Here is a 56,868-nt window from a genome sequence, read left to right on the forward strand (position 1 = left end):
TGAATTCACCAAAGAACTTGGTGATCGCTGCAGTCAACGAGGTCTTGCCATGGTCAACGTGACCAATGGTGCCGATGTTTACGTGTGGTTTATTACGTTCAAACTTGCTTTTTGCCATCGCCGTTGTTCTCTTTGTTCTAGAACCGCTCGAGCGTCCGCGCAAAAGCCTGAAAGACATTCGCGCCGACATTTATGCCAAAACGGAACGGCGAACCGCCCGTCGATGATACCTTACTGCCTATCCGCTCTTGAAAACTGGAGCGGGTAACGGGAATCGAACCCGTGTATTCAGCTTGGAAGGCTGCTGCTCTACCATTGAGCTATACCCGCATACTCTAAACTCTGATCCGACAGTGGTGGAGGAAGTTGGATTTGAACCAACGTAGGCTTAGCCAACGGATTTACAGTCCGTCCCCTTTAACCGCTCGGGCATTCCTCCTAATATCACTATCAGCAGAGTCGAGTAACTAGGCATTTTCTGCAGAATGTCTGGTTGTCTACAAGAGCGTTCCATCGTTCTGCGAGGGGGCTTATGCCGATATGCGCTCGTCCTGTCAACAGGGTAAAAGTGAAAAGAATGCAGAACATTCCACAGCTTGCACATATCAGTGCCTGTCGGAGCGCGGAGAACCGCACGAAACCGGGATTTGATGCCTGTCTATAAAGATAATTTCTCGCCTTAAATAAAATCGGACACGCTATCTTCCACACAATGGACACGCTATAAGCGCCTCATGAACGATCAAAACTCTCCCCGTACCCCAAAAGATTCTCACTATGCTCGTCTGCGTCGCGAACATCGCGACCAGAAAGCCGCGCATGAAGGCAAGGTGCCACACAAGGCGCAACGTGCTCTTATACCTGCAGGACGTGTAGCGGAAGGAACAGTTCGTCTTTATGGCCTGCATACTGTACGCGCTGCTGTAGAGAATCCCGCGCGCAAGATTTTGCGCATGCGTGCCACCCGCAATGGCTTCGCTCGCCTTGAAATTGGCGAAGCGGAATCGCTGCCCTTCCCCGTGGAAATCGTCGAACCCAAAGAAATCGACAAGGAAACAGGTTCGGATGCTGTGCATCAGGGCGTTATGATTGAAGCGGAACCACTTCGTCATAAGAAACTCTCCGAGCTTATAGACAGCCCACTTTTGCTGGTGCTTGATCAGGTCACAGATCCGCATAATGTCGGCGCGATTACACGTTCTGCTGTCGCCTTTGGTGCAGGCGCAATCATCACAACAAGCCGCCACAGTCCGCAGGAAAGCGGCGTTTTGGCGAAAGCCGCATCCGGTGCACTTGAATTGATTCCCCATATCGAAGTGCGCAATCTGGCAGACGCAATCGAAGAATTGCATTCGCTCGGTTTCATGACCATTGGCCTTGATTCGGAAGGCTCACAGGAAATGGAATCAACATTGGCCGGCGATCGCGTGGCGCTTGTTTTGGGTGCCGAAGGCAAAGGGTTGCGTCAGAAAACACGGGAAACAGTCACCGCGTTGGCACGTCTCGACATGCCCGGCGAAATCAAGTCGCTTAACGTATCCAATGCAGCCGCTATTTCGCTTTATGCGGCCGAGCGCTATCTGCGCTCGCGCCGTACTTCTTAATTAATAAATCACGTTAGAATCTGGAGCGCTGCATACGCTCCAGATTCTCATTTACGCAGTTGCGATATACGTGCGAATCTCTTCGGCTTCACGTTCCACGTCTTCGATACGCCGCTTCACAACGTCACCAATAGAAATGATTCCCGCAAGCTTGCCATTTTCTTCCACCGGCATATGGCGAAAGCGGTTATGCGTCATAATTTCCATCACCTGATTAATCGTGTGATGTTCGCGGCAAACCTGTACTTTCGTCGTCATAAACTCCGACACAGGCCGCTTACCTACGGCATCCTGCCCACTCTCTTGAAGCTGCATTGTTGCTACCGCACGAACCACATCGCGCTCAGACAGAATCCCTTTGATATGGCCCACTTCGTCACAGGCAACGATCGCGCCGATCTTATATTGGGCAAGAATGGCAATGGCGTGCGAAAGCGTATCATCGGGCCTGATGACAACGACATCCCTGCCCTTGTTTTCGAGTATAGATCTAACAGTCATGCCAAAGTCCCTCCCAAGGTTCAGCAATCAAATCACGTAGCCCCGCCACATGATTCTAACGCAACGCCTCCAGTTACGTTCCGACAATGGTGCGCCTTGATTGATTGCTTTGCAAGCAGACTAATATCAAAGCCCATTGGGCTTTGATATTAGTCTGAGTGGCGTTTGAACTGCTTCAAGGCGTGATGCGTAAGCATTTTAGCGCCTTGGTATAAATAGGGAGAGAAATTATCTGCGCCGTAAGATCGCATCGTAGCTGCGGGGTTTATCGAGCAGTGAAATGCCAAAGAATCCGGCGACAAAGCCACCAATATGCGCTTCCCAAGCAATACCCGACAAGTCAGCACCACCCGTCGAATAAAGACCAGTCGCCAGATTGATAAGAAACCATACGCCGACGAAAACCAAAACCGGCTTCAAAGTGAGTGTGAGGCCAATGGGTAGCACTGGCCCGGCAAACTCTGATTTCCGACCATGACCAACCCGACGGAAACCGTAACGCGCCGCAGCGCCCATCATCCCGGAAATAGCGCCCGAAGCACCGACAAGCGGCGTAACGCTCTCAGGATAAATCGCGTAATGCGTCAATCCGGCAATAACCGATGTGAGAACCCAGAAAATAATCATGCGTCCGGTGCCGATTCGGCCTGCAAGTGGCGATCCGAATGCTGCAAACCAGATCATATTAACTGCTATGTGTGCGATCCCACCATGCATGAACGAATAACTAATAAGCGTAAACAGCGCTGCCGGACTGGAAAAACCATCAGCAAGCGAGAACCGCGCCGGTATCAATGCAAAATCGAGCATGAACTTGAAATTCTGCTGCTCACTGATCAGGTAGTTCTGATAAATATAGACACCAGCGCAGATTGCCATCAGCGCAAGAACGACGCCCGGTATGTTGAAAATCGGCTCTCCTCTCTCAGGAGTATTCGAGTTTCCGCGCATTTCTTGCTGAGGCACGCTCATGAACCGCCACTTTCATCTTAAAACAATGATCCTAGATAAGTGACAATTCGTTAAAAATAAAGGCCGCCGGAGTGTCCCGAACGGCCTTGTCGCAAATGTATCAACATTGCGAGACAGAATCTGGAGATCAGAAAAAGACCAACCAAGACAATGGCTTCTCTGATAACTCATCAAACTGCTATATAAGAACTTTTGCAACTATTACTTCTTGTTAACCTTAACAAGCAGCTGTCGTGGATGAACAAAGGGTTAAGCTGGCGCTCGACCCGTTAATACTATTTTAATGCGCTGAGCGACGACAACCGTCGCAAATCCAGACAAACGGCCAAAGAGCAACAAGCAGCGCAAGATGAAAAACCGCAGCACGATCGCAATCTTTAGCGAATGGCAGCGACTGGCTTTTAGCCAGAGCGACGGCTTGCATGCACCTGCGCGCGAATCAATCGTGCCGCGCAAGCTTGGACGCCATCTATCGGATCTGCTTTTTCTTGAAGAAGATGATGCTGGCGAATTGATCTTCCGTCTTGCGGGTACTCGCTTATGCGCTTTGTTCGGACGAGAACTCAAAGCAACACGTTTTACAGCACTTTGGCCTGAGCGGAATCGACCAGCTCTCAATGAGCTCGCACGAGACATCAGTGCGCTGCTGGTTCCGGCTTTAAGTCAGAATGACGGCATCAGCCTTTCTGGGCGCAGCCTGTCTTTTGAAATGCTGCTCGCTCCGCTCGAATCAAGCCATGGTGGAAAGCTCAATCTACTCGGCAGCATTTCGGTTTTGGATGATGTCGTCTGGGCGGGTGCCGATCCACTTGTCTTGGGAAATCTCAACAGAATCGAACCTCTGGCACCCGATTACATCGTAAAGCCTGAAATTCGCAAGCCATCCGTTATGACGATGAATGGTGCAAATAGCGCGCGACGCTGGGCAACAACCCCACAATCGCGCGATGTACCGCAATTGCGCGTCATTCCCGGCGGCAAGCTCTAAATCAAAAGGTAAACGCGTACTAAGGTTACGGATTAGCAAACCCGTTTTCAGGTCGTTTTAGGCATCAAAAGGCCATAAATCATGCTAATATGAGCCAAATTGAGCTATCCATGAATAAACCCTTGCCAAAACCGGCACAGTTTTATTCAAATTAGATTAGCATTTTCACGTTTGAATTTCCCCACTCTCAAAGTCTTACACGCATTCTGCTTCCAACAGGGAGCCAAAAAGAATGACGAAGCAAACAATCATCACAGCAATGCTTATCCTTCTGGGAACGGCTTTTGCACAAGCCGCAAGCCCGGCATCGAAATCACACTGGATGCCGACCGGCGAACGCACCTCTCAGCCGATCGGCCATTACGAATTTTGTGAGCGCCATGAAGCCGAGTGCAAAGTCACCAGCTCCAACAGCGCGCCACTCACGCTCAATCAAAAAGTCTGGCATGAAATTATCGCTGTTAATGCCAGCGTGAACGCGAAGATCGCGCCGCGCACCGACATGGAAGTCTGGGGCCACGAAGAATATTGGGAATATCCAACAACGGCGGGCGATTGCGACGACTATATGCTGCTCAAGCGTCGTGAATTAATGGCTCTCGGCATTCCGGCCAACACGCTGCTGATGACCGTCTTGCGTCAGCCGAACGGCGAAGGCCATGCAGTACTAACGCTGCGCACCGACCGTGGTGATTTCATTCTCGACAATCTTGATCAGCGCGTGCTCATCTGGAACGAAACTGACTATACATTCCTCAAGCGCCAGTCGACAACCAATACCGGCGCTTGGGTATCAATCAAGGGTGGCCGCGATCTGCTGGTCAGTGGCATCCGCAACTGAATTTATGAAAACCCTGTAAGAAAGGTACGGGTCGTCATCCCCCGTTCCTTTTCATGCGGGTTCCAGACCACGCATGAAGGACTGGCCTTTTTGGACATAATGCTCTGCAGAAGCTTTGAGCTTTTCAATTACGGATGAATCAAGCTCGCGAATAACACGCGCCGGGGATCCGACGATCAGTGAATTGTCCGGAAATTCCCTGCCTTCCGTGATAAGCGCGCCTGCACCAATCAGGCAATTATTGCCGATCTTCGCACCGTTCAAAATAATCGCGCCCATGCCAATCAGCGTATTATCGCCAATGGTACAGCCGTGTAGGATAGCACGATGCCCAATTGTGCAGCCTTTTCCAATGCTCAACGGAAAACCAATATCGGTATGCATGATGCAATGTTCCTGCACGTTGGTTTTGGCCCCAACCGTAATCGGCTCATTATCGCCGCGTAAAACAGCCCCAAACCAGAAGCTGGCATTCTCGCCAATCACGACTTTGCCGATCAACGTCGCATCGGGTGCAATCCAGTTGGTGGCGCGATCTGCGAAATCTGGCTCGTGACCATTATAAACATAAACTGGCATAGGCTCTCCTCCATCACCAAATCTCAAAATACGATGCGCTATTTGTCATGCAAACGAAATGCAGCTTTCAGACAATAAACTGTTGCGATCAGAAAGATCACGCCAGCTAGCAATTTCAAGCCAACTATGGTCGAAAAAAATCCCCAATCATCGGGCCAGCGATAAACACTTCGCAGACGGCCCATCTGTGACGTCACCGTCATTCTGCTGGTGGATATATTTTGAAAAGCACTGCTGAACAGAAAGAACGAAACGACGGCACCCAAAGCGGTACTCATCCATAGTGATCTGCGTGAGAATGCTCTCATTGCTGTAAAAGGTCGGTTTTCCGGATCCGGCTTTACCGCTCGCTTCTCACGCTTACGAATATTAAGCCATTTCGGAAGTTGTTTATCGTTGTCACTCTGCGCCATGATCAATCGCAGATTTCATAGCCGCTGCTTTCAGCTTCAACAGCTGCCTTAATCCAATAAAAGACATAGCCGTCGCCCTTAAGCTTACCTTGACACAAAGCAACTATATTACCTTGTCCCGCTGGCGCTTTTGCAGCGCAAGATGCCTTCCAACTTGCAAAGCGTTCAATCGAGCCATCCAAAATTTCCGGAAAACCGAAATAAATGCTGCCCATCTTTTGAGCCAGCTCTGGGCACGTGCCATCGTCTTCAATTGCCTGAGCAATCGCAGTTGATGCAAGGAAGCTTAACACTATCGCCACTCCACAAGCAGCGACCTGCGCAAATGATAATCTCATAATGTCTCCCGGTGTGCCTTGAATGGTATTAACTTTTTTAGAGATGACATCCAATCGCATCAAGCCAATAAAAAACGCCCTCCCCGCAAAGCAGGAAGGACGCTTTTGTTTATGCAATCAATCTCAAAGATCGACGTCGAGGATCGCCATCGAGAAATTGTAGGAGAGTTCGCCTTCATCCTCGTCCTTATAGACAAGACCCAGGAACTCGTCTTCCAGATAAACCTCGGCGGAATCGTCTTTACGTGGGCGTGCCTTGATCTGCAGGCCCGGATTGTTGAAAGTCCGCTTGAAATAGGCGTCGAGTTTCTTGAGTTCTTCGGGTTTCAACCGGCTTCTCCTGCTATTGATTTGAGGCCGGTGTAATGCACCCGCCATTATCCGATGTAAAGCATTAAGACACACGCTGGAACGCGCATGCACGAATAGTTATGACCATTTTAGCATGATATAGGCCCCCCCTGACAAAAAACCAGAAGGCGGCGAATTACACAATTTATCAGATCGATAAGCGTTCAGATACCTTCGCCATACATATGTTCGCCGAATGCCGCCTCACCCAGCATCTGGTCCATAACACGCGAAGGCTCGGAGCAACCGCTCTCACCAACCACTTTCGCCGGAACACCGGCAACTGTGGCATTATGCGGAACAGGCTTGAGAACAACCGAGCCTGCGGCAATCTTGGAACAATGTCCCACTTCGATATTGCCGAGAATTTTTGCGCCTGCACCAATCAGCACACCGTGGCGAATCTTCGGATGCCTGTCTCCACTTGCCTTGCCGGTGCCGCCAAGCGTGACGCCATGGAGAATGGAAACATTGTCTTCAATGACGGCTGTTTCACCAACCACAAGCCCCGTCGCGTGATCAAGAAACAGACCGCTGCCAAGCTTTGCCGCTGGATGAATATCGGTCTGGAACATCGACGACGAGCGGCTCTGCAGATAATAGGCGAAATCCTTGCGCCCCTGATTATAAAGCCAATGGGCCAGACGATGGGTCTGAATCGCATGGAATCCTTTGAGATAGAGTACTGGGTCCATGAAACGGTTATAAGCGGGATCGCGATCATAAACCGCCTGAATATCGACACGCAGAATGTGCGGCCATTCGGGATTGGATTCCAGCATTGCTTCAAAAGTTTGACGCAAAATATCAGCGCTCAGATCAGCATGACCGAGACGCTCCGCAATACGATGCATCACAGCATCTTCGAGTGTCGGCTGGTTGAGTATCGTCGCGTAAAGAAACGCGCCAAGCACGGGATCATTCTTGGCAGCTTCCTCCGCTTCGGCACGAATGGAATGCCAGATCGGATCAACTTGTCCCAAAGACGGGGATGTTTTCACGTTCGTACGAACTGACATTATGCAGTCTCCAATTTTGCTCAATGCAGGGAGCGAAAAATTTTGGCCTTATGCAACCTGCATCGCAATGCGAGTTCAGCACATAACATATATCAAAATGACGTGCCTTTACATCGCATAAATCTATCGCAGCTCGACGATACCAAGCTTGCGCAACCTCAAAGAGGATAGTCTTCCAGAAAAGCCAATACGCCTTTCTTATAGACCTTGTCACCCACCGCCAACATATGATCGCGGTCAGGAATATCGAGCGCCTGACCATTTGGCAGCATATCGGCCAATTCTTGCGCACTTCCGGCAATATCGTCTGTGGTGCCAACAGCGACAAGCACCGGCTGCATGATGCGCGCAATTGCCTCGGCAGAAACGAGTTCTTTGGAGGTAATGACACAAGCTGCGAGCGCTAGACGGTCACTTTTTGTCTGATCGGCAAATTTGCGGAACATCAATCCCCGCGGATGCGTGATGGTCGATGGATCTTCTACAAGCAGTGCTTCACCAATCGGCTCCCAATCGCCTGCGCCCGTCACCATACCAATACCAAGCCCGCCAAAAATAGCGCTATGCACACGCTCAGGATGCTCAACTGCCAAAAACGCGGTAATACGCGCACCCATCGAATAACCCATGACATGCGCTTTTTCGATGCCAAGATGATCAAGCAGAGCCTCAGCATCACCTGCCATGGCGCTCGGTGTGTAATCGGCAGCGTCATGGCTTTTTGCCGAAAAACCGTGGCCGCGATTATCGATGGCAATCACACGATAACCAGCTTCGGTCAGCGTGCGAAACCAGCCAGGCGATACCCAATTGACGATGCTTGAGGATGCAAAACCATGAATGAGCAGGATCGGATCGCCTTCACCGTCCTGGCGATAGGCAAGCCGCAAGCCATCATGTTCGAAATATTCAATATCGAGCGCGCTCAATTTTGCATTCCTTTTTGAATTCTGAAACATCAGGCTTTGGGTGCGTTTAACCGCGACAAACGCCACAAATAGCCCTGTGGATCACCCTGTCACCACGTTTGATACCGGTCCGTTTAACAGTCCCGGCCAGAAGTTCAACCACATAAGCCGCAGGCCCCTGTGAAGAAATAATATCTTCGGAAAATGGTACGGCATTTTCATGGATAGCCGAAACATGGCCGGTATCGTCCAGGAAAACCATATCAAGCGGCGACGGTGTATTCTGCATCCACATCATCACATCGCGCATTTCGCCAAAAATAAACAGCATTGCGCGGTCTTTGGGAAAATCTGTGCGCCACATCAAACCGCGCATGCGCGCCTGATCCGTGTCTGCAATCTCCAACCCGAATGAGGCCTTGCCTTGTGACGTCATAAAAGTCAGCGGTTCTTTGTCCAGCGGCAAAAGCATAGGCTTGGTTTCCTGCGCATGCGCAGAAACCGCAAAGAAAATAAATATGAAAGCAAAAAGAATGCGGCCCATGAAATGCTTTTGTCCTGAATATTCATCACACTCAAGGCTATGACGAATGTTGTCGTTGAAACTCGGACATTATCAACGCACTAAAAGCACTACAATAGCCAGTCACAGGCTTGTGACGGCACAGAATAAACAGCAAATCAGTGCGAAACAGGGATTACGGTACCTAGATCAGGATGAATTTCTGCCGCCATAAGGCCTTTATCGCCATCACCAAAACGGATCAGTACGACCTGTCCGGGGCGCAGTTCCATCATTCCGAAACGACGCAGCGTTTCCATGTGAATAAAAATGTCCTCAGTGCCCTCGCCGCGCGTCAAAAAGCCAAAACCCTTGGTGCGGTTGAACCACTTGACGATCACGCGTTCCAAGCCACTTGACGGAGTAACCGTAACATGGGTACGCGGTGGCGCCATCTCCGCAGGGTGAACTGCAGTCGATGTATCCATGGAAAGAACGCGGAAACATTGCATGCCACGATCACCATTGCGCACTTCGCAAATGATGCGCGAGCCTTCAAGTGCTGTCTGAAATCCATCGCGGCGCAGCGTGGTTACATGCAACAAAATATCGGAAACGCCCGGCTGATCGGGGACAATGAAGCCATAGCCCTTCGCAACGTCGAACCATTTGATGTGACCCGACAGTTCAACGAGTTCGCCTAGCTCGTCTGAGGAGGCCTGACTACGAAGCTGGTCATTCGACACAGATTTGTCTGCCATGCGCTCGTCCCTCCTCTTTTGCTGCGTTGCGATTCTGCGCTGATTCTTATGCAAAGAATAACACTTCATTAACCGGAGGCGGCAAGCCCTAACTTTTCCAGAATTGAAGATGACCACAGGCTTTATGCGCTCATCATTAATTCTTAAATTTCTTAAACTCGAAATTGCTCTTCCAGAGTTGTTGTCAAAACATATGGCAGAACAGCCATTCGGCAACTGGAATAGCTGCGTTTTCACACAGCTAACCTATCCCCGGAGCTATTCATCTGAACCATTCTCTTGAGAATGCGTTACATTTTATAACTGGCCGAGATTCGAAACAGGAGAAGATTATGCGTTATCTGCACACGATGGTTAGAGTTCGCGACATTGATGAATCGCTCGATTTTTATGTGAACAAATTTGGTCTTGAAGAAATACGCCGCACAGAAAACGAAAAAGGCCGCTTCACGCTGATTTTCCTCGCAGCACCATCGGACAAGGACAAAGCACTGGCAGATCGCGCGCCAGAGCTGGAACTGACCTATAACTGGGACCCGGAAACCTATACCGGCGGTCGCAATTTCGGCCATCTCGCTTATGCAGTCGATGATATTTATGAAGCCTGTCAGAAGCTGAAAGACGCTGGCGTTACGATTAATCGTCCGCCACGTGACGGTCACATGGCCTTCATCAAGTCACCAGATGGCATTTCCATTGAGCTGATCCAAAAGGGCGAGCGCCTTGCGCCGCAGGAGCCGTGGGCTTCCGCCGAAAATATCGGCAATTGGTAATAAGAAAAAAGCCCGGTCTAGTGGTCTGATTCCGACATTTGCGTCCGTGGTAGGAGGCGCTGAGCAAATGTCGGAATTAAAAGACCACTAGCAACTAAAGGTATCTAGTGGATTTATCGAATTTGACGTTTGAAACAGCATTTATGTCAGTCGGGGCTCAAACATCAAATTCAATCCACTAGCGACCGGGCTTTTTGTCTTTATTCCGTTCCCTGAATGGCTGACAGTAGCCAATCACCACCGTCTACACGGGTAAAGGTCCAGACCTCGACGCTTTCAACCGGCTCATCAGGGTTGCCCTCAACAACAGCACCCGTATTGCGGTCGAGCATGATGTCGATAGCTGAATAGCGAATAGCAACCGTTGCATAATCAACATTACCTTCGCGCCAAGCTTCGGAAACATCGCCCTGAAGCAGTTTCACGTCCTTCACTTCGTTGCGCATACCACTGGAAGCGATCTCGCCCAGCTCTTCGGCCAGATAAGACATGGCTTCCGGTGTCGCCAACTTGCGCAGCGCTGCATAATCCTCACGGCCATAAGCGGTCTGAATTTCCTTAAGCATCAGCTCAAAACGATCAAGTTCTTCCTGACCGACATCCATCGGCTCGTCTTCAACAACGGGCGCAGCTGGAACTTCTGCTTGCTTGTTGGCAAATGGATTGACCGAAGGCGTGCGGCTTGCGGTGTTTGACTGCGGTGCGGCAGTCTTTGCAGAACCAAAGACCTGTGCAGCATTAAAAGGCTGAGCACCGGCGTTGCCTGCACCGGCTGCTGCCGTCTGACGACGACTTGCAATCATGCGCATGACGAACATAGCAATGAGAGCGATGATCGCAACCTGCAAGAGGAGGCCAAACATACCAGCCATACCGCCAAGGCCGTTACCCAGCAGCATGCCAATCAGACCACCAACAAGAAGGCCACCGAGCATCGAACGGCCAAAATTGCCGAACATGCCGCCCGAACGTGCGGCTGCATTTTGCGTGCCAGCGGCAGCACCCGGACGGTTGGTCTGTTGTGCACCTGTATTTGGCGTCATCGAACGCTCAACAGGCGCTGCATTGTTTGGTGCAGTCCGTGTTGGTGCAGGTGCCTGATAAGTACGCGCACCACGGCTACCAAAACCGCCCCCGCCTGCACGGCGAGCCTCGGCGAAATCGACAGCGGCAAAAGAGGCGATAAGCCCAAGGACCATTGCAGCGGTCAGTTTGGTCAGGCGGTTTCCGGAACCCGGCATAAGTATCTCCCAATAGAGTAATCACAGATTATTTTATTCCGTGATCATATGGGAATTCACCCCCCATTTTCACAAGGGCGTAAAGACAAAAAAGTTGAGAAAATTCAAATAGGCACAGCCGCATCCAGAATCTGGATCTGAGGTGTAACAGAACCGTTCCAGTGGTTGAGCGAGAGATTGCCAACAATGTGTACGCTCTGACCGATATTATTGAACAAAAACCGCCCCAGATCGCCTTCAGCGACACGGAAAGCAATAGCATTCACACGCTTTCCATCGGCACCACGCAAGACAACGCGGACGTGATCACGCCCGACAGTGCGCACATCAGCCAATATGTGATGCGGGAGCGCCAAAACCGGCTGCGTATGGCCGGAACCAAAAGGTCCGGCTTTCTGCAGAGACTCATAAAGCGCGACAGTCGCACCCGATGCCGCCACTGCGCCATCAATGAAAAGGCTCTGATCGTCGCGCAGCCGCGCAACAATATCGGCAGATTCTTCTTCAAGAAACGCCCGCAACGCGCCAAGCTTGGCACGCTCAATGGTGATGCCAGCCGCCATAGCGTGGCCACCGCCCTTAACGAGCAATCCTTTTTCAACAGCCCCGCGCACCAGCTTGCCGAGATCAAGCCCCGCAATCGAACGCCCCGAACCCGAACCAATGCCATTGGCATTAAATGAGATCGCAAAAGCCGGACGACGCGCCTTTTCTTTGAGCCTAGAAGCCAGAAGGCCAACAATCCCAGGATGCCAGCGATCACTGGCCGTAACAATAACAGATGCGCCTGCACCACCTGAAAGCTCAAGCGAGGCCTCTGCTTCTGCTTCGATCAGCATCTCTGCTTCCATTGCCTGCCGTTCTTGATTGAGTCGGTCAAGCTCAACTGCAATCGGATCAGCGGCAGTAGAATCATCCAATGTCAGCAAGCGGGCACCTAAGCCCGCATCGCCAATGCGACCACCGGCATTGATACGCGGACCAATCAGATAGCCGAGATGGAAAACATTCAACGGTTCGCCGATACGTGAAACACGGCCAAGCGCGGCAAGCCCCGCATTGCTCTGGCTACGGGCGACCAGCAGACCTTTGACAACGAAGGCACGGTTCACGCCTTTCAGTGGCACCACATCGCAAACGGTTGCAAGTGCGACAAGATCAAGCATGCCAAGCAAATCCGGGCCTGTACCTTTTCCACGCTCGCGCAGAACTTTCGTAACCTGAACAAGCGTGAGAAACACGACGCCCGCGGCGCAAAGATGCTCCTGCTGCGAAATATCGTCTTCACGATTGGGATTGACGATGGCCACCGCATCATCCGGCAGATCACCGCCGACCTGATGGTGATCGAGCACCACAACATCAGCTCCCGCTTCTTTTGCAGCGGTAATGGATGGAGCGCTGTTGGTGCCGCAATCAACCGTCACGATCAGCGATGCGCCCTTTGCGACAAGCTCACGCATCGCATCAGGGTTCGGGCCATATCCTTCAAAGATACGATCCGGAATATAAATCGAATGGGTAATACCGTAATGTTTGAAAAAACGCGCCATCAATGCCGATGAACAGGCACCATCAACATCGTAATCGCCGAAAATTGCCACCGTTTCGCGCCGCATAATAGCGTCCGCGATGCGGTTGGCAGCCTTATCCATATCGGTCAGCATGGCTGGATCAGGCATGAGATTGCGCAGACTCGGATCAATAAATTCCGGCGCACGTTCAACACTTACGCCGCGCCCTGCGAGCACGCGCGAAACAAGATCAGAAATGCCGTGATGCTGCGCTATTGCGAGCGCTGTATTGGCCTCGCGCGGCCCAAGCCGGTCCATCCATTTCTGGCCAGTGACGGATTTGCGGATACCGAGAAAAAAGCGTTCTGTTGTCATGGCTTCTTAAAGACACAAAAGGCGGCATTTTTGCAATGCCGCCTTTTAAACAACCCGAAGCTAGTTATGTCAGAACTTCGATAGGTCCTGATGCCGCGCCTTGATTTCACGCACTGTCTGCGAGCTTGAGCGCATGACGATTGTGTGAGTCTGAATGTAGTCGCGGGCAAATTTCACGCCGGAAAGCATATTGCCATCGGTCACGCCAGTTGCTGCAAACAGCACATCGCCCTTTGCCATTTCCTCCATTGTGTAGATTTTTTTCGGATCAGAAATGCCCATCTTGGCGGCACGAGCAATCTTTTCATCAGAATTGAGCTGCAAACGTCCCTGCATCTGACCGCCAATGCAACGCAGTGCTGCTGCTGCAAGAACACCCTCTGGCGCACCGCCAATACCGATATAAATATCAATGCCGGTTTCATCAGGATTGGTGGTGTGCATCACACCTGCAACATCACCATCGCCGATCAAGCGAATTGAAGCACCCGTTGCGCGGACTTCTTCGATCAAACGCGCATGGCGCGGGCGATCCATAATGCATGCCGTAATTTCATGCGGCTGCACGCCTTTTGCCTTAGCAATCGCGTGGATATTATCGGTCGGTGATGCGTCAAGATCGACAACGCCTTTCGGATAACCCGGTCCGACAGCAATCTTTTCCATGTAAACGTCAGGCGCGTAGAGCAGATTGCCCTTCTCGGCAATGGCGATCACCGCCAAAGAGTTTGGCAGGTTCTTGGCACAAATCGTTGTGCCTTCCAGTGGGTCAAGCGCAATATCGACATCCGGTCCCTGCCGGGTGCCAACTTCTTCGCCAATATAAAGCATTGGCGCTTCATCACGTTCACCTTCACCGATCACAACAGTACCGGCAATCGGCAAGCGGTTGAGTTCCTGACGCATGGCGTCAACTGCGGCCTGATCGGCAGCCATTTCATCACCACGTCCACGCAGGCGCGCTGCGGCAACAGCTGCGCGCTCGGCCACACGGACCAGCTCCAGCGTCAGAATACGATCCAATCCGTGCGGTTGCTGTTCTGTCGTTTTGGCCATGTGAACAAAGTCCTGAATTCGTATGAAATCGATGCTTCGCTATATATAGCGACATTGTGCATATGTTTTGTCAAAGTCCCAGCCCACCTGCAAGAGAAACAACGGTAAAAAGATTTACCGCTCAAACTCTTAATCGATTTAGCGCAACATACCTGATTTCATGGCATGAGCGTTCAACCCGCAGCGCGTTCGAACAAAATCTCCGGACTATCCACTTCTATTAGCTTTTTTCTGTCGATCATCCAGAAACGATTGCCGACATTGCGCACGAAACTGCGATCATGCGAAACAATGAGACTGGCCGTTTCATCGCTCAACAATTCAGCTTCCAGCGCTTCCTGACCGTCAATATCCAGATGATTGGTGGGCTCATCAAGGATATAAAAATTCGGCTTGGTGAGACGCAGAACTAGCATGGCAAGCCGTGCTTTCTGTCCGCCCGAGAGCCGCGACAAGGGGTTCGCCTGCATATCTAGCGTCATGCCTGCACCTGCCAGCAACGACCGTGCACGCTGGTCGCCCACGTCGAAACTTTTCATGATCGTTTCAAATGGCGTCCAGTCACCATTCAGCTCTGATAGAGCCTGATCGGTATAGCCAAGCACCAGTGAAGGCGTCGCCTTAATACCCACAAGCAATTGTTCTGGATGGATGATAGCCTCACGAACCAAGGTCAGAAGCCGCGTCTTACCCGTACCATTGGCACCGAGCAGCACAATACGATCGCCGGGATTGACCCAAAACTGACCGGTCTTATAAAGCGAGCATCCATCAGGTGTTGCAATCTCGGCCTGATCAATGACGATCAGCGCCTTGGCATGGCTGCCGCGACCATCAAGCTTGATCTTACCAGCAGAACGTTCAACATGTGCCGATTTCGCACTTTCCTCAATTTTCTCGGCTCTCGCACGCAATTGCTTGGTTTTCACCACCAGCAAATCGCTGCCCGAATTAATGCCTATATTGTTGAGCTTCGCTGCCTGTCTGCGCAATTGTTGCACAGTCTTCATGTTCTTCTCAAACTGACGGGCATCAGCGGTATCAATCTCGTTAAGTGCAACACGCGCCTGACTATAAGGCAGAGAGAAAACAAACGATTTATCCGCACGCAGGAAAAGCGTGCGTTTCGTCACCCTATCGAGAAAAGCCCGATCATGGCTGCATACGATAACCGCCACTGAACGCGGTAGCGCATCAAGCCATTTTTCCAGCAAGTGCACCTTTTCAAGGTCAAGATGATTGGTCGGCTCGTCGAGCAAAAGCACATCAGGCTCGGAAACCCATGTTCGCGCCAGAAGCGCAAGCCGTTGCCAGCCGCCGCTCAGTTGCCGAACAGAAAGACCTCGCAATTCTTCAGGAACATTCAGATCATCAAGCACTATGTCTACGCGCCAGCTTTCATAGTCGCGCGCATCTTTATCCAGTCCACTAAGAACGAGATCATAAAAGGACAGGTCCATCAGATCGGCGGAAACATACTGGCTGACATAACCAATTTTCAGCCCCCGCGAACGGGTAATGGCACCGCTGGTCGGTTCACCTTCGCCGACGATAAGGCGCAAAAGACTGGTCTTGCCGCGACCATTAGCAGCAACGATTCCAAGACGTTCGCCCTCGCCCACGACAAAATCGAGGTTAGCGAACAACGTCTGATTAAGGGTGAGCGAAAGATTCTGAACAGAGATAAGAGACATGGCAATAAGCCCAATTCTGTCAAGCACTGATAAGCTGCTCTCAAACAGACTTGATCCACCTGCTTGCAAATTTTCGGCTACAGCTATTCAAGCTGCGCCTTTGGAAAAGGCAGAAAAAGACTATCGTTTCAGTCTTAATCAGCCCTGCACAAATTATTGTTGCAGGGCAAAATCAGGGCCATACTGACGATGACGGTCGTGACGCGTCACATCCATATTACAGCCCTCCTTATCCATATTTGTCTCTTAGTCGGATTATTCCGATGGATATTTCTTAGCAAAAACGTTGCCGCCCTTCAAGAGCGGCAACTTAAACCGGCAATTAGCCCGCGCGTTCAATGCGGATCATCTGCGGTTTACTGACAAGATGATCGTCCTTGAGAATAGCTTCAAGAGACTTTTTCACAGCAGACTCAGTGGTTTCATGCGTGACAAGAATAACCGTCTTAATACCGTCGCTCACGTCGCTATCCATCAAAGGTCGCTGAACGATTGATTCAAGCGAAATGTCATTTTCTGCCATACGCTTAGCAATAGCTGCAAACGCGCCAATGCGATCATAAACCGTCAGGCGAATGAAGTAGCCACCGGCATGCTTGCGCATTTTTGCGCGCTTATATGGCTGCAAGGCTTTCGCAGGTGTGCCAAATACGGGACCATGCTGGAAACCAGGACGGCTTTTCGCAATATCCGCAATATCGCCAATCACAGCCGAAGCGGTTGCATTGCCGCCAGCACCAGGGCCAGAAAGCAGCAGTTCACCCAGAAGATCGGTTTCGATAGCAACCGCATTGGTCACGCCATGCACCTGCGCGATGACCGAAGACGTTGGCACCATCGTTGGATGCACGCGCTGTTCAATGCCGGTATCAGTCTTCTGGGCAACGCCCAACAGCTTGATGCGATAACCAAGTTCATCAGCGGCGCGAATATCGGCAAGCGAAATATTGCTGATACCTTCGAGATAAATATCGTCGGCAGCAATCTGCGTGCCGAAGGCAAGGCTGGTCAACAGCGCAAGCTTATGCGCTGTGTCATTTCCTTCGATGTCAAATGTCGGATCAGCTTCAGCATATCCAAGCCGCTGCGCATCCGCGAGGCAATCCTCAAACGAAATGCCCTCTTCCCACATACGCGTGAGAATATAGTTACAGGTGCCGTTCATAATGCCGTAAACGCGCGAAACGGTATTGCCAGTCAGTGATTCACGCATCGCCTTGATAACCGGAATTCCACCTGCAACGGCTGCTTCTAAGTTAAGAAGCACACCCTTTTCTTCGGCGATTTTCGCAAGTTGCACGCCATGCTTTGCGAGAAGCGCCTTATTAGCGGTCACGACATGACGGCTGGCACGCAATGCGGCTTCAACGGATGCTTTTGCAGAGCCTTCATCGCCGCCGATCAACTCAACAAAAACGTCGATATTGGCGCTTTTTGCAAGTTCCACAGGGTCGTCAAACCATTCAATACCGGAGAGATCGACACCACGATCACGGCTGCGATCACGAGCGCTGACAGCAGTAACAGTTACTCGCTTGCCGCACTGACGAGTGAGCATTTCGGACTTGTCACGTAGAATACGCAACACCGAAGCACCAACGGTGCCCAGTCCGGCAACGCCGATCCGCAATGCATCACTCATTATCTCGACCTTCTGAATTGTTGGATTTCAATTGGGTGGGAAACAAGGGCCGGCACGAAGGCGGCCCCTGCGTTGCTCTTAAGATGCCGATTAACGGCGACCTTCGAGCGGAATGACATTTTGCAGGTTCTCATCCTTGGTGGACAAGAAACGCTTAATGTTACGCGCAGCCTGACGAATGCGATGCTCGTTCTCGACCAGTGCGATACGAACATATTCATCGCCATGCTCACCAAAACCAACGCCCGGCGCAACAGCCACATCGGCCATTTCTACCAGCAGCTTGGAGAATTCAAGCGAACCCAGTGAACGGAACTTCTCAGGAATCGGAACCCATGCAAACATAGTTGCCGCCGGTGCCGGAACGTCCCAACCAGCTCGGCCAAAGCTGTCGACCAATACATCGCGGCGCTGTTTATAGACATTGCGAACATAGCTTATGTCCGTGCCGTCACCATTCAACGCTGCGGTTGCAGCAACCTGAATAGGCGTAAACGCACCATAATCGAGATAAGATTTTACACGCGTCAATGCTGCAATCAGGCGTTCATTACCAACCGCAAAGCCCATTCGCCAGCCCGGCATCGAGAATGTCTTCGACATTGAGGTGAACTCGACAGCAACATCCATAGCGCCTGGCACTTCAAGAACTGATGGCGGTGGGTTGTTATCGTCGAAGTAAATTTCCGAATAAGCCAGATCGGACAAAATGATTAGATCATTCTTACGCGCGAAATCGACCACATCCTTGTAGAAATCAAGGGTCGCGACATAGGCTGTCGGGTTCGACGGAAAATTAAGAATCAGCGCGAGCGGCTTCGGAATCGAGTGCTTCACCGCACGATCCAGCGCACGGATGAATTCTTCGTCCGGCTTCGCAGGGATCGAACGGATCACACCGCCCGACATGATGAAGCCGAATGAGTGAATCGGATAGGTTGGATCTGGGCAAAGCACGACATCACCGGGTGCGGTGATCGCCTGCGCCATATTGGCAAAGCCTTCCTTGGAACCCAAGGTCGCTACAACCTGTGTGTCTGGATTGAGCTTCACACCGAAACGGCGCGCATAATATTGTGCCTGCGCACGGCGAAGACCGGGAATACCTTTTGAGGACGAATAACGATGTGAACGCGGATCCTGAACAGCTTCGCAAAGCTTGTCGACGATGTTCTTTGGCGTCGGCAGATCAGGATTACCCATTCCAAGATCAATAATGTCGGCGCCGGCCGCTCGCGCAGATGCCTTCAGGCGGTTAACCTGTTCAAAGACATAAGGTGGCAAACGACGGACTTTATGAAATTCTTCCGACATGATCCTGTTCCAGAATGGAGTTGAATGAAATGGTGCCGATGCACCGGGTTAGGAGCTATACACCTGTTATCGAATCGGGTCGAGACTTGTTACAGTTCTGCGACGAAGCTTTTTCTACAGCATCGACCCAAAAATCGGAATCGATTTTTGGGAAGTCCGATGCGTAGATTCGATAGTTGAGAGCGTCCTTTGTTACCCTAAAAGGACACTCGGTGCTCTATTGAAAACGCTTGTTACTCCCCGGATTCGATCTGCTTGAGGGTGGCATCTGTTTCTTCCTGTGCCTGTTTGCGTAGTGCGGCAGCCTGAGCGGGTGTCAGCGCGGCATTGGAAGAACGCGAAGCGGCAAGGCGAGTCCGGTCAGAATCAAGCCCAGACATGATCTGCGCCTTTTCTTCAGGTGTGATCTGCGCGGTTGCAGCCTTCGGCATGCGGCCGAAGGTCGGATAAGTATCGGTGCGGTTCGCACCTTCCTGAGGCGTACCCTGAAATTCAGGCCCACCGGCACAGCCCGCAAGAAACGCCACGGCCGTTGCTGCCAGCATGAAAATGGCAATCTGCCGCGTGATCTTGGTCATATGTCCGGTTCCGATCCTGATGCTCTGCATAGCGCATAACAATTAAAGTGTGGGAAATGGATAGCATCAACTCAATGCGTCATGTCAACAAGCGAGTTGCATTCGGCTCATTTCCTCACAAACGAAAGCACCGAAAGTCGCAAGTATAACTAAAAATTACAAAAAGTAACATTGCGTCATTTATGGTTATTGCAAGCTTGTCCGCCCTCTCATCGAACACAAATTGTTTTCTATAGTTGCGTTTGGCAGTTAAAAACCTTAAAAATTGGTTACAATTTATCGCTAGGTAAATTGCCAACTCACGCTTTGATATGATCGAATTTGTTATGTATTCGAGACAAAGCGCTGAAAATGTTGAGTTATCTACGTCGGCACAACTGGCCGGCATTTATGAGTAACGCTGCTTTGAATGCTTGAGCGCGACTCATACGGGGAAGCCGATCTCCCCACACCAGACGTATTCGGGAGCAGTCCCGGTGCGTCAGACTGGTCAAGCCCAGATATATGGGACATCGAGCTGGAGCAGATATTGAAATTCGCAGAACCATTGCACTCAGAGACAAGAAGATTGCTCGCAGGCAGCGTTGCACTGCTCGCGCTCATTCTCACGTCTTGCACATCCACTGGTAATGGCACGTCCCCCTTACAAATGACGAACAGTGCCGACGGTTCCATGATTGCTGAAACACTTCAAAGTGCTGCTGACCAAACCGTCGCTGCCGAAGCATCAGCGAAGCCTGCTGAAACCGCAACCGTTGCGGAGGCAAAGCCTGTCAGTAGTCCGGTGCAAAAGCCTGAATCAGTAACTGTAGAAACAGCCGTCCCTGCATCGCCAGCGCAAGACGAGCCTGTCCAGGTTGCAGCCCTTGCTCCCCAGACAAAGTCCAATTCGCTGTTTGGCATCTTCGGCAAAAAACAAGCCGAAACTCCTGCCGAGGCAACGCCTGCGCCCGAACAGGCTGAGCCTGCAAAACAGGAACCGCCAACAGAGCCAGAAGCAAAGCCGCAGACAGAAGAAACGCCCAAAGAGGCGGAAGCTGTAAAATCCGCAGAGCCGGAAAAACCAGTTCAGGTAGCGTCGCTATTTGGTTCAGCCAAAAATGCCAATGCCTATGTTGCACCTCAACGCCCCACCACCGCCAGTGAAGGCAGTATTGCCCGCCTTTTCAATGAGGATGGGGCCAAAGGAGCAGGCAGCACACAGAACAAGAAACTTGCCGTCGTGCGTCCACGCGCAAAATCGACGCAGGAATATAATTATTCACTCCCGGGCGTGCGCCCCAATGGTGGCTTTGAAATCAAGCAACGCAAAAGCCTTTATGATGACAGCGATATTGATGCCAATGAATACGATGATTACGCATCTATTCAGCTTGCATCGGCTCCTGGTCTGGCGCGTCTAGCGCCAAACGGGCTGAAAGTTCAGCGTGAAACGGTGGATGTTGCCTGCCTCAAGCCACAGCTTGTAACAATGCTCAAATCAATGGAACGCCATTTCCGTCGCCCGGTTATGGTTACCTCCGGCTATCGCAGCCCATCTTATAATCGCAAAGTAAACGGCGCACGCAAATCACTGCATATGATTTGTGCTGCAGCCGATATTCAGATCGATGGCGTTTCAAAGCACGAAATTGCTCGATTTGCCCGCAATATGTCGAGCCGTGGTGGCGTTGGTACTTACTGCCATACTAAATCCGTGCATGTGGATATTGGTCCAGAACGCGACTGGAATTGGAGCTGCAAAAAATAATAAGTATGTTTAAAGCCGGGCATCATTTCCCGGCTTTTTTATTGCTATTCAAATAGATACACACTCAATCCACAGATCGACCATACCCCGAACCGGCCCTCCCCCAGTTTTTTTTAGAAAAGTTATATAAAGAGCTTGCGAGTCAGGATCTTCCTGCATATAAGCCCACTCACACCAGCAACAGGCGCCCATCGTCTAGCGGTTAGGACAGCGCCCTTTCACGGCGCAGACAGGGGTTCGATTCCCCTTGGGCGTACCACTTGCTGGTTTTTCATTCAAAAATACAATTATCCCATTCACGACGATAAACATTGTCGCTCGCCATATTATGGCGTCCTTAGCTTCGATTGCTTCTGCTATCCTCTTGTTTTCGCTGACAACCTTACGCCTGACACCCAAATCAAATTTTATTGGATATTTTCTAAAAAAGGGCTTGCGCGTTAGAAAATTCCTCCCTATAAGCCGATCCACACCAGCAGGCGCCCATCGTCTAGCGGTTAGGACAGCGCCCTTTCACGGCGCAGACAGGGGTTCGATTCCCCTTGGGCGTACCACTTGCTGGTTTTTTTCCTCTCCCAAAAAATTGATATAAATATGAGTAGCTGTGCACTTAGCACGATGGTACGCATCGTCCGTTCAAACAGTTTACCGGACAGACATATCATGGCCAAAACAACAGCAATCGTACCAACCACCCATGCCAGCCGTTATTTGCAGCAGCTCTGCAAACATTGGGCGCATAAATTCGCCGTTGAATTCACGCCCGAAGATGGACGAATCGATCTCGGCGAGAATCGTGTCGTGCTGCTTGATGCAAACCAAGAAAATCTCACCACAACTGTTGAAGCTCCGGAAGAAGCCATCGCGCAGATGGAAGATGTTGTTGCCAGCCACATTGTGCGCTTTGCGTTCCGGGAGGAACTGGTCTTCAATTGGGTTCGAGAATAACTTGCAACCATCAGTTCATAAACCTAAATCCCAGCATGCATTTCCAAACTCCCCTTGTGACTGGTCGCCTTGAGCGGCGTTATAAAAGATTTCTGGCGGATGTGACGCTTGATGACGGGCGTTTCATCACGGCTTCAGTTCCCAATACCGGCTCGATGCTTGGCCTGACCGCTCCCTGCTCCCGCATATGGCTGAGTGTTTCCGGCGCGCCGCACCGCAAGTATCCACATACTTTGCAGATCGTTGAAGCCGACAACACGCTTGTTGGCGTCAATACAAGCCTGCCAAACAAAATCGCGGAAGAAGCTATTTTATCGGGTATGATTCCCAGTTTGAGTCATTACGGGCTATTGAAGCGTGAGCAAAAATACGGTCGTAATTCCCGTATCGACATTCTTCTGGATGAAGGCAACGCCTCCCGCGCCTATGTGGAAGTGAAGAATGTACACTTCATTCGCACCCCGTCCCTTGCTGAGTTTCCAGATACCGTGACAGCGCGCGGTGCAAAACATCTTGAGGAACTGGTTGATGTCGTATCCGCTGGCTTTCGGGGCGTGATGGTGTTTATTATCCAGCGAAACGATTGTAACAGATTCAGCATTTCAGGCGATCTCGACCCAACTTATGCACGCGCATTTGATCGCGCACGCGCAGCAGGGGTTGAGGCTTGGGCCATTCGATGCCAAGTAACAGAAAATGGCATTTATGCAGAAACTCTGGTGCCGATAGAATATTAGAAAGACGGACCGAGATGGTGACTTATATCGAAGCGACGAGCGCACCGATGAAATATACCGGGCAAATCAGGCTGTATGGGCCGGAAGCTTTTGAGGGCATGCGCAAGGTTTGCAACCTGACGGCCCGTTGTCTCGACGCGCTCAACGACATAGTCAAACCCGGCGTAACGACAAACGAGATTGACCGCTTTGTATTTGAGTTCGGCATGGATCACGGTGCCTTTCCGGCGACATTAAACTATCGCGGCTATACGAAATCCACCTGCACCTCAATCAATCATGTTGTCTGCCACGGTATCCCGGATGACAAGCCGTTGCGAGAAGGTGACGTCGTTAATGTCGACGTCACCTATCTGCTTGACGGCTGGCACGGCGATTCAAGCCGTATGTACGCAGTGGGTGAAATCAAACGCGCAGCTGAACGTCTTTTGGAAGTGACCTATGAGAGTCTCTTGCGTGGCATTGCTGCGGTTAAACCCGGAGTAAAAACCGGCGCGATTGGCGCAGCGATCCAGACCTATGCGGAAGGTGAACGCTGCTCAGTTGTTCGTGATTTCTGTGGTCATGGCGTCGGACAACTTTTTCATGACACGCCCAACATCCTTCATTACGGTACTGCGAATGAAGGCGTAGATATCAGGGAAGGCATGATTTTCACGATCGAGCCGATGATTAATCTGGGTAAATATGGCGTCAAGGTTCTGGCTGATGGCTGGACTGCGGTCACGCGTGATCGCTCGCTGAGCGCCCAATATGAACACACTATCGGCGTTACCAAAGATGGCTGTGAAATTTTTACAGTGTCGCCAAACAATGTTTTCGGCCCGCCATCTATGCGATAAAAGTTTATATATTTGTCTGTCTGTTTCTACGGGGGTTCAAACAGAATGGCACCAAAAGATAAGAGACCGGGAAGTTTTGATCTTCCCGGATTTAATGAAGGCATTCATTTAGCTGCTCAACTTGAAAAGCCGCATCATATGGGGCATCGCCAAAGGCTGCGGCAGCGTTTTAAAGCTGCCCCCGACGCGCTTGCTGATTACGAACTGCTTGAACTGCTGCTTTTCCGGGTCATCCCGCGCGCAGACACCAAACCCTTGGCAAAATCTTTGCTAACCCGCTTCGGTTCTCTGGCGGAGGTTTTAGGCGCACCTGAAAAACTTCTTGCGGAGACACCCGGAATTGGCCCCTCGATAGCGCTCGAAATCAAAATCGTTGAAGCTATGGCCAAACGCTCAGCTCGCAGCACGGTGATGGAGCGCGAGGTGCTCGGCTCGTGGAGCCAGGTTGTACAATATTGCACAACCGCAATGGCCTATGAAACGCGCGAACAATTCCGTGTGCTGTTTCTGGACAAGAAAAACCGCCTCATCGCCGATGAAGTCCAGCAGCAAGGAACGGTCGATCACACGCCTGTTTATCCACGCGAGGTTGTGCGGCGTGCACTTGAGCTATCAGCAACAGCCATCATCGTTGTCCACAACCATCCATCGGGCGATCCAACGCCGTCACGTGCCGACATTGAAATGACCAAGCTTCTGATCGATGCCGCCAAACCAATCGGTATTTCGCTGCATGACCATATCATCATCGGCAAGCACGGGCATATCAGCATGCGCGGACTGAAACTGATCTGATCCTGATCTCTAGTGTGGCTTCGAACCCGAAATTCGCTCCGAGAGCTGCTTCAAAGTGTTACGAATTTCGGGTTCGAAGCCATACTCGCTGGTTACCTTTCATTAAGCATGTCAACCAAAACGCCTGTTTACCCCTACAAATTCGTTCGGATTTTCTTAAATTTAGACACAATCAAAGACGACGACAGAGACAGTCCGGGACCTGTAAGCCCGTCCCATCGAATAGAATTCAAGCATATTTCCCGACGGCGTTTTTGACGGGAAAACTGGAGTAAAAATGTTTAAGCGTTCTTATACTGCAGCCGCTCTCGGTGTCGCACTTGTTGCCTTTGCTGGTCCATCATTCGCAGCCGATGTCATGGGCAACAACGACTATAACTACAACGAACCTGTTACATCTGGCTCACACGACTGGTCCGGCAATTATATCGGTGCGCAGATAGGCGCGTCGTCCTCGCGCGTTCCGGGTCCATTCACCAACCGCACAGGTCTGCTCGGTGGCGCTGTGATCGGCAAAAACATGCAGAGCGACAATCTTGTTTTCGGTGCAGAACTGGAAGGCAATTTCGCGCAAGCCGAACACCGTATCGGCAATGGTGGCAGCCTCCAGCAGTCATGGAATGGCAATGCAAAAGGCAAAGTCGGCTATGCAATGGACAAGACGCTGATTTACGGCACCGCCGGTTATGGCGTAACCAAATTCAAGGCTAAAGACGCCACCACATCGGCACCCGGCTGGCAGGGCGGCGCATTGATCGGCGCAGGCGTCGAGCAGGCAATTTCCGGACCGATTTCGGTCAAGGCCGAATATGATTTCCAGCGCTTCAACGATGTGAAATCAAAGGTCAACGGTAATACACAATATAACAACCTGAAGAACCACTCGATCAAAGCGGGTGTAAACTACCGTTTCTAAATTCTAGCGCATGTCTCCCAAAAGTGGGAACCGGTTTTGGGCTAAAGACATGCGTAAAAACAGATGGGTAGAGCGAGCGCGGTGGATACGATTAAGCGCAACACGCTCTATTTGACGTGTTTTTACATAAAGGGCTGCACACACTGTGCAGCCCTTTATTTTGCATCGTTTCAAGACTGAAAAAGTCAGTCACCATGTCGAACAGGGCAAACCAAACGCCAATTTTTGCGGCGATAACTCGTTGGGCTTCTAGAGTTTTTCCAGCAAAAGTGCGTGAGCTTTTTGCGCAGGATGATGCGACAAAACAAATACTTGGAGCGGTTGTTATGATCCAATCATTACAGGATCAATCATCTGGTCCGCGACGCGCGTTATCACCGTCATACCCGCGCCTCCAATAGGCAACAATCAATTGCTTATCTTTCGGTATATTACGCTCTTTGCGCATATAGGCTCGGATCGAGCGGAATGCTTTAAACTCGCTCGCTACCCAGACATAGATTTTCTCTTCACCTTCAGGAAAAGCGACCGCGCGAACCGCATCCTCCAAAAGCGAAGTCGTACCCGCAGCAGAGCCGTTGCGATGCAGCCATTGCAGATCCATATCCGCACGCGAGACAATGCTCTGCTCTTCGGCTTTGTTATCAACTTCCAGACGCACAACCGCTTTTGCGCCTTCGGGAAGCTGTTCCAAAATACGCGCGATTGCGGGCAATGCCGTTTCATCACCCGCCAAGAGATACCAATTGGCATCTCCGGCTTCACCGCCACCAGGACCCGTCATACCGACAATATCACCGGGCTTGGCGCTCATTGCCCAACCAGACCCCGGCGCATCGCAATCATCGACATGCACGACCATATCAATATCAACCCAGCCAGCATCGGCATCCATTTTACGGATTGTATAAACCCGCGCGACGATCTTGGCGTCACCCTCCGGCCAGACAGGGCGACCATCTTCACCCATGATGGGCCAATGTGGCACAGCCAATCCCTTTTGCGGGAAAAGCAGCCGAATATGAAGGCCATGCTTGGAAAAACGATGAAGATCTTCGCCTTGAAGGCGCACCCGGCGCATATGCGGCGTCACATCGGAAACTGACAAAACCTTCATTTCGCGAAAATACGGCAGCAACCCACCGGCTGCACCATCGCCTTCCCAAACAATCCTCGGAGGCGCATCGCTTTTGTCGAGAAACTCCAAAATATGTGAAGCAATCGAAAGCTTCATATAGGCGAGACCGGTGTCGTCATCGCTGCTGACACCGACATTGACGACCTGCTGATCCCATTGAACATCAGCCTGCCCGTAAGTCGTGATCAGCCGCGCGGTGCTTTCGTCACGCTCAACATCAGCATGTTCGACAAAATGATCCAGCAGCTTGTTCACAATGCGGCCCGGATCAGTCAGCGGAATGAGAGTGCGAGCATTCAGATTGAGTTCGGACATGGCTCTGCCTTCCAGTCAGGTAGATAAGTGCGCAAAGCCTTACCTGAATATAAGCTGATACTTCAAGTCATCTTTTAAAATCAGATAGTTTTGATACCACAATAGAGCATCACTTGCAGCGCCTGCCGCCACACGTCAAATGATCCGAGAGGACCAGAATGCGCCACACCAAGACGCACCAGTTCACCGCCATGCTGCTGCTGCCAGCTGAAAAGCCGCATTTCGCTTTGCAAAGTCACAGCATTGGCAACCAGCCGCCCGCCGGGCTTCAACGCATTCCAACAGGCGTCAAGAACGCCTTCATCGGTCACACCGCCGCCAATAAAAATCGCATCCGGGCGCGCACACCCATCAAGCGCAAGAGGTGCCTCCCCTCTAACAAGCTGCAATCCCGGCACACCCAATGCAAGCCGATTACGCTCAATCATGCCCTGTCTTTTATCATCGGCTTCAATGGCGATTGCGCAGCAGGAAGGATGTACGCGCATCCACTCAATACCGATAGAACCGCATCCCGCGCCAACGTCCCATAAAAGCTGACGCGGCAAGGGCTGCAAACGCGCCAACGTCACCGCGCGTATATCGCGCTTGGTTAACTGCCCATCATTTTCAAATGCATTATCCGGCAACCCGGCAACAGGCGAAAACACAAGAGCATCGGGCGAAGCAACACACTCAATCGCTAACACATTGAGATCGGCGCAATCCTGCTGTGCAAAAGCTTCAGCAGTTTCATCCAAACGGCGCTCCAATGGTCCGCCAAGGTGCTCCAGCACGCTCAACCGGCTTTGCCCAAAGCCCTTTGCGGTAAGCATTTTTGCAACCTGATATGGCGTTGTTCCATCCCAGCTTAGAACCAGCAGCCGTTCGCCCGGCAAAATATGGGGGACGAGCAGTTCCAGCGGACGTCCATGAACGCTCAAACAGCGCACATCCTGCAAAGGCCAGCCAAGCCGTGCGCTCGCAAGTGAAAAAGACGAAGGAGAAGGCAAAACCAGCATATCGTCGGCGGAGAACCGCCGCGCCAGCGCTGCGCCTATGCCGTAATACATCGGATCACCACTTGCCAGGACCACAACCTGCTTGCCGCGCAGAACTTCGAGCATGGAAAAAGCTTTATCAAAAGGCGATGGCCACGCAATGCGTTCGGCCTTCACACTTGCATCCAGAAACTCCAGATGGCGTTTACCGCCAAAAATCACCTCCGCATTGGCTATTGCGCTACGCGCTGCTTCGCTAAGCTCCGCAATGCCGTTTTCACCAATACCGATAATTTTAAGCCAGCAAACCATTGATTGCGCTCCTTTGAATTGTTGGTAAGGCGCGGGATTGGCATGTGCAAGCATGAAGGCGTATAAGACCATCATGTTAAGCCAGCAAACTGCCACAACCCTGCCTATTCGAGCCGACAGGCGCAATGCCTGCCCCGGCCTCTCGCGCATGGTTATGGCCAAGGACGGTGCAATCGCACGCGTGAAACTGGCGTTAGGACGGCTCAGGACACCGGAAGCGCACGCATTGGCTGACATCGCGACAGCGTTCGGCAATGGCTCGATCGAGCTTTCGATTCGCTCCAATGTGCAGATACGCGGCATCGACCCCACCAACTGGGACGAAGCAATAGCAGCACTTTATGAAGCTGGATTTGGTGCCGATAATCCATCAGCCGATGACATTCGCAATGTGATGGTGAGCCCGACCGCATCCATCAATACGACCAGCCTCGCAACCTCGCTGCTGGAGATGCTTGAGACCACGCCAAAATATCACACGCTTTCGCCCAAATTTTCGTTCCAGATTGATGGTGGGGAAGACTGCGCCATGATCGAACATTCGGGTGATATATGGCTTTCAGCGATGGATAGCAGCACGCATTATGCCTTTGGTCTGGCATCGTCACCCGGTGCAGATGCAATCGGTATGGTTGAGCAGCCCCAAGCGCTTACGCTGATAAAAGCCTTGCTGGATACGTTTCAGGCTCATGCACAAAATGGCATAGCGCGGATAAAACATCTTTTTGAAATCATGTCTCAGCAACAATTCCTGCAAGAATTGCCCGTCACATTTGCACCCGCACCAGACTGGAAACGAAAGCCGCCAAAACCCTTTTCATGGCTCGGCACCCATGCGCAAAATGATGAGCAGTTTTATATCGGGGCAATACCATTTCTCGGACGTTTGCAATCCGTGCAATTGCACGAACTAGCTAAGATTGCGGATGATGCAAATGGCGGCGAAATTCGTCTCACGCCCTGGCAAAGCATTATTCTGCCAAACATCGAAGATGCAGACCGCGACAACGTCACAGCCGCACTAAAAACGCTTGGCCTAGCTACCTCAAGTGAACAACCACAAGCGCGCCTTCGGGCCTGTTCGGGCTCGCGCGGCTGCGCTTCCGCTCTTGCAGACACATTAGCCGATGCAAAACAGCTCTCAGCAAAACTTATTGCGGGTCAGAATCAGGTTCATATTACGGGATGCTCAAAGTCCTGCGCTGCCCTTTCACCCCTTCCGCATACGCTTTTAGCGCGTTCAGACGCGCATTATGACCTCTTTTCGCAAGACAAAGCTGGACCATCGCGTTTCGGACAGCTATTGGCCTCAAACATCACCATTGATGAGGCCGCAAAGCTTCTGAATGCCCAAAATTTATAAGAGCGGACGCCATGACAGAGTATATCCGCGACGGACAGGCCATCTATGACCGCTCCTTCGCCATCATCCGCGCTGAAGCCGATCTAAGCCACATTCCTGCCGATCTTGAAAAACTTGCAGTGCGCGTCGCCCATGCATCCGGCATGGTCGATATTGTCGACGACATCGTATTTTCAGAAAATGCAGGGAGCGCCGGTCGCAACGCCCTTATTGCTGGCGCACCTATCCTCTGCGATGCGCGCATGGTAGCCGAAGGCATCACGCGTTCGCGCCTTCCCGCCAATAACGAAGTTATCTGCACGCTGAACGATCCATCCATCCCGGACCTCGCTAAAAAAATCGGCAATACGCGCTCTGCAGCAGCGCTCGACCTCTGGCTCCCTCACCTTGAAGGCAGCGTCGTTGCCATCGGAAATGCACCGACCGCCCTCTTCCGCCTGTTTGAACTCCTCGAAAATGGTGCGCCAAAGCCAGCACTTATCATAGGCATGCCGGTTGGTTTCGTGGGGGCTACTGAATCGAAAGACGAACTGGCCCTCAATAAATATGACGTGCCTTTCGTCATTGTGCGCGGTCGCCGTGGCGGCAGCGCAATGACCGCAGCAGCCGTCAATGCACTTGCTTCGGAGCGCGAATAATGTCCCCCAAAGGCAAGCTTTACGGTCTGGGTGTAGGTCCCGGCGATCCTGAACTCATCACGCTTAAAGCGCTTCGACTGCTCAAATCCGCCCCGGTTGTTGCCTATCACGCGGCCAAGGGCAAAAAAGGCAATGCGCTCACCATTGTCGAAAATTATTTGTCACCTCAACAAATAATGGTGCCGCTCATCTACCCAGTAACGACAGAAAAACTGCCCGCACATCTCGATTACGAAGAGATCGTCAGCGATTTCTACAGCGAGATCACTGCGACAATCGCCAGCCACCTTGATGCAGGCCGTGATGTAGCGGTAATCGCTGAAGGCGACCCGTTTTTCTATGGCTCGTTCATGTATATCCACGACCGCCTTGCCGGAAAATACGAAACGGAAGTCGTGCCGGGCGTCTGCTCTGTTCTGGGCGCAGCCGCAGTACTTGGCGCACCACTGGTCTATCGCAACCAGACACTTTCAGTCCTTTCCGGCGTCATGAGCGCGGAAGAGCTCAAATCCCGTCTTAAAGACACCGAAGCCGCAGCCATCATGAAGCTTGGCAAGAATCTCGACAAGGTTCGCGATGTTCTGACCGAGCTTGGCCTGATGGATCGTGCACTTTATATTGAGCGGGCAACTATGCAGAACCAGCGTATCGCGCCATTGGCAGATGTCAGCGGCAGCGATTCTCCTTATTTTTCGCTCATTCTGGTTCCGGGCAACAAATGGAACAGCGCATGACAGCGGCCATTCTCGTCCTTGGCGAAGCAGCAATTATAACCGCGCGTCGTGTGCAATCGGCGCTTGGGAATGCGGAAGTTCTGGGACTGGAAAACCGTGTTACAAGCGCTGACAATAGCTTCGCATACTTTGGCGACATGATACGCGCGCTCTATGAAGAAGGTCGGCCCATCATCGCCTTGTGTGCTTCAGGCATCATCATTCGCGCATTAGCCCCACTTCTGGAAAATAAACGCATAGAACCGCCCGTTCTCGCCGTGGCAGAGGATGGCAGTGCGGTCGTGCCGCTGCTTGGTGGGCTTTCTGGCGTGAACGATCTGGCGCGCACAATCGCTGAAGCGCTTGCAGTTTCCCCCGCTATCACCACGACGGGCGAATTGCGCTTTGGCATCAATCTATTGCATCCGCCTGAAGAATATAAGCTTGCTAATCCAGACGCAGCAAAGACTTTCATGTCTGATCTGCTCTCCGGTAAAACCCTGCGCCTGAACGGAAGCTTCCGCTGGCTTTCAAGCTCAAAACTGCCATTCTCCGACGACGGACAATTGACGATCAGCATCACGCCAGAAACGCGTGAAGCGCAGCCCAATGAGTTGATTTACCATCCACGCGTCATTGCAGTTGCAATCAAGCGCGTCAGTGAAAACCTCGCAAAATCTATCGAGCAAGCTCTTGATAGCGCTGGCTTATCAAAAGATTCGCTGGCTCTCCTTTTAGCGTACGAGAAAGATTGCACTTCGTGTGAGATTAATAAGGCAGCGCAACTGCTCAAAACTCCTTTGCGTTTTGTTTCAGGCACCGATGATCTGACAACTCCATCAGTCGAAAACCCGTTGCGCCTGATCAAATCCGAACCCTTGACGCTCGCAGTTGCACCGACACCCGCCGATGTGCTTTTCATCGGACGCAAGCGCGGCAAGTTGAGCGTCGTTGGCCTTGGCCCCGGTTCACGCGATTTGATGACACCCGCCGTTCAGCGCGATCTGGAACAAGCGGAATATGTGCTGGGCTATGAAACCTATGTGCGCATGGCTGGCCCGTTCCGTGGCGATCAGATCATCCATATGACGGATAATCGCGAGGAAATGCAGCGCGCACGCCATGCATTCGAATTGGCTGCTTCAGGCCGCAATGTGGTTATGGTTTCGTCGGGCGATCCAGGTGTGTTTGCAATGGCAGCAGCGGTCGTCGAAGCACTGCATGAATCAGATAAACCTGCTTGGCACGGCGTTGAACTCATCATTCAGCCGGGCATTTCAGCAGCCATGGCTGCGGCGTCACGCATCGGCGCACCGCTTGGACATGATTTCTGCATCATCTCGCTTTCCGATAATCTGAAAACATGGGATGTGATCGAAAAACGGCTTGAGCTCGCTGCCCAAGCCGATCTTGCCATGGCCTTCTACAATCCCATTTCCAAAGCCCGTCCACATCAATTGGGTCGTGCGCTGCAAATTCTGCGCCAATATCGTGATGCGGAAACGCCGGTCGTGCTTGGTCGCGACATTGGAAGAGCAGCAGAAACCACCCGCGTTGTCACGTTAGGCGAGCTCACACCAGAAGATGTCGATATGCGCACTGTGGTGATTATTGGATCATCGCATACAAGGCGATTTCCACGCGTACAAGGCGGTGAATGGGTTTACACGCCACGCTGGTATGGCGAAAAGCCAGACAAATAGAGAAAGCAAAAAGGCAGGGATTTCCCTGCCTTTTTAATGCATTAAGCGATTTTATTGAATCACTTCTTTTTCGACTTCTTTGGTGCAGGCGCAGCCGATGCTGCCTGAGCAGCAGCAGCCTCTGCTGCAACCTGATCCGCGCTCTTTGGCGACGTATCGATGACCGAGCGAACAGAACCATTGGCGGAAACCTGACAAACTGCCGTACGCAGATCGACCTTCAGATCAACATCCGTGCCGCCGCCTGCACCGGGACGCGAATTAACCGCGCTGATGACGCGCTCTGGCAGGAAGTACTTGTTCGCAGCAGCCGTGATGCAAGGTTGCGCGAGTGACGAATCAACCGTCGATGTCGGTATAAAACGCGGCAGAGAAATCGTCGGGGCCGTCACAGGCGCCTCGGACTTGCCGGGAACCGTTGCGTTCTGCGTCGTTGTTGTACAAGCTGCAGCCAGTGGAGCCAACATCGCGATAACAAGGAAACGGGCTCCGGTGCGGGCGCGTCCGTACATGATCAACCTCATAGGATTTGCTGAATAGCTAAAAATTTAATTTTGATAACTATTCGCTTTTAGCCGATTGTCGAGTGGCAGGAAGGCCACATTGCCTGTTTTTCGTTGAGCATCCCCAACAGCGTGTTCATTGTTTCGTGAATATCCAGTTCAGCATCTCGCGCCAGTCGCTCATGCGAATGGGCGTACCGTGGTTGCCGCTTTCAAAACGACGAAACTGAACGGGATAGCCCGGCGCGCGTTTGGCAATATCGCGATAAAACGCTTCCTGCTTATCAATGGCGAAGATCGGATCACGACTGCCATGGTTGAAAAATACCGGAACACGCTTTTTGAAGGCAGGCGATTTGAAAAAGTTCTCGTCCCACAATGATCCCAAAAGAATAATACCGGCAAGCTGATTCCCGGCTTTTTCGTTAGACGCTATGCGCCAGCAAAGCGCCCCGCCCTGCGATCCGCAGGCAAGGATAAGCGGTGCAGATGGCGATGTTGCTTTTGCAGCTTCAATCAGCCCAGCGATCTGCGCTTCGCCCGTTGCAGCAAAATCCTTAAAATCCGGCGTGAGATAAAGCCCACCGTTCAGAGCTGCCAGATTTTTGACGCGGTTGAAATTGCCGCCGAAGGTGAAATCATTCATGCCTTGCAGACGGTTGCCACCGCGCCCATGCAGGTAGATGACGATAAACGATGCGCCTTCGCGCTTGCCCGCCGCCATAGCCTTGACCGGACCTGCCGCAGTCTGAAACGTGACATCCTTTTGATATGCACGTGCTTTCAGAGAAACATAGGCATCCTTGACGCGCTTTTCCGGCACGGCATCGCGACCGTTAATGTCACGCATTTCGTTGTAATCAATGACTTTGTAATTGCCGTTGTCAGTGCTGCTTAAAACAGACGGATAGGCAAAGTAACTATCCTTGAACGGCGGAAGCGGTCCTTGCGCGAAGGCAGACGTGACAAAGGACAATAACAGCCCCGCACATAATCCAGCCCGTTTACGCATTGTGCCTCCCAAAATCACATTCAAAGCTCAAGCTTATGATAACGGCGATTGAGATAAATCAGCGCCTCTTCATCGCTATTGGAGCGCAGGCCCACCACTTCGCCAAACAGCACATGATGGGTTGAATGATCCTGCACGCTCACCACCCGGCAATCAAATACCGCCAACGCGCCTTTAAGCGTCGGGGCGCCGGTTGCGAGCATGTCCCAATCGGCCAGCTCAAAACGTTCATCCTGTGTCATACCGATCCGGCCTGAAAACGCATCGGCAAGCTGCTGATGGGGTCCGGCCAGTGTGTTAACCGCAAACACTGCATTTTTAATAAAAAGCTGATTGTCTGGATGGGCTTTTTGCAAACAAATCAGAACTGTTGGCGGATTATCAGACACCGAACAGGATGCCGTCAGAGTAAGCCCGCGTCTTCCCGCAGTACCGGCAGTCGTTACAAGTTGCACCGCACCGGCATAATGGCTCATCGCATCGCGATAACTCTTCGGTGCAACCGGCAAAGTATTTGGGGGAATATTCTTATCAATTTGCACGTAACCAAGCATCCGTATTGTCTGTCAGGCTTCCGCAGAACAATCTCTGTTTGCCTGTATACATATACGGGCATTGCACAAAGGCGAGGAAACCGCTACCCACTTTTCGTTGAATTATCCATGAAATATATGAAGAAGATAAATCGCGTGATCAACCCAGAGCAATTCCCGGAAAAAATAAGAGTGGTTTTCCGCCCGGAATTGTGCACGTTCAACTTCACGAAGCTGCTCGTAACCACCTTATCGGCTTTCACGATGCTTTGCCTGCCTTCGCTGGCACAGGATAATACCACAGAAATACGCATCGGAATTGCTGCTCCGTTAAGTGGTGGATTTGCTCCGCTGGGAAATCAGCTTGTCGATGGCGCGCGCGTGGCAGCAACGGCGAAAAACACTCAGCTTATCGTCGCAGACGATCGTTGTGATGCAGCAGGTGGCAAGGCAGCGGCCGAGACCTTCGTTAAAGAAAACGTAGCGATTGCGACAGGCTTTCTGTGTTCCGAGGCACTGGAAGCAGCGCTTCCGGTTTTGAACCAGCAAAATATTCCCATCATCGCCACTGGTGTGAGTGATTCAACACTGACCGAAAAGCGCGCCTCCACGCCATTTTCTATTTTCAGGCTTACAACGGGACTGGATAAGGAAACACGCGCGACAGGCAGCTTTCTGGGAAGTATGTGGCGCGCGCAGCCTTTCGCCGTGATTGATGACGGTACTATTGAAGGCCGCGAACACGCAGCAAAGGTTCTTGCAAGCCTCAAGGAACAGCAGCTTCAACCCGTTTTCACCGACACTTATCGTCCCGGCCTCGAAAACCAGAATGCGCTGGTTTCCCGCCTGCGCCGTGCAGGCGCAACCCATGTCTATGTCGGCGGAGAGCGCGACGATATTGCCGCCATCGGCGCAAGTGCGGCAGCGCTTAAATATCCACTCGTGATCGCTGGCGGCAGCGTATTGAATGCGGCACCCGGCACGCAGCCATTATCCAGTGAAACGCTGATGATTGCGCCGCTAAAGCCACAGGATCTGCCGACAGCTAAACCAGCCGTCGATGCAATCAATCAGGCAGGAAAACTGCCTGAAGCCTACGCGGTCATGGGCTATGCAACAATTGAACTGGCAGCCAATGCGATCAGTCGGGCAGCAAGCCAAAAGCAGCCGCTCATTGATATGCTGCGCGAAAATTCATTTGAAACCGTGCTTGGCACGCTCAAATTCGATGCCAATGGCATGCGTACCGACAATCCAAACCGCCTGCAACGCTACGATGGAACGCGTTTTATAACAGCCGACTGAAAAGCCCCAAAAGGCTGGAGATAATCAGCAAACCTGTCATCACGCTCATCAAAGACCAGAACAATTTCAATGCCGCACCAATATCTTTGGCATCGGCATCGCGCTTGCCATCTCTATTGAGCATCGGCCCATCGACTTTTTCCGCGCCATATTGCCGAGGACCAGCAAGAGCAAGCCCGAGAGCACCCGCAAAAGCAGATTCGGGCCAGCCTGCATTGGGCGAGCGATGCAGCCGCGCATCCCGCCACATCACGGAAAATGCGCGTTTTCCGGTCTCTCTGTTATGGGTTAAGGCTGCGGTCAAAGCCGTCAGCAATCCGGTTAGCCTTGCCGGAATATAATTCACCACATCATCAAGACGCGCTGCAAAACGCCCAAAATGCCGGTAACGTTCATTCAAATGGCCAATCATTGAATCAGCTGTATTGATCAGCTTATAGGCCAGAAGCCCCGGCAAGCCGCCAATCAGAAACCAGAAGGCAGGAGCCACGATGCCATCCGAGGCATTTTCAGAAAGACTTTCGATTGCTGCACGGCTGACGCCACCTTCATCCAGATGTTCTGGATTGCGCCCGACGATCATGGAAACAGCCCGGCGGCCGCCCTCAATCCTCTCGTCGCGCAAGCCATTTGCGACCGCCAACACATGATCCGCGAGGCTTTTCTGTGCAAGGAAAACCGCGACAATCACAATCTCTATCAGCGCACCTGCGGTTCCGAGAAACGGAAGCAGATATTCAAGCGCCAAGCCGATGATCACGCATAATGCAACCAGCCCGATCGTCAGCCACATGCCATTGCGCCGCAATGCCTGCACTGAAAGATTATGATTGTTGAAGCGCTTTTCGCCCATGCTGATCGCTTTTCCAAACAGCACGACAGGATGGGTAAACTTCTGCCAAAGCAGCGGCGGATCACCGACAATGCGATCCAGAATAAGCGCCAGCGACAGGACAATAAACTTAATTTCCATAAACTTCGCCAGCTTTCCTGAATCAATATTTCAAACGGAAAATATCACGCAATGCCTGCTCAAGACGTATAAGTTCCGCCTCATCGAAAGCTAAACCAATGCGCAGCCATTGCGGTGCATAGGCGAACTTTCGCACCAGAATATGTCTTTCACAAAGCGCGTCATAAATCGCATGGGCGTTGGGATGCTCAATCAAAGCAAAGAGATCAGTAGCCGCAAGATCTTTCAAACCGCATCGCTCAAGAACTGCCGCAAGTTCGGCGCGTCTATGGTCAATACGAGCACGAAATCCCAGCAACTCGGCATCGCTCATAAAGGCATGTTCGGCAATCGCCAATGCGGGACCGGAAACAGCCCATGGACCGAGCCGCGCAGTGACCTTCTCAACAATATCAGCACTTGCCAGCAGGAACCCAAGACGCACACCTGCAAGGCCAAAGAACTTGCCGAAAGACTTCAGCACCATCATAGGTGCGTTAGCAGCGTGTGCCGCGACACTCATTTTCATATTCGTGTCAGCAAAGGCTTCATCGACAACCAGAAACCCGCCCCGCGCGCCGAGCATCGTTGCCAGATCAAGCAGATCGGCCGGCCCGACGACCCGCCCCGTCGGGTTATTTGGATTAACAATGGCCACCACACGCGCATGATCAGGAATATCATCAAGCGTTGCACATTCGGCAACATTCCAGCCAGATGCCACAAATGACGCGGCGTGCTCCTGATAGGTCGGGCCTAAAATTGCGACTGTTGAGGCTTTAACAAGCGTTGGGATAAGCTGAATAAGCGCCTGCGTTCCGGGAGCAGCCACAATGGGTGCATCATCCACAACACCATAATAACGACGCGCCGAAACAAGCGCACGCTGCAATAGCCATTCATCGGGCAAGCGATTCCAGAGTGCTGGTGAAAAATCCGGCAATGGAAAATGCTCGGGATTAATGCCGGTTGAAAGATCAAGCCAATCTTCTGGCTTTCCGCCAAAGCGTGAAATAGCACGATCCAGCGCGCCGCCATGTTCAATATGCGTATTCACGCATCATCTCCGATAAAATCGATCACGTGCATGAATGAGCCGGAAACAGAGCCAACACGCAGACCAGCCTCGCCCTGCTCTTCGCCCACGGCATCACGCACTTTGAAAAGCCGCGCCGCATCACCCTCACGCACAATGCTCGCATAATGAAACTCATGCGCCTTGAGCGGCATTTGCCACGGTGAACCCGCAAGCGGCTCAAGCAAGCGATAGCCCAGATGCAACTTTCGTTTGTCAAAGCTTGTCTCAAGCGGCAGAAGCCCGAGCATTGCATGAGTTTTACCGCTGGCATCTTCAAGCGTTTCGCCCAGCACCATATAGCCACCGCATTCGCCATAAATGACAACGCCTTTTGCTGCCGCCGCTTTCATCGCACTCTTGAAATTCTGAGCAACGGCGAGCTGCTCGGCAAACAATTCAGGGTAACCGCCCGGCAGATAGATCGCATCGGCGCTTTCGTCGGGCGCTTCATCCGCCAGTGGCGAAAAGAACGAAATCTCCGCTCCACGTCTGCGCCAGCCTTCAAAAAGATGCGCATAGGCAAAAGCAAACGCATCGTCCCGCGCCATTGCAATGCGGCTTCCCAATGGTTTAAGCCTTGGCACGTTGGCCATAGCCGCATGTCGCTTTGGTCCCGACCAGATATGCTGTAGCGCCGCAAAATCGATGTACTCTTCCATCACATCGGCTGCATGATTGAGGAATCGTTCCAGATCGGCATGCTCACCTGCCTGAACCAGCCCCAGATGGCGTTCGGGCAAGACAAGTGCTGCATCACGCGGGATAGCGCCAAGCACGGCAATGCCAAGTGGCTTTAAAGCTTCGCGCAGCATCATTTCGTGGCGCGGACTACCCACTCGATTGAGCACAAGACCGGCAATCAGCACATCCTTGCGAAACTGGCTAAAACCGGAAACAAGCGCTGCAATCGAATGCGATTGACGGGCACAATCGACCACCAGCACGACAGGAAAATCAAGCATTTTTGCAAGATCAGCCGAAGAGCCTGTGCCATCCATTGCACCATCGAACAGTCCCATCATGCCTTCTGCAACGAGCAGCTTATTGCCTTCACTGATGCGCGACGACAGGGCGCTGATGAGTTCGGGCCGCATGCCCCAAGGATCAAGATTGAAACATTCCGCACCACTTGCGGCCTTATGATACGCTGGATCGATATAATCCGGCCCTGCCTTGACCGGAGCCAGAGCAACGCCCCGACGCCTGAAAGCGCGCAGCAGACCAAGCGTGATTGTTGTTTTGCCTGACGCGGAAGCAGATGCCGCAATCATGAAGCAGTTCATGCGCTTCGTTCCTCATTGCGATGAAGTGGATCGCTTATCAGTTCACGCCCACCCGCAGCGCCCATCCAGTCAAGGCCGTTACGCAGCCGAACCACTTCACCCACGACCACAATTGCAGGCGGATTAAGACCAGATGCTTCCACGTCGGTACTTGCACGCGACAATGTTGTCTCCAAAACCACCTGTTCCGGCAAGCTGGCATTGCAGACAAAAGCCACAGGCTCATGGGGCGAACGCCCGGCAGCCATCAGTCGTGACGTGATGAGGTCGATATGCTTCATCGCCATATACATCACGATAACCGGAGATGTTTTGGCAATACCGTCCCAATTGATACCATCAGGCATCGATCCGGTTGCGTCATGTCCCGTCAGGAAGGTGACAGACTGGTTTATATCGCGATGCGTGACCGCAATACCTGCATAGGCGAGCCCGCCAATGCCTGCGGTAATCCCCGGTACAATTCGAAACGGCACGCCATATTCAACAAGGGTCAGCGCTTCTTCGGCACCGCGCCCGAACACGAATGGATCGCCCCCCTTGAGCCGCAAAACCTTTTTTCCCTGCTTTGCCAGTTCCACCAGCCGCAAGGAAATGTCACGCTGTTTTGGCGATGGTTTTCCACCGCGCTTGCCGGCATATTCAATGCTCGCATCATCACGCTTGAGCGTGAGGCAGACCTCATCCACCAGCGCGTCATAGACGATCACATCGGCCTGCTGTAGCGCATTAACAGCATGAAGCGTTAGCAAACCGGGATCACCCGGACCCGCTCCCACAAGCCAGACATGCCCCGCCTGCATCGAAGGCAAACTCACTTTGCTCTTCGCTACAACACATGCTGGGGTATGTTCAGGTTTGTTCATTCTCATCAACCATAACTTTATCTGGCGGCACAGCTATCAGATACATTATAAGGCGTCCATGAACGATGAAACCGAACCATCAAATAACGCTACCCAAAAAGTCGAACTGCGTCGCGGCTGGACGACTGGTGCCTGTGCGACAGCGGCCACCAAGGCAGCTCTAACAGCACTCATCACCGGCGAGTTTCCCGATCCCGTCGGCATCATCCTGCCAAAAGGCGATGTGCCCTATTTCCAGCTTGCTTATGAAGGTCTGGGCGAAGGCTATGCCATGGCAGGCATCGTCAAGGATGCAGGTGACGACCCCGATGTGACGCATGGCGCGACAATCATTTCAACCGTCTTCCCTGCCCCGCCCGGCACGGGCATTCTGTTTCAGGCTGGCGAAGGGGTTGGCACAGTCACACGGCCGGGGCTGCAAATCCCTCCGGGTGAAGCGGCCATTAATCCGGTTCCGCGCCGCATGATGACAGAAATCTGCGAACAGATTTGCGCGAAATATGGCTTGCCTGCTGATCTTGTCATTACGATTTCGGTTCCCGGTGGCGAGGAAATCGCACAAAAAACTTGGAACCCGCGCTTAGGCATTGTCGGTGGTATTTCTATACTAGGCACAACCGGCGTTGTGCATCCCTTCTCATGTTCGGCATGGATTCATTCGATCCATCGCGGCATTGATGTGGCGCGTGCAGCAGGGCAAAAACACGTTCTGGGGGCAACCGGATCAACATCTGAAGACGCAGCGCAGTCAATCTATGATCTGCCGGATTTCGCCATTTTAGACATGGGTGACTTTGCAGGCGGTGTTCTTAAATATCTGCGCGAGCATCCAATCGACAGGCTCACCATTGCAGGTGGCTTTGCCAAGCTGACAAAGCTCGCTCAGGGCGCGCTCGACCTGCATTCTGCACGCTCGCAGGTCGACAAGGGCTTGCTCTGGAGCATCGCCGAAAAAGCTGGTGCACCGGATGACATGAAGGACCGGATTCTCTTTGCCAATACGGCGCTGGAAGCACTTGAATTGACTCAATCAATCGGCATCGACATGGCAACACCCATTGCACACAAAGCCAAAGAAACAGCACTCGAAACCCTGCGCGGCGCACCCGTTGAGGTCGAAATCATCGTGACAGACCGCAAGGGAAATATCCTTGCGCGGGTCTGAGCCACGCATTCTCATTCTTGGTGGCACGGCGGAAGCGCTCAAGCTTGCTTCGGCCCTACACGCCCTGCCTTTCCACGTTATCACATCGCTTGCAGGTCGCACGGCAAATCCTGCTTCGATCAGTGGCGTAATACGCAGCGGCGGCTTCGGCGGCGCAGAAGGCCTTGCAAACTATCTTGTAGCCGAAAAGATCAATCTCATTATCGATGCAACGCATCCCTATGCGACGCGCATATCGCAAAATGCGGTCCAAGCTTCACAGATAGCGCAAGTCCCGCTGCTGCGACTGGAGCGTCCCGCATGGCAAAAGCAAAGCGGCGATAACTGGGTCGATATTGTGAACGAAGCCGAAGCGGCCAGTAAGATTGCGCCGCGAGAACGTGTTTTCCTTGCTCTCGGACGACAGCATATCGCGCCCTTTACGGATCGGAGCGACGTACATTTCATCATGCGGATGATCGATCCGCCGGAAGTTTCACTGCCAAAGAACCACGAAATCATTCTGGCAAAACCCGGAAACTACGATGCGGAAAAAAGCTTTCTTATTGAGAGAAAAATCGGCCTGATCGTCAGCCGCAATTCCGGTGGTGAAATATCCTATGCCAAGATCAGCGCCGCACGCGATCTTGCGATCCTGGTGATGATGATTAGCCGCCCACCAGTCGCCGCAAAGACCATCGTTGAGACGGTCCGCGAGGCAATTGATTTTGCTCGTTCAGTTCTGGACCTTTGAACGCGCCACATGGCTATGCGCTTCATGATAAAGCGCTGAGTCCCGAAAATTCTTGGGGTCTAACCCCCGCCCGACAAAAATCATCGCCGTCCGCTTGAGGTCCGCCACTTCAACCTTTGCTCTGACATCAGCGAGTGTCCCGCGCAAAATCTGCTCATCTGACCAGCCAATGCGATAGGCGACAACCACAGGACAATCGCTGCCATAAAGCGGCGTGAGCTCCGCTTCTATCTTCGCAAGGTTGCGGATCGACAGATGAATGACCAATGTCGCACCGGACTTGCCAAGAGTGGTAAGATCTTCCCCATCCGGCATAGATGACGATTTGACCGATGTGCGTGTGAGAATGATGCTCTGATTAACACCGGGAATGGTCAGTTCCTGTTTCATTGCCGCTGCAGCCGCCACAAAAGCCGGAACGCCCGGTGTCACATCATAAGGGATACCTAGAGCATCAAGCCTGCGCATCTGTTCAGCCATTGCGCCGTAAATCGAAGGATCGCCAGAATGCACACGCGCCACATCATCGCCATCGGCATGGGCTGCTTTGATTTCTGAAATAATTTCATCAAGGGTCAGCGGAGAACTATCGATAAGTCGCGCATCTTTGGGGGCCGAGGCAACCACCTCTTTAGGCACCAGCGAGCCTGCATAAATGCATACCGGGCAGCTTTCGATCAATCGCAGGCCGCGAACGGTGATAAGGTCAGCCGCACCGGGGCCCGCTCCAATGAAATGAACTTTCACGCTTTCTTCCTTGTTTCAGGCCAATCGAATGCCTGTTCGCAAAGCAGAAAGTCAATCGCTTTTGGGCAAGAGTGCCTCAATATCATTGAAAATCGACTGCCATTCTTCCTGCGTCAGCTCAAAAAAATTAAAGCTGCGCAGCAAAAACGCACCCTCATTGGCAATGAATGCAAGACGCGCCTTGCGTCCCTCGGGCGTCGAAACATCTAACCCATCCCATTGCTTCCGATACCAGGCACGCGTTTCATCTAGGTAATGAGAGTTGGGAACAAGACTGGCCATCATGGCCGCAAATCGGGAATCATCTTCGGCATCGCTTTCACGCGTTATGCCAATATGCGCCGCAATATGCGCAATCGCGCCGCTTCGATCTTGCTTTCGCAGAGCCACCTGATCGTCAAAACGGTCGCCCCAACGCTCGATCATGGCTTTCATCAGCCCGTCTTTGTTGCCAAAGCAATATTGCACCCCGCCTTTGGTGACGCCTGAAGCCTGCGCGACAGCATCCATGGTCAAGGCGACAATACCGCCCTCTGCCACGATCTTTTCAGCCATATCCAGCACATGATCCCGATCAATCGAACGGGGACGCCCGGTTTTTTGCAATTTGGCACTTTCCATACGAACGGATTTATATTATGTGACCCCGCCTGACAAGTTTAAATACGTATGTATTGAAAAGGTATAATCAGATGTTGCCGAAAAATCGCTGGCTCGTTCTCGCAATCGTTTCCAGCGCGCTCTTCCTGATCGTTGTCGATATGACAGTGCTCTATACGGCCCTGCCACGCCTCACCCATGATCTCGCGGCAAGCGCTTCTGAGAAGCTTTGGATCATGAATATTTACCCGCTGGTCGTGGCTGGTCTTTTGCCGGGTCTTGGCACACTGGGTGACAAGCTTGGCCATAAGCGCATGTTCATGAGTGGCCTGGTGGTGTTTGGCCTTGCTTCGCTATGCGCAGCCTATTCGCCAAACCCGGAAGTACTGATCGCAGCCCGCGCATTTCTCGCCTGTGGCGCGGCGATGATGATGCCTGCTACGCTCTCGATCATTCGACTGACCTTCACCGATGAAAAAGAACGCTCGCTTGCCATTGGCATCTGGGCTGCAATCGCGTCCGGCGGCGCGGCTATTGGGCCGGTCGCAGGCGGTGTTCTGCTTGAATACTTCTGGTGGGGTTCGGTCTTCCTGATCAATGTGCCTGTTGTTCTGGTGGCGCTCGTGCTCTCGGCTTTCAACCTTGAAAATCGCCCACTTGGCTCCAAACGCAAATGGGACCTAATCGGCTCGATCCAGATCATGATCGGCCTTATTGCGCTGACCTATGCTGTCAAGGAACTCGCAAAGCGCGATGCATCCATGACAGTTTTTGCAACCAGCCTGATCATCGGACTTGTAGCTACGACGATCTTCGTGCGCAGGCAGTTTGCAAGTGAAGAGCCGCTGATCGATTTCACGCTGTTTAACAACAAGCTGTTCTCAATGGGGGTGTTTGCAGCTCTGGTCGCATCGGGGTCTATGACCGGCATGGAACTGGTTTTCAGCCAGCGCATGCAGCTTATCGAAGGAATGTCGCCTTTGCAGGCAGGCTTGATGATTCTGCCAATTCCGCTGGCGGCGTTCGTCGCAGGCCCGCTTGCCGGCATCATGTTGCCGCGCCTTGGAACCGGCAGAGTGCTTTGGATGTCGCTGGGCATTACCGCACTGGGTGTGATCATCTACATCCTGACCTACAAGCTTTCGACGCCAATTTATCTGACAGGACTGGCAATTCTCGGCTTTGGTGTCGGCTGTGCAATGACCGGCGCATCCTCCTCGATTATGGGCAATGCGCCCGCCGAAAAAGCAGGCATGGCAGCATCGGTTGAAGAAGTGTCGTTTGAACTTGGCAATGCGCTGGGTGTGACAGCCTTTGGGAGCATCCTGTCGGCGTTTTACACCGCGAGCCTTGTTCTGCCAGCGGGCACAAGAATTCCGCCGGTTGTGCGTGATAGCCTCGATGAAGCCTTGCTTGCAGCGCAATCAATGGCATCAGAAGAAGCAGGAGCGCTGATAAAACTCGCCTCATCGGCATTTGAAAATGCCTATGTCGCCGTCATTATCGCGACAGCAGTACTGCTGGTTGTTGCAACCATTGCCACTTACACAGTGCAGCGCCGCAATGCACTTTGATAGAGCATTTCCAGCAAAAGTGCGTAGCGGTTTTGCGTGGGACAATGCGACAAAAAAATAATTAGAGCGTTTCTTGTGATTCTATCAAAATAGGAAACGCTCTAATTATGTGCCATCGCCAATGCGGCGGTGGCGCGACCTTCCACGGTCTTCTCGATCAGTAAAACAGCTTTCGGTCCTGACGCAGCCAGCGCTGCCGATTCTGCAACACCGTGACAACCAATAGCGACAAAGACCGCTTCCGACGGATTTTTGATGCGGGGTGTTTCTTGATCAAGCCGCGCCGCACCAAAAAATTGCAGCTCACAGCCATAATACGCAGCAAGTTTATGCCAGACCGGATCAGCCTGTTTGGTATCAATTGTTGCAATCACATCTGGCTTAATGGAGTTTGTTTTCGCCAGAACCACATCTGCCAATGAAATAAGCTCCTCGAAGCTTACGCCTGAGGAGCTGCCCATTCCCAGCACGATTAATCGGCTATCAAAGACCACAGGGAGATACTTGCTGCGCCTGACGCAAATCTTCAGCCGTAACCCCGAGCACTTCGGCAATACGCTTGATCATCGCGGTTTCTGACTGGTCGATTCGATTGTCAGCGCAAGCGATTCTCATCAGGTCTCGCAACAGCGAAGCCCGACGCTCCGGTGCCATTTCGGCAAGCATATTGGCTGCCTGTTTGGTCGTGGTTTCATATCCGAAATCCTTCAAATATTCCGTAACCTCCGGCAGTTCCTCTTCGGAAATTCCGAAACTTTCCAAGGCAATTGCTTTGAATGCAGCGATTTCCGCCGGGTGCCGGTCGCCATCGGCAAACACAACATGGAGCAGGAGAAGCAATTCCGAAGCGAGTGCCGGATCTTCGGCCACACGCTGCACAGCGCTCTTTTTGCTAAGAAACGCAGTAATGCGTTCGAAAATGCTTTCACTCATAAATGGCAGTCCCCTGTATGCGCTGATGTTCATTGTTATGATGCCCGAACCAGAAAACAAAGCAAGGGTAAGCTGGTTCCCGACACAACTTGTCTGGCATAAAAAAAATTCATGATCTATGTTGCGGCATCTTTTGCCGGACCCTTCCCCAATGCTTGAATTCTTCGACACATTGACGTTGCTGCTCACCATGGCCGCTTTTATTGCGGGCATTATTGATTCCATTGCTGGTGGCGGCGGCATGATTACGATTCCTGCGTTACTACTCGCTGGCATTCCACCGGTTGAAGCATTGGGCACGAATAAGCTGCAAGGACTTTTCGGCTCATCATCGGCAACCATCGCCTATGCACGCAAAGGCCATGTGAATATCCGCGAACAATGGCCAGAAGCCATTGCATCACTCATCGGTTCGGTTCTTGGCGCATTTTTGGCAACGATCCTTCCGGTCGACATTATGCGCGCCGCTCTGCCAATGTTACTGATCGCGATTGCAATTTACTTTGCCGTAAAGCCCAGCCTCGGTGATCTCGACCGCTCGCGCCGCATCGGGCACTTCCTGTTTGGTATGACGATCATTCCGCTGATCGGCTTTTATGATGGCTTATTCGGCCCCGGAACCGGGTCGTTCTTCATGATCGCATTTGTAGCACTTGCAGGCTTTGGCGTTTTGAAAGCCACCGCTCACACAAAGCTTCTCAACTGCGCATCCAATGTCGGCGGCTTTGCCACTTTTGCGCTGATTGGCGTTATCAATTGGAAAGTCGGCATCTGCATGGGTGTTGCGCAATTCATCGGCGCACAGATCGGCGCAAGCCTTGCTATGAAAATCGGCTCCCGCATCATCAAGCCTTTGCTGATCGTCGTCAGCCTTGCGCTTGCTGTGCGGCTTTTGATGGAACCCAGCAATCCGTTGCGCCAGTGGATCGGTTTCTAAACCCGCAAAGCCACCAGCACCACGGAGAGCTTGTCTACCGCTGATACGCGTGAAGCCTCACCAATCTGCAAAGCACGAAAATAGGCAAGCCATGATGCACCAATCGCAAGACCGGACAGCACCAGAAACACCCAAGATTTGGCAGAAACTTCACCGGGCTTCTGCCATTGCCCGGTTACTGTCAGAAACAAACACAGAGCTGCAATAATGACCAGCGTGCGGACAAGCGTAGCAAAATCCGAGTTGATACCCTGAATGCCAACCTTAGCGAAGATTGCAGTCAGTGCGGCAAATACCGCCGACATCAAAGCCCAGAATTGCCAGCTATCTAACATCAAAACTCAATGCCTTTTTGTGCCTTTACGCCAGAACGGAACGGATGTTTGATCAGTTCCATCTCGGTCACAAGATCGGCAGCTTCAATCAACTCATCCTTGGCATTGCGGCCCGTGATGATGACATGCTTCATTTCCGGCTTGGCTCGAAGCACTTCGATAATTTCCTCCACCGGCAGATAATCATAGCGCAGCACGATATTAAGCTCATCGCAGAGCACCAGATCATAGCTTTCATCAAGGATCATGGCTTTGGCCTGCTCCCACGCATCACGCGCCATGGCAATGTCACGCGCACGATCCTGTGTTTCCCAAGTAAAACCTTCACCAAGTGCCGAAATCGTCACCTGCTCCGGGAATTTTTCCAGCACCCAGCGCTCGCCCGTGTCCCATGAGCCTTTGACAAACTGTACGACACCAACCTTCATGCCATGACCAACCGCTCGAAAAACCATGCCGAAACCAGCGGTCGATTTGCCTTTGCCCTTACCGGTATTGACAATCACCAGACCTTTTTCATCGGTCTTGGTGGCCTGAATCTTGTCGCGGGCAGCTTTCTTCTTGCGCATTTTATCTGCGTGGCGGGCATTCATCTCCTCTTCCGTCATCGAAAGAAGTTTCGCAGATTTCTCAACCATTTAATGCCCTTTCCGGAATCATTTTATCAAGTTCAACAAGCGCTATGAAAGATGCCAGAACTTCCATGTCAGACTTTGCTTACAAACAAATTGAGGCCCATCACAAAGCCGTTTTTGTGCAGTGTTGCATCAGATTTTCAAGCTCGAACCGTGCAGAATTGGATCGCGGCACCCAGAAGCCGCGCTCTATCGCATCATTGAGTTTGGAAGCTGTTTCACGAAGTGCCGCCGGATTTTTCTCAGCCATGAAATCATGTACCGCTTTGTCAGCGATGTAAGCCTGATAGACAGTCTCGAAATGATGATTGCCGACTTTGCCGGTCGTGGCAGCAAAGGCAAAGAGATAATCAACGGTCGCTGCAATTTCCGCAGCACCCTTATAGCCGTGACGCATCACACCATTGATCCATTTTGGGTTGGCAGCACGGCCACGCACCACCCGCGACAATTCTTCTTCGAGCGTACGGATCACCGGCTTTTCCGGTCGCGAATGATCATTGTGATAAACGGTTGGCATTGCACCCGTGAGATTTTCCACGGTCGCAGCCATGCCGCCTTCAAACTGATAATAATCATCACTGTCGAGAAGATCGTGCTCGCGGTTATCCTGATTCTGCACCACCGCCTGCACGGAACGCAACCGCTCCTCCAGCAGTCCGCGCTCCGCCTGCCCTTCCTCACCTGCGCCGTAGGCATAGCCGCCCCAGACGAGCCAGGCTTCCGCAAGATCATCACGTCCGGCCCAACTATTTTCATCAATAAGGGCCTGCAAACCAGCCCCATAAGAGCCGGGCTTGGAGCCAAACACGCGATAGCCTGCACGACGGGCAGCATCCTGCGCATTAACACCCGATGCAACGAGCCGCGCTTGTTCATCGCGAATGCGCGCGGCGATCGGATTGTCTTCGGCATCCTCATCTAGAGCGCCCACAGCACGCACGGCCTTATCGAATAGCGCAATCTGGTCCGGAAAGGCATCGCGGAAGAAGCCGGAAATACGAAGCGTCACATCAACACGCGGACGGGCGAGCTTGGCAATCGACACAATCTCGTAGCCGGTAACGCGCCGCGAGGCCATGTCCCACAGAGGCTTCACACCGATCAGCGCCAAGGCCTGCGCAATATCATCACCTCCGGTACGCATGTTGGACGTACCCCATGCGGTGAGACCAAAAGATGTCGGCCACTCGCCATGATCCTGCGTATAGCGCGTGATCAGCAGTTCTGCCGATTTACGCCCTAGCTCCCATGCGGCAGGCGTCGGCACAGCACGGCTATCCGTGGAATAGAAGTTGCGCCCGGTCGGCAAAACATCTGGCCGCCCACGCGTTGGCGCACCTGATGGTCCAGGCGGCACAAAACGTCCCGAAATCGCAGACAAAAAACCTTCAATCTCACAGGGGCCGCATGCTGTCACCATAGGCCGTAAATGATCGTTGATCGATTGCAAAACAGCATTCGTCTGCGTCCAGTTTGCCGGGCAAACGACCTCGCCCTCTACAAACTGAGCCGCAAGAAGCTCAATCCGCTCGACAGTATCACCCGCAATACGCCAGCTTGCCGGGCTTGCTGCAACCAGCAATTCAGGCTTTGGCCCAATCCAAGGATCAGCCATCACGCAATCTAGCGGATCAAAACCTTCGCCAAGCCCTGCATCCTTAGCAATTGCCCGTTGCAAGCTTTGCTCGCCCGACAGACCACCAAGCGATAACGGAATGCCGCGTGGCACACGCGCAAGTGCGACGAGCAAATCGGTCAATAACCGTCCTTCGGGGGCAAGTCCGAAAATATGCAACCCATCACGGATTTGCATTTCTTTGAGATCACAAAGATAGGCATCGAGCTTCTGCAAAGCCATATCTTCATCATCGTGATCGTGAATACCTGCATCGCGATCAAGGCCAATATCACGCACCAGATCGAGTATCTGCACTTTCAACCGCAGCAGACGGCGCGGATCAACGCCCGACGCCTCGTAATATTCATCGACCAGCGCTTCGAGGTCTTTGAGCGGTCCATAGCTTTCGGCGCGCGTCAGCGGTGGCGTCAGGTGATCTATAATCACTGCACCCGCACGGCGCTTGGCCTGTGTGCCTTCACCCGGATCATTGACAATAAACGGATACACATGCGGCGTTGGCCCAAAGACCGCTTCAGGATAGCAATTTTCAGACAAAGCCAGCGCCTTGCCCGGCAACCATTCCAGATTGCCATGCTTGCCCATATGCACAATGGCATCGACGTTCGCCACGTCGCGCAAATAGGCGTAAAAAGCGATATAACCATGCGGCGGCACGAGATCGGGCGAGTGGTAAGTCTCTTTCGGATCAATGTTGTAACCACGCGCGGGCTGAATTCCGGCGATTGTTTCACCAAGCTTCATCAGCGGCAGCGCAAAGCCACCCACTTCGTCGTCATAGAATGGATCACGTGAAGGCTCACCCCAGCGGCTTTCAATTTCCTGCTGAATCGCATTGGGAAGTTTTTTGAAAAACGCTTTGTATTGATTGAGAGAAATCGTCTCGCGGATTTCCCGCCCATCGCGTGCCGCATTCGTTGGACCCGCCATGATAAGCCGCATGAAAGCATCGCTATCGGCAGGCACATCACCCACGCAATATCCCTCACCCGCCATAGCGCGCAAAACTTCTACCGTTCCGGCTGGCGTATCAAGTCCAACGCCATTGCCAAGCCTGCCATCACGGTTTGGATAATTGGCAAGTATCAGTGCAATGCGGCGCTCTTCCGGCTTCTTGCGCTTCAAACGCACCCAGTTGGCTGCAAGTCGCGCCACAAAATCCACGCGCCCGGCATCCGGCTCATGGGTGACGATATTCGCCTCAACCTGAGTATCAAATTGTCTGGCAGATTTGAAAGACACCGCACGCGAAAGCACGCGCCCATCAATTTCCGGCAGAGCTACATTCATTGCAAGATCACGCGCCAGCAATCCTTGCTGCGAGCTTTCCCATGTGGCCTTTGGTGTGCCGGAAAAAATCACCTGCAAGACCATATTGCCACGCGCATCGAGCACGGTCGACTTTCGTTCTGATCCCGGCGATGAAATGGCAAAGCCAGTGGCATTGAGTACAATATCCGGGCGGCAATCTTCAAACAGACCATCGACAACCGCAACCGACAGCCTGTCCTTGAGGCTCGAAACAAAGATCGGCAGCGGGTTTAGCCCTTGCGTCTGCAAGGCACGAACCAGCGCTTCAACAGGCTGCGTCTGCCCGCTCTGAACAAGCGCACGATAAAAAATGATTGCAGCAACCGGTCCATCCGCTACCTGCCACTGCTTTTTAATCAGCTCAACCGAAGGCGTGAGCATATCCGGCCACCAAAGCCCGGCTTTGAGAAGTGGTGCGGCCTCTTCCGGTTTTTCGTTTCCGTCGATCAATGCCGTGCAATAATCAAGGAATCGGCACGTATTCACCGCACCGCCTTCGATCAAATATTGCCAGAGCGCATCGCGCTCTTGTGCGGATATAGTCGAGAACCGCTCAAGCCCGTAGTCGGGCTTATCATCTCCCGGCAGCACCGCTAACTTGATACCATGCCCGAGCGCACAGGCATGAAGCGCTTCAAGCCCATAAGGCCAATAGGTCTCACCACCAATAATCCGCACCACGATGAGTTTCGCATGCTTCGCTGTGCGCTCGACATAGGCGTCGACCGACATGGGATGCGTGAGGCTCAAAAAATTGGCAAGCCTTAGACTTGGCCCTCCTTGCACGCCTGATCGGGCATGTGCAAGGCTGGCCAGTTCCGTATCGGCAGCGGAAAGAAACAATATATCGCCCGGCGTCTGGCCGAGATCGACGGCCTCATTGCCGTCGCTGATCGTTCCTTTTTGGGCAAGCAATAAGTGCATTATGAAACGGAAGCTTTCACGGCTTGGGTAATTGCCTGCTCGTCAATTTCATGCAGGCCGATAACGACAAGACGCGTGGCTCTTGTCTCATCCTTACCCCACGGACGATCGAAATAATGCTCAATCCGCGGACCAACAGCCTGAACAACCAGACGCATCGGCTTGCCCGGCACGTCAACAAAGCCCTTGAGACGCAGCACATCATGCTCCGCGATCACACCTTTGAGCTTTTCAGCAAACGCCTTCGGATCGGCGACGGAACCCGCTTCCACGACAAAGCTTTCAAACTCGTCGTGATCATGCTCATGTCCGTCGGCATGATGAATTTCGTGATGCGACTTGCGATTGGCAATATCGTCTTCCGTACCCACGCCAAGACCGAGCAGCACATCGGCACCGAGCTTGCCGAAACTTGCCGGAACCATGTTCACGCGGCGCGATGAACGTTTCGCCACATCCGCCTTCACGCTATCGAGTTTGGAAGGATCAATAAGGTCTGCTTTGTTCAGGACAATCAGATCGGCTGCATGAATCTGATCCTCAAAAAGTTCCTCTAAGGGGCTTTCATGATCAAGAGAGGAGTCCGCCGCGCGTTGCGCATCGACCTTGTCATGGTCGTCGGCAAAACGACCTTCGGCAACGGCTGCGGCATCAATCACCGTCACTACGCCATCGACAGTCACCTGAGTCTTGATTTCCGGCCAGTTGAACGCTGCGACCAGCGGTTGCGGCAGCGCAAGCCCCGAAGTTTCAATCACAATGTGATCGGGACGATCGGCACGATCCAGAAGCTTGGTCATGGTCGGAATGAAGTCATCGGCAACAGTGCAGCAGATGCAGCCATTGTTGAGTTCGATCACATCTTCTTCGCGGCAGGTTTCAATGCCGCAGCCTTTGAGAATTCCGCCATCGACGCCAAGATCACCAAACTCATTGATGATGAGCGCGATACGCTTGCCATTGGCGTTTTCCAGCAGATTGCGGATCAGCGTGGTCTTGCCGGAGCCTAAAAATCCGGTGATCACGGTTGCCGGTATCTTTTCACCACGCATTTTCTGTGCCTGCATAAAATTAACCCTTAATTTTGAGCGGCAGACCTGCCGCTATGAAATAAACTTCATCTGCCACTGACGCCACAGCCTGATGCAAAAAACCGGCATAATCACGAAATTCCCGCGCCATTTTGTTTTCTGGAACGATACTCAAGCCCACTTCGTTGGAAACGAAAACAACCGGGCCGGAAAGCTTTGGCAAAGCTGTTATCAGTTTTTCTGTTTCAGTAGCGACATTCTGCTCTGCCATCATCAAATTGGTAAGCCAAAGCGTCAAGCAGTCCACCAGCACAAAACACTCGGGCCGGGCGTGTTTTTCAAGCGCCCCGACGAGGTCAAGCGGCTCTTCCACAGTTTGCCATTCTGCGCTGCGCCTGTCACGATGAATGGAAATGCGGCTTTGCATTTCCGTGTCAAATGCTCGTCCTGTCGCGAGATAGACCGGCTGAAGTCCAGAATCTTCAACCAGTTTTTCTGCATAGGTCGACTTGCCAGAACGGGCTCCGCCAAGAACGAATGTGATATTTCCAGTTTCGTTTCGGGACGGAGCCATATTCATCAGCTTTCAACTTCCGACTTTGCGTAGGTCTGAATGAACCAGCCGAGTGCAAAACCAATAACGGCCCACAGAAAGAGATTGGTTGCAAGCGACGAAACCGCATATTGTGAGGCAAGCAATGCCGGGATAGGCGATGCAATATCCTCAGGATGCGGCGCACCATAAAGATGCGTTGCGATAATCAGCACCAGCCCAAGGATTCTGGAGACGATCTCGCCACGCAGAACGATCAGATAAAGGCCAAGACCGCTAAAAATAACCGTTACCAGCCACCAGAGCTGGCGCTGTGCGAGGTCAGCCGCAGGCATGGCAGGAAGCTCGGGCGACAGGCCGATTGCTGGCAGAAATGCCACGGCAAAAAACCCAGCCACACCCCAGTAAATGCCGTTACGCGCTGTAATGCGACGTCCTGCAAGAAGAGCTACACCACCAAGCAGCAGCGCAAAACCGGCACCCGCGACAAGATTGGCTAGTAATGTATTGCCAAGACGACCAAAAGGAAGCTCAGCACCGGCCTCTTCATCATCGGTAGCCACATCGGCCCCATGATCATGTGGAGCAGCCGCTTCCGCATCATCGTGGCTGTGGCCACCATCTGCATCTTCATAAGTTTCCGCCTGAATGATAAGCGGCACGGTTTTCAAATACATAACCGGCGTGACCAGAAGCCCTGCCAAAAGGCCCGCTGCAAGCGTGGCCAGTAAATAACGGATCAACATTTCATTCCCTCAATAGCCAAGATGCTCAAATGGCCGTCCACCATCAAGCTTTGCCCAAACTCTGATTTCCGAAAAAACAGTTATCTTAGAACGGGTGGCGGTTAATCGTAACCACTACGCTCGCTCTATCTATTTGTTTTTGCGCATGTCGTTATCGGAAAACTAATTCCCATTTTCCCGCGACATGCTTTTAGTGGCAAGGAAACCCGTAGGCATGACGCGTATCATGCGCGGAATCATGCAGAGTATCGGAATGCGCAAGACCCACGCCATAGATAAGAAAAGCGCCGAGCATAAGCGACACCACTGCTGTACCAAGACGAGCAGCAAGTGGAAGAGGGAGTGTGTTGGAAAGTGAATTTTCGTTACGCGCAGCCATGACAACCTCCGTGCAGGCAGCAGGGAAAACCTCCCATGGGGTGCGGACATAATGCCCTTCACGCAACAGGCAGGTCTCCTGGCTCACGGGTCGTAAGAAGTGAAACACCTTCCCAGAAACCCTTCGGTTTCCAGTGGTTGCCGGTTGCCCGGCTTGCCTCATCCCTCTCCGCTCTACAGTCGCGGGGTCGGCTGCGATAAAGACGCCCGAAATGGGTCCGTCCGTCACATTCCCTTTTGGTATCGCCGGGATTCGTCCGGGCAAAGACCTATTGCATAAAACGACACTAGGCCTTCACCGTGATGCCGTCAATCGAGTTCAAATAGCGCATCAATATCCAAACAGCTTTCCAGACCTTCCGCCAACTCATCCAATGCGTTTTCGATGCTCTCGCGATAATTCTCGCCCGAACCAATGACGCCAAGACTGGCCAGAAACTGATGCCGGAACGCATCTGCACTGAACACACCGTGAAGATATGTTCCCATGACACGCCCATTGGCTGAGATTGCACCATCGTCGTGATCACCAATACGGGCAAAGGGTCGAATTGCATCCGCCCCTTGAGTGCGCCCGATATGAATTTCGTAGCCCTCAAGATCGCTACCATAAACGATCGACATTGCCGCTACATTGCGCACAATTTTCTCAGGTTCCATGACAGTCTCAACATCAAGCAGGCCCAGCCCTTCGATGTCATGGACGTGCCCTTCAACGCCTTCTGGATCACGGATGCGATTACCCAGCATCTGAAATCCGCCGCAAATGCCAAGCACATGCCCACCGCGCCGCACATGTGCCTGAATATCACGCTCCCAACCATTTTCACGCAAAGCAATCAGATCCGCTATGGTCGATTTCGTTCCCGGCAAGATCACAAGGCCCGCATCATGCGGTATCGATTGACCGGGCGACACCATTACAACTTCCACCTGCGCTTCCGCTTTCAGTGGATCAAGATCGTCGAAATTCGCAATACGCGGCAGCATGGGGACAGCCACTTTCAACGCTTTTGCATCACCGCGTGTTGCCCGCTCCAAAACGACCGAATCTTCCGCAGGCAGGCGCGACACGGCTTTAAGCCAAGGCACCACGCCGAAAGATCGCCAGCCGGTGAAGTTGGTAATTGCCGCCAAACCATCATCAAACAGAGATATATCGCCGCGAAACTTGTTGATCAGAAATCCGCGCACCATGGCGCGGTCTTCTGGTGTCAGAATCGTATGTGTACCGACCAACGAGGCAATGACCCCGCCACGGTCAATATCGCCAACCAGCACCACCGGCACGTTTGCCTCAGTAGCAAAGCCCATATTGGCAATATCGCCTGCGCGCAGATTGATTTCCGCTGGCGATCCGGCACCTTCCACCAGCACCAGATCAGCCCCCTCACTGACCTTTGCAAAGGATTCCATCACCGCAGCCATCAATTGTGGTTTCAATTGCTGATAATAGCGCCCGCGCGCTTCGCCCCGCACCTGCCCGTGAACAATGACCTGACTGCCCATGTCAGTCTGCGGCTTTAACAACACTGGGTTCATGTGAAAGGATGATGGCACACCACAGGCCAAGGCCTGTAACCACTGCGCACGGCCAATTTCGCCGTTATCCTCGCTGACGGCTGCATTATTGGACATATTTTGCGGCTTAAATGGCCGTACTTTTAAACCGCGATTGCGTGCAACACGGCAAAGGCCTGCAACAAGCACGCTTTTGCCGACGTCTGAACCCGTTCCCTGAAACATGATTGCGCGTGTCATGCACCGTGCCTATCGCAACTTCTCGCCACTGGCAATCGCTCCGCACACCCTCAGCGTCTATGCAAAAATGCGCATCAGTTTATTACAAAAGTGAGCAACATTATTCCAATAGGGCGTTGGCAGCCCACCGAGGTTATGATCTATTCGGGATAGGAGGCGCGGTGCTCATAGGGAGGAAACCATGGATACGGCGGACCAGAACCAGTTCGAACTCAAC

General features: G+C 52.4%; 58 protein-coding genes, 4 tRNA genes, 1 pseudogene and 1 riboswitch (1 of these 64 only partly in view). Of the genes and pseudogenes, 22 read left to right on the forward strand and 41 right to left on the reverse strand.

Annotation, left to right across the window (positions count from 1 at the left end; all coding sequences use genetic code 11):
* The 3 genes from CEV31_RS00720 to CEV31_RS00735 all read right to left on the reverse strand — a co-directional run.
* Positions 1-118 (reverse strand): GTP-binding protein (locus CEV31_RS00720; RefSeq protein ID WP_143850884.1); only part of this gene is annotated, 118 nt, incomplete at its 3' end.
* A 138-nt stretch (positions 119-256) separates the two neighbouring features.
* Positions 257-330 (reverse strand) — tRNA-Gly (locus CEV31_RS00730).
* Between the two features lie 24 nt (positions 331-354).
* Positions 355-439, reverse strand: a tRNA-Tyr gene (locus tag CEV31_RS00735).
* 295 nt (positions 440-734) lie between these two features.
* On the opposite strand from CEV31_RS00735, the gene rlmB reads away from it, so the two are divergent.
* Positions 735-1,604, forward strand: coding sequence for a 23S rRNA (guanosine(2251)-2'-O)-methyltransferase RlmB (rlmB, locus tag CEV31_RS00740; RefSeq protein WP_094505001.1), 870 nt, complete (start codon positions 735-737; stop codon positions 1,602-1,604).
* A 51-nt stretch (positions 1,605-1,655) separates the two neighbouring features.
* Here the strand turns inward: rlmB and CEV31_RS00745 are convergent, their stop codons facing one another.
* On the reverse strand, positions 1,656-2,105 hold the full coding sequence (locus CEV31_RS00745) for a CBS domain-containing protein (protein WP_094505002.1): 450 nt from the start codon (positions 2,103-2,105) through the stop codon (positions 1,656-1,658).
* A 228-nt stretch (positions 2,106-2,333) separates the two neighbouring features.
* Positions 2,334-3,077 carry a rhomboid family intramembrane serine protease gene (locus CEV31_RS00750; protein ID WP_094505003.1) on the reverse strand — a complete coding sequence of 248 codons (744 nt, stop codon included), beginning with the start codon at positions 3,075-3,077 and terminating at the stop codon, positions 2,334-2,336.
* A 349-nt stretch (positions 3,078-3,426) separates the two neighbouring features.
* Here CEV31_RS00750 and CEV31_RS00755 point away from each other — a divergent pair, with 349 nt between their 5' ends.
* Positions 3,427-4,065, forward strand: a complete 639-nt coding sequence (locus tag CEV31_RS00755) for a PAS domain-containing protein (RefSeq protein ID WP_094505004.1) — start codon at positions 3,427-3,429, stop codon at positions 4,063-4,065.
* Between the two features lie 232 nt (positions 4,066-4,297).
* Positions 4,298-4,906: a transglutaminase-like cysteine peptidase gene (locus CEV31_RS00760; protein WP_094505005.1), complete on the forward strand. Its 609-nt coding sequence runs from the start codon at positions 4,298-4,300 to the stop codon at positions 4,904-4,906.
* 51 nt (positions 4,907-4,957) lie between these two features.
* On the opposite strand, the gene CEV31_RS00765 is transcribed toward CEV31_RS00760, so the two are convergent.
* From CEV31_RS00765 to CEV31_RS00800, 8 genes are all read right to left on the reverse strand, one after another.
* The gene (locus tag CEV31_RS00765; protein ID WP_094505006.1) at positions 4,958-5,485 is read right to left on the reverse strand and encodes a gamma carbonic anhydrase family protein; all 528 of its coding nucleotides are present in this window, start codon (positions 5,483-5,485) and stop codon (positions 4,958-4,960) included.
* A gap of 38 nt (positions 5,486-5,523) precedes the next feature.
* Entirely contained in the window at positions 5,524-5,898 is a 375-nt protein-coding gene (locus tag CEV31_RS00770; protein ID WP_094505007.1) for a hypothetical protein, read from the reverse strand.
* A 2-nt stretch (positions 5,899-5,900) separates the two neighbouring features.
* The gene (locus CEV31_RS00775) at positions 5,901-6,353 is read right to left on the reverse strand and encodes a hypothetical protein (RefSeq protein ID WP_235818006.1); all 453 of its coding nucleotides are present in this window, start codon (positions 6,351-6,353) and stop codon (positions 5,901-5,903) included.
* Positions 6,354-6,359: 6 nt separating this feature from the next.
* Positions 6,360-6,566 (reverse strand): DUF3126 family protein, encoded by a 207-nt coding sequence (locus CEV31_RS00780; protein WP_094505009.1) that lies wholly within the window; start codon positions 6,564-6,566, stop codon positions 6,360-6,362.
* A gap of 185 nt (positions 6,567-6,751) precedes the next feature.
* Entirely contained in the window at positions 6,752-7,606 is an 855-nt protein-coding gene (gene cysE / locus CEV31_RS00785; protein ID WP_094505010.1) for a serine O-acetyltransferase, read from the reverse strand.
* A gap of 158 nt (positions 7,607-7,764) precedes the next feature.
* Positions 7,765-8,535 carry an alpha/beta fold hydrolase gene (locus CEV31_RS00790; protein WP_094505059.1) on the reverse strand — a complete coding sequence of 257 codons (771 nt, stop codon included), beginning with the start codon at positions 8,533-8,535 and terminating at the stop codon, positions 7,765-7,767.
* Positions 8,536-8,581: 46 nt separating this feature from the next.
* Entirely contained in the window at positions 8,582-9,058 is a 477-nt protein-coding gene (locus tag CEV31_RS00795; RefSeq protein WP_094505011.1) for a DUF192 domain-containing protein, read from the reverse strand.
* Positions 9,059-9,195: 137 nt separating this feature from the next.
* Positions 9,196-9,777 carry a cold-shock protein gene (locus CEV31_RS00800; RefSeq protein ID WP_094505012.1) on the reverse strand — a complete coding sequence of 194 codons (582 nt, stop codon included), beginning with the start codon at positions 9,775-9,777 and terminating at the stop codon, positions 9,196-9,198.
* Between the two features lie 332 nt (positions 9,778-10,109).
* Here CEV31_RS00800 and gloA point away from each other — a divergent pair, with 332 nt between their 5' ends.
* Positions 10,110-10,550, forward strand: coding sequence for a lactoylglutathione lyase (gloA, locus tag CEV31_RS00805; RefSeq protein WP_094505013.1), 441 nt, complete (start codon positions 10,110-10,112; stop codon positions 10,548-10,550).
* A 200-nt stretch (positions 10,551-10,750) separates the two neighbouring features.
* Here the strand turns inward: gloA and CEV31_RS00810 are convergent, their stop codons facing one another.
* The 7 genes from CEV31_RS00810 to CEV31_RS00840 all read right to left on the reverse strand — a co-directional run bounded on the left by CEV31_RS00810 (position 10,751) and on the right by CEV31_RS00840 (position 19,964).
* Positions 10,751-11,791 carry a Tim44 domain-containing protein gene (locus tag CEV31_RS00810; protein WP_094505014.1) on the reverse strand — a complete coding sequence of 347 codons (1,041 nt, stop codon included), beginning with the start codon at positions 11,789-11,791 and terminating at the stop codon, positions 10,751-10,753.
* 104 nt (positions 11,792-11,895) lie between these two features.
* Positions 11,896-13,680, reverse strand: coding sequence for a single-stranded-DNA-specific exonuclease RecJ (gene recJ / locus CEV31_RS00815; RefSeq protein WP_094505015.1), 1,785 nt, complete (start codon positions 13,678-13,680; stop codon positions 11,896-11,898).
* 69 nt (positions 13,681-13,749) lie between these two features.
* Entirely contained in the window at positions 13,750-14,736 is a 987-nt protein-coding gene (gene glpX, locus CEV31_RS00820) for a class II fructose-bisphosphatase (protein WP_094505016.1), read from the reverse strand.
* A 173-nt stretch (positions 14,737-14,909) separates the two neighbouring features.
* Positions 14,910-16,430: an ABC-F family ATP-binding cassette domain-containing protein gene (locus CEV31_RS00825; protein ID WP_094505017.1), complete on the reverse strand. Its 1,521-nt coding sequence runs from the start codon at positions 16,428-16,430 to the stop codon at positions 14,910-14,912.
* A gap of 322 nt (positions 16,431-16,752) precedes the next feature.
* Positions 16,753-18,072, reverse strand: coding sequence for a homoserine dehydrogenase (locus tag CEV31_RS00830; protein WP_094505018.1), 1,320 nt, complete (start codon positions 18,070-18,072; stop codon positions 16,753-16,755).
* A gap of 90 nt (positions 18,073-18,162) precedes the next feature.
* Complete coding sequence (locus CEV31_RS00835; protein ID WP_094505019.1) at positions 18,163-19,386, reverse strand: LL-diaminopimelate aminotransferase; 1,224 nt, start codon at positions 19,384-19,386, stop codon at positions 18,163-18,165.
* A gap of 233 nt (positions 19,387-19,619) precedes the next feature.
* On the reverse strand, positions 19,620-19,964 hold the full coding sequence (locus CEV31_RS00840) for a hypothetical protein (RefSeq protein WP_094505060.1): 345 nt from the start codon (positions 19,962-19,964) through the stop codon (positions 19,620-19,622).
* Between the two features lie 529 nt (positions 19,965-20,493).
* Here CEV31_RS00840 and CEV31_RS00845 point away from each other — a divergent pair.
* From CEV31_RS00845 to CEV31_RS00880, 8 genes are all read left to right on the forward strand, one after another.
* The gene (locus CEV31_RS00845; RefSeq protein WP_235818010.1) at positions 20,494-21,714 is read left to right on the forward strand and encodes a YcbK family protein; all 1,221 of its coding nucleotides are present in this window, start codon (positions 20,494-20,496) and stop codon (positions 21,712-21,714) included.
* Positions 21,715-21,898: 184 nt separating this feature from the next.
* Positions 21,899-21,973, forward strand: a tRNA-Glu gene (locus tag CEV31_RS00850).
* Positions 21,974-22,193: 220 nt separating this feature from the next.
* A tRNA-Glu gene (locus tag CEV31_RS00855) sits at positions 22,194-22,268 on the forward strand.
* A 109-nt stretch (positions 22,269-22,377) separates the two neighbouring features.
* Positions 22,378-22,662 carry a DUF2218 domain-containing protein gene (locus tag CEV31_RS00860; protein WP_094505021.1) on the forward strand — a complete coding sequence of 95 codons (285 nt, stop codon included), beginning with the start codon at positions 22,378-22,380 and terminating at the stop codon, positions 22,660-22,662.
* Between the two features lie 35 nt (positions 22,663-22,697).
* Positions 22,698-23,399, forward strand: a complete 702-nt coding sequence (gene sfsA / locus CEV31_RS00865; RefSeq protein WP_094505022.1) for a DNA/RNA nuclease SfsA — start codon at positions 22,698-22,700, stop codon at positions 23,397-23,399.
* Between the two features lie 14 nt (positions 23,400-23,413).
* The gene (map, locus tag CEV31_RS00870; protein ID WP_094505023.1) at positions 23,414-24,241 is read left to right on the forward strand and encodes a type I methionyl aminopeptidase; all 828 of its coding nucleotides are present in this window, start codon (positions 23,414-23,416) and stop codon (positions 24,239-24,241) included.
* Between the two features lie 45 nt (positions 24,242-24,286).
* Positions 24,287-25,036 carry a RadC family protein gene (gene radC / locus CEV31_RS00875; RefSeq protein ID WP_094505024.1) on the forward strand — a complete coding sequence of 250 codons (750 nt, stop codon included), beginning with the start codon at positions 24,287-24,289 and terminating at the stop codon, positions 25,034-25,036.
* Positions 25,037-25,313: 277 nt separating this feature from the next.
* Positions 25,314-25,952 carry an outer membrane protein gene (locus CEV31_RS00880; protein WP_094505025.1) on the forward strand — a complete coding sequence of 213 codons (639 nt, stop codon included), beginning with the start codon at positions 25,314-25,316 and terminating at the stop codon, positions 25,950-25,952.
* A 346-nt stretch (positions 25,953-26,298) separates the two neighbouring features.
* Here CEV31_RS00880 and CEV31_RS00885 read toward each other — a convergent pair whose 3' ends face one another.
* Together CEV31_RS00885 and cbiE are read right to left on the reverse strand one after the other, a co-directional pair.
* Positions 26,299-27,405: a siderophore-interacting protein gene (locus tag CEV31_RS00885; RefSeq protein ID WP_094505026.1), complete on the reverse strand. Its 1,107-nt coding sequence runs from the start codon at positions 27,403-27,405 to the stop codon at positions 26,299-26,301.
* An 80-nt stretch (positions 27,406-27,485) separates the two neighbouring features.
* Positions 27,486-28,697 (reverse strand): precorrin-6y C5,15-methyltransferase (decarboxylating) subunit CbiE, encoded by a 1,212-nt coding sequence (cbiE, locus tag CEV31_RS00890; RefSeq protein ID WP_094505061.1) that lies wholly within the window; start codon positions 28,695-28,697, stop codon positions 27,486-27,488.
* A gap of 73 nt (positions 28,698-28,770) precedes the next feature.
* Here cbiE and cobG point away from each other — a divergent pair, with 73 nt between their 5' ends.
* The 4 genes from cobG to cobJ are packed head-to-tail and all read left to right on the forward strand — an operon-like array spanning position 28,771 to position 33,114.
* Positions 28,771-30,060 carry a precorrin-3B synthase gene (cobG, locus tag CEV31_RS00895; protein WP_094505062.1) on the forward strand — a complete coding sequence of 430 codons (1,290 nt, stop codon included), beginning with the start codon at positions 28,771-28,773 and terminating at the stop codon, positions 30,058-30,060.
* An 11-nt stretch (positions 30,061-30,071) separates the two neighbouring features.
* Positions 30,072-30,698, forward strand: a complete 627-nt coding sequence (locus CEV31_RS00900) for a precorrin-8X methylmutase (RefSeq protein WP_094505027.1) — start codon at positions 30,072-30,074, stop codon at positions 30,696-30,698.
* The gene (locus CEV31_RS00905) at positions 30,698-31,432 is read left to right on the forward strand and encodes a precorrin-2 C(20)-methyltransferase (RefSeq protein WP_094505028.1); all 735 of its coding nucleotides are present in this window, start codon (positions 30,698-30,700) and stop codon (positions 31,430-31,432) included. The genes CEV31_RS00900 and CEV31_RS00905 overlap by 1 nt, the downstream gene beginning before the upstream one ends.
* Entirely contained in the window at positions 31,429-33,114 is a 1,686-nt protein-coding gene (gene cobJ / locus CEV31_RS00910; protein WP_210190861.1) for a precorrin-3B C(17)-methyltransferase, read from the forward strand. Before CEV31_RS00905 ends, cobJ begins: the two co-directional genes overlap by 4 nt.
* A gap of 59 nt (positions 33,115-33,173) precedes the next feature.
* On the opposite strand, the gene CEV31_RS00915 is transcribed toward cobJ, so the two are convergent.
* The 3 genes from CEV31_RS00915 to CEV31_RS00925 form a co-directional block, all read right to left on the reverse strand.
* On the reverse strand, positions 33,174-33,626 hold the full coding sequence (locus CEV31_RS00915; protein WP_094505030.1) for a hypothetical protein: 453 nt from the start codon (positions 33,624-33,626) through the stop codon (positions 33,174-33,176).
* A 127-nt stretch (positions 33,627-33,753) separates the two neighbouring features.
* Positions 33,754-34,629: an alpha/beta hydrolase gene (locus CEV31_RS00920; RefSeq protein ID WP_235818007.1), complete on the reverse strand. Its 876-nt coding sequence runs from the start codon at positions 34,627-34,629 to the stop codon at positions 33,754-33,756.
* A gap of 20 nt (positions 34,630-34,649) precedes the next feature.
* A complete protein-coding gene (locus tag CEV31_RS00925; protein WP_094505031.1) occupies positions 34,650-35,183 on the reverse strand; it encodes a flavin reductase in 534 nt (177 codons plus the stop codon).
* A gap of 243 nt (positions 35,184-35,426) precedes the next feature.
* On the opposite strand from CEV31_RS00925, the gene CEV31_RS00930 reads away from it, so the two are divergent.
* Positions 35,427-36,467, forward strand: a complete 1,041-nt coding sequence (locus tag CEV31_RS00930; RefSeq protein ID WP_235818012.1) for a branched-chain amino acid ABC transporter substrate-binding protein — start codon at positions 35,427-35,429, stop codon at positions 36,465-36,467.
* Here the strand turns inward: CEV31_RS00930 and cbiB are convergent.
* The 4 genes from cbiB to cobA are packed head-to-tail and all read right to left on the reverse strand — an operon-like array spanning position 36,451 to position 40,646.
* Positions 36,451-37,440, reverse strand: coding sequence for an adenosylcobinamide-phosphate synthase CbiB (gene cbiB, locus CEV31_RS00935; protein ID WP_094505033.1), 990 nt, complete (start codon positions 37,438-37,440; stop codon positions 36,451-36,453). The genes CEV31_RS00930 and cbiB overlap by 17 nt on opposite strands.
* Positions 37,441-37,462: 22 nt before the next feature.
* The gene (gene cobD, locus CEV31_RS00940) at positions 37,463-38,476 is read right to left on the reverse strand and encodes a threonine-phosphate decarboxylase CobD (protein WP_094505034.1); all 1,014 of its coding nucleotides are present in this window, start codon (positions 38,474-38,476) and stop codon (positions 37,463-37,465) included.
* Positions 38,473-39,780: a cobyrinate a,c-diamide synthase gene (locus tag CEV31_RS00945; RefSeq protein ID WP_094505035.1), complete on the reverse strand. Its 1,308-nt coding sequence runs from the start codon at positions 39,778-39,780 to the stop codon at positions 38,473-38,475. The genes cobD and CEV31_RS00945 overlap by 4 nt, the downstream gene beginning before the upstream one ends.
* Complete coding sequence (gene cobA, locus CEV31_RS00950) at positions 39,777-40,646, reverse strand: uroporphyrinogen-III C-methyltransferase (RefSeq protein ID WP_094505036.1); 870 nt, start codon at positions 40,644-40,646, stop codon at positions 39,777-39,779. Before cobA ends, CEV31_RS00945 begins: the two co-directional genes overlap by 4 nt.
* Positions 40,647-40,704: 58 nt before the next feature.
* Between cobA and CEV31_RS00955 the strand changes: the two genes are divergently transcribed.
* A complete protein-coding gene (locus tag CEV31_RS00955; protein ID WP_094505037.1) occupies positions 40,705-41,811 on the forward strand; it encodes a cobalt-precorrin-5B (C(1))-methyltransferase in 1,107 nt (368 codons plus the stop codon).
* Complete coding sequence (locus CEV31_RS00960; protein ID WP_094505038.1) at positions 41,798-42,544, forward strand: cobalt-precorrin-6A reductase; 747 nt, start codon at positions 41,798-41,800, stop codon at positions 42,542-42,544. Before CEV31_RS00955 ends, CEV31_RS00960 begins: the two co-directional genes overlap by 14 nt.
* On the opposite strand, the gene cobM is transcribed toward CEV31_RS00960, so the two are convergent.
* Together cobM and CEV31_RS00970 are read right to left on the reverse strand one after the other, a co-directional pair.
* Positions 42,527-43,291, reverse strand: coding sequence for a precorrin-4 C(11)-methyltransferase (gene cobM, locus CEV31_RS00965; protein WP_094505039.1), 765 nt, complete (start codon positions 43,289-43,291; stop codon positions 42,527-42,529). The genes CEV31_RS00960 and cobM overlap by 18 nt on opposite strands.
* A 51-nt stretch (positions 43,292-43,342) precedes the next feature.
* A complete protein-coding gene (locus CEV31_RS00970; RefSeq protein WP_235818008.1) occupies positions 43,343-43,897 on the reverse strand; it encodes a TetR/AcrR family transcriptional regulator in 555 nt (184 codons plus the stop codon).
* Positions 43,898-43,983: 86 nt separating this feature from the next.
* Here CEV31_RS00970 and CEV31_RS00975 point away from each other — a divergent pair, with 86 nt between their 5' ends.
* Positions 43,984-45,465 (forward strand): MFS transporter, encoded by a 1,482-nt coding sequence (locus CEV31_RS00975; protein ID WP_094505041.1) that lies wholly within the window; start codon positions 43,984-43,986, stop codon positions 45,463-45,465.
* Positions 45,466-45,566: 101 nt separating this feature from the next.
* Here the strand turns inward: CEV31_RS00975 and CEV31_RS00980 are convergent, their stop codons facing one another.
* Both CEV31_RS00980 and CEV31_RS00985 read right to left on the reverse strand, forming a co-directional pair.
* Positions 45,567-45,926: a cobalamin biosynthesis protein gene (locus CEV31_RS00980; RefSeq protein ID WP_094505042.1), complete on the reverse strand. Its 360-nt coding sequence runs from the start codon at positions 45,924-45,926 to the stop codon at positions 45,567-45,569.
* 22 nt (positions 45,927-45,948) lie between these two features.
* Positions 45,949-46,398 carry a tellurite resistance TerB family protein gene (locus CEV31_RS00985; protein WP_094505043.1) on the reverse strand — a complete coding sequence of 150 codons (450 nt, stop codon included), beginning with the start codon at positions 46,396-46,398 and terminating at the stop codon, positions 45,949-45,951.
* Positions 46,399-46,549: 151 nt separating this feature from the next.
* Between CEV31_RS00985 and CEV31_RS00990 the strand changes: the two genes are divergently transcribed.
* Positions 46,550-47,335 carry a TSUP family transporter gene (locus tag CEV31_RS00990; RefSeq protein ID WP_094505044.1) on the forward strand — a complete coding sequence of 262 codons (786 nt, stop codon included), beginning with the start codon at positions 46,550-46,552 and terminating at the stop codon, positions 47,333-47,335.
* Positions 47,336-47,340: 5 nt separating this feature from the next.
* On the opposite strand, the pseudogene CEV31_RS00995 reads toward CEV31_RS00990, so the two are convergent.
* The 8 genes and pseudogenes from CEV31_RS00995 to CEV31_RS01030 all read right to left on the reverse strand — a co-directional run.
* Positions 47,341-47,670: pseudogene (locus CEV31_RS00995) on the reverse strand (EamA family transporter); the annotation flags it as partial.
* Positions 47,670-48,308 (reverse strand): cob(I)yrinic acid a,c-diamide adenosyltransferase, encoded by a 639-nt coding sequence (gene cobO, locus CEV31_RS01000; protein ID WP_094505046.1) that lies wholly within the window; start codon positions 48,306-48,308, stop codon positions 47,670-47,672. The gene cobO and the pseudogene CEV31_RS00995, both read right to left, overlap by 1 nt.
* A 100-nt stretch (positions 48,309-48,408) precedes the next feature.
* Positions 48,409-52,182, reverse strand: a complete 3,774-nt coding sequence (gene cobN, locus CEV31_RS01005; RefSeq protein ID WP_094505047.1) for a cobaltochelatase subunit CobN — start codon at positions 52,180-52,182, stop codon at positions 48,409-48,411.
* Positions 52,182-53,234 (reverse strand): cobalamin biosynthesis protein CobW, encoded by a 1,053-nt coding sequence (cobW, locus tag CEV31_RS01010; RefSeq protein ID WP_094505064.1) that lies wholly within the window; start codon positions 53,232-53,234, stop codon positions 52,182-52,184. Before cobW ends, cobN begins: the two co-directional genes overlap by 1 nt.
* A gap of 19 nt (positions 53,235-53,253) precedes the next feature.
* Positions 53,254-53,787 (reverse strand): bifunctional adenosylcobinamide kinase/adenosylcobinamide-phosphate guanylyltransferase, encoded by a 534-nt coding sequence (cobU, locus tag CEV31_RS01015; protein ID WP_094505065.1) that lies wholly within the window; start codon positions 53,785-53,787, stop codon positions 53,254-53,256.
* 5 nt (positions 53,788-53,792) lie between these two features.
* The gene (locus CEV31_RS01020; RefSeq protein WP_094505048.1) at positions 53,793-54,512 is read right to left on the reverse strand and encodes a CbtA family protein; all 720 of its coding nucleotides are present in this window, start codon (positions 54,510-54,512) and stop codon (positions 53,793-53,795) included.
* Positions 54,513-54,702: 190 nt separating this feature from the next.
* On the reverse strand, positions 54,703-54,891 hold the full coding sequence (locus tag CEV31_RS01025; RefSeq protein WP_094505066.1) for a CbtB domain-containing protein: 189 nt from the start codon (positions 54,889-54,891) through the stop codon (positions 54,703-54,705).
* A 51-nt stretch (positions 54,892-54,942) separates the two neighbouring features.
* Positions 54,943-55,178, reverse strand: a riboswitch (cobalamin riboswitch).
* 21 nt (positions 55,179-55,199) lie between these two features.
* On the reverse strand, positions 55,200-56,651 hold the full coding sequence (locus CEV31_RS01030) for a cobyric acid synthase (RefSeq protein WP_094505049.1): 1,452 nt from the start codon (positions 56,649-56,651) through the stop codon (positions 55,200-55,202).
* 181 nt (positions 56,652-56,832) lie between these two features.
* Between CEV31_RS01030 and CEV31_RS01035 the strand changes: the two genes are divergently transcribed.
* On the forward strand, positions 56,833-56,868 hold the start of the coding sequence (locus CEV31_RS01035) for an isobutyryl-CoA dehydrogenase (RefSeq protein WP_094505050.1). The gene runs 1,122 nt beyond the window's last position; only the first 36 of its 1,158 coding nucleotides appear in the window; the start codon lies at positions 56,833-56,835; the stop codon falls past the right edge of the window.

Origin of the sequence: Brucella thiophenivorans (assembly GCF_002252445.1) — a bacterium.
GTDB classification, from domain to species: domain Bacteria; phylum Pseudomonadota; class Alphaproteobacteria; order Rhizobiales; family Rhizobiaceae; genus Brucella; species Brucella thiophenivorans.

Bases quoted from the DNA above. Each gene is read 5' to 3' on its own strand.
- cobN (WP_094505047.1), bottom strand. From the start codon at position 52,182: ATGCACTTATTGCTTGCCCAAAAAGGAACGATCAGCGACGGCAATGAG.
- cobW (WP_094505064.1), bottom strand. From the start codon at position 53,234: ATGCGTGGTGAAAAGATACCGGCAACCGTGATCACCGGATTTTTAGGC.
- CEV31_RS00900 (WP_094505027.1), top strand. From the start codon at position 30,072: ATGACAGAGTATATCCGCGACGGACAGGCCATCTATGACCGCTCCTTC.
- CEV31_RS00975 (WP_094505041.1), top strand. From the start codon at position 43,984: ATGTTGCCGAAAAATCGCTGGCTCGTTCTCGCAATCGTTTCCAGCGCG.
- CEV31_RS00860 (WP_094505021.1), top strand. From the start codon at position 22,378: ATGGCCAAAACAACAGCAATCGTACCAACCACCCATGCCAGCCGTTAT.
- gloA (WP_094505013.1), top strand. From the start codon at position 10,110: ATGCGTTATCTGCACACGATGGTTAGAGTTCGCGACATTGATGAATCG.
- CEV31_RS00760 (WP_094505005.1), top strand. From the start codon at position 4,298: ATGACGAAGCAAACAATCATCACAGCAATGCTTATCCTTCTGGGAACG.
- map (WP_094505023.1), top strand. From the start codon at position 23,414: ATGGTGACTTATATCGAAGCGACGAGCGCACCGATGAAATATACCGGG.
- cobU (WP_094505065.1), bottom strand. From the start codon at position 53,787: ATGGCTCCGTCCCGAAACGAAACTGGAAATATCACATTCGTTCTTGGC.
- CEV31_RS00985 (WP_094505043.1), bottom strand. From the start codon at position 46,398: ATGAGTGAAAGCATTTTCGAACGCATTACTGCGTTTCTTAGCAAAAAG.
- cysE (WP_094505010.1), bottom strand. From the start codon at position 7,606: ATGTCAGTTCGTACGAACGTGAAAACATCCCCGTCTTTGGGACAAGTT.
- CEV31_RS00755 (WP_094505004.1), top strand. From the start codon at position 3,427: ATGAAAAACCGCAGCACGATCGCAATCTTTAGCGAATGGCAGCGACTG.
- CEV31_RS00840 (WP_094505060.1), bottom strand. From the start codon at position 19,964: ATGACCAAGATCACGCGGCAGATTGCCATTTTCATGCTGGCAGCAACG.
- CEV31_RS00835 (WP_094505019.1), bottom strand. From the start codon at position 19,386: ATGTCGGAAGAATTTCATAAAGTCCGTCGTTTGCCACCTTATGTCTTT.
- cobJ (WP_210190861.1), top strand. From the start codon at position 31,429: ATGACAGCGGCCATTCTCGTCCTTGGCGAAGCAGCAATTATAACCGCG.
- CEV31_RS00925 (WP_094505031.1), bottom strand. From the start codon at position 35,183: ATGCTTGGTTACGTGCAAATTGATAAGAATATTCCCCCAAATACTTTG.
- cbiB (WP_094505033.1), bottom strand. From the start codon at position 37,440: ATGGAAATTAAGTTTATTGTCCTGTCGCTGGCGCTTATTCTGGATCGC.
- CEV31_RS00905 (WP_094505028.1), top strand. From the start codon at position 30,698: ATGTCCCCCAAAGGCAAGCTTTACGGTCTGGGTGTAGGTCCCGGCGAT.
- CEV31_RS00945 (WP_094505035.1), bottom strand. From the start codon at position 39,780: ATGAACTGCTTCATGATTGCGGCATCTGCTTCCGCGTCAGGCAAAACA.
- CEV31_RS00930 (WP_235818012.1), top strand. From the start codon at position 35,427: ATGCTTTGCCTGCCTTCGCTGGCACAGGATAATACCACAGAAATACGC.
- CEV31_RS00825 (WP_094505017.1), bottom strand. From the start codon at position 16,430: ATGTCTCTTATCTCTGTTCAGAATCTTTCGCTCACCCTTAATCAGACG.
- CEV31_RS00990 (WP_094505044.1), top strand. From the start codon at position 46,550: ATGCTTGAATTCTTCGACACATTGACGTTGCTGCTCACCATGGCCGCT.
- CEV31_RS01020 (WP_094505048.1), bottom strand. From the start codon at position 54,512: ATGTTGATCCGTTATTTACTGGCCACGCTTGCAGCGGGCCTTTTGGCA.
- cobO (WP_094505046.1), bottom strand. From the start codon at position 48,308: ATGGTTGAGAAATCTGCGAAACTTCTTTCGATGACGGAAGAGGAGATG.
- sfsA (WP_094505022.1), top strand. From the start codon at position 22,698: ATGCATTTCCAAACTCCCCTTGTGACTGGTCGCCTTGAGCGGCGTTAT.
- CEV31_RS00770 (WP_094505007.1), bottom strand. From the start codon at position 5,898: ATGGCGCAGAGTGACAACGATAAACAACTTCCGAAATGGCTTAATATT.
- radC (WP_094505024.1), top strand. From the start codon at position 24,287: ATGGCACCAAAAGATAAGAGACCGGGAAGTTTTGATCTTCCCGGATTT.
- CEV31_RS01030 (WP_094505049.1), bottom strand. From the start codon at position 56,651: ATGACACGCGCAATCATGTTTCAGGGAACGGGTTCAGACGTCGGCAAA.
- glpX (WP_094505016.1), bottom strand. From the start codon at position 14,736: ATGGCCAAAACGACAGAACAGCAACCGCACGGATTGGATCGTATTCTG.
- CEV31_RS01025 (WP_094505066.1), bottom strand. From the start codon at position 54,891: ATGGCTGCGCGTAACGAAAATTCACTTTCCAACACACTCCCTCTTCCA.
- CEV31_RS00750 (WP_094505003.1), bottom strand. From the start codon at position 3,077: ATGAGCGTGCCTCAGCAAGAAATGCGCGGAAACTCGAATACTCCTGAG.
- cbiE (WP_094505061.1), bottom strand. From the start codon at position 28,697: ATGGTTTGCTGGCTTAAAATTATCGGTATTGGTGAAAACGGCATTGCG.
- CEV31_RS00795 (WP_094505011.1), bottom strand. From the start codon at position 9,058: ATGGGCCGCATTCTTTTTGCTTTCATATTTATTTTCTTTGCGGTTTCT.
- CEV31_RS00745 (WP_094505002.1), bottom strand. From the start codon at position 2,105: ATGACTGTTAGATCTATACTCGAAAACAAGGGCAGGGATGTCGTTGTC.
- CEV31_RS00830 (WP_094505018.1), bottom strand. From the start codon at position 18,072: ATGAGTGATGCATTGCGGATCGGCGTTGCCGGACTGGGCACCGTTGGT.
- CEV31_RS00880 (WP_094505025.1), top strand. From the start codon at position 25,314: ATGTTTAAGCGTTCTTATACTGCAGCCGCTCTCGGTGTCGCACTTGTT.
- CEV31_RS00955 (WP_094505037.1), top strand. From the start codon at position 40,705: ATGAACGATGAAACCGAACCATCAAATAACGCTACCCAAAAAGTCGAA.
- CEV31_RS00810 (WP_094505014.1), bottom strand. From the start codon at position 11,791: ATGCCGGGTTCCGGAAACCGCCTGACCAAACTGACCGCTGCAATGGTC.
- CEV31_RS00980 (WP_094505042.1), bottom strand. From the start codon at position 45,926: ATGGGCAGCTCCTCAGGCGTAAGCTTCGAGGAGCTTATTTCATTGGCA.
- CEV31_RS00885 (WP_094505026.1), bottom strand. From the start codon at position 27,405: ATGTCCGAACTCAATCTGAATGCTCGCACTCTCATTCCGCTGACTGAT.
- rlmB (WP_094505001.1), top strand. From the start codon at position 735: ATGAACGATCAAAACTCTCCCCGTACCCCAAAAGATTCTCACTATGCT.
- CEV31_RS00765 (WP_094505006.1), bottom strand. From the start codon at position 5,485: ATGCCAGTTTATGTTTATAATGGTCACGAGCCAGATTTCGCAGATCGC.
- recJ (WP_094505015.1), bottom strand. From the start codon at position 13,680: ATGACAACAGAACGCTTTTTTCTCGGTATCCGCAAATCCGTCACTGGC.
- CEV31_RS00920 (WP_235818007.1), bottom strand. From the start codon at position 34,629: ATGCGTAAACGGGCTGGATTATGTGCGGGGCTGTTATTGTCCTTTGTC.
- CEV31_RS00800 (WP_094505012.1), bottom strand. From the start codon at position 9,777: ATGGCAGACAAATCTGTGTCGAATGACCAGCTTCGTAGTCAGGCCTCC.
- cobA (WP_094505036.1), bottom strand. From the start codon at position 40,646: ATGAACAAACCTGAACATACCCCAGCATGTGTTGTAGCGAAGAGCAAA.
- CEV31_RS00915 (WP_094505030.1), bottom strand. From the start codon at position 33,626: ATGTACGGACGCGCCCGCACCGGAGCCCGTTTCCTTGTTATCGCGATG.
- cobG (WP_094505062.1), top strand. From the start codon at position 28,771: ATGTTAAGCCAGCAAACTGCCACAACCCTGCCTATTCGAGCCGACAGG.